Below are 51853 nucleotides of genomic sequence, written 5' to 3'. Positions count from 1 at the left end.
GTGTCGCCTTCCTTGCCCCAGGTCGAGCGGGTCTCGAACACGGTGCCGTCGGTCATCTGCACCTTGATCATGTGGTAATCGGGGTGGGTATTGGCTTTCATGGGTCTCGCTCCACTAGGTGAAGCCGGTTCCGACCGGCCTCAGGGAATCTCGGAAAGGCGCGCCCTTAAGCGCTTCGCGCGCAAAAGGCAACCAATCAGCTATCCGCGATCATCGCGGTGAAGCTGCATTCGGTCGCGATCTTGTCACCCAGCATCGCCTTGCCGGCAAACTTGCAGACGCGCGCACGCTTCTGGGTGAATTCGACGTGGAGATCGAGCAGGCAGCCCGGCTCGACCGGCGTGCGGAACTTGGCTTCCTCGATCGCCATGAAATAGACGAGCTTGCCGGTGCCGGCGAGGCCAAGCGTCTCCACCGCGAGGACGCCGGCAGCTTGCGCCAGCGCCTCGATCTGGAGGACGCCGGGCATGATCGGACGGCCCGGGAAGTGGCCCTGGAAGAACTGCTCGTTCATCGAGACCGCCTTGATGGCGTGGATGCGTTCACCCACCACCAGTTCGGCCACCCGGTCAACGAGCAGGAGGGGATAGCGGTGCGGCAGCGCCGCCATCACCCCCCGGATGTCCAGGCTGAGCGGCGCCGAGGTGCCGGCTTCTCCGGAAGCTTCGCTCATTCCAGCTTGCCTCACCGGCCTTCGGGGGCCCTGCCCGCAGGCGCGGGAGCGGCAGCCGGAGCGGCGCCCTGTGCGGCGGCCTGCTGGGCGGCGGCTTCACGCTGCGCGCGCGGCATCCAGCCCGCGGGCGGCACGAGCTGCGCGCTGGGGATCAGGGTGTTGAGCTCGGCCAGAATGTCCTGGTTGAGGTTGTAGACACCGTCGGCCTTGAGCACGCTCTGCGAATCGAGCACGAGCGTGATCTTGCGCTTGGTCATCGCCTGCTGCGTGGCGGCGGTGAGCTTGTCGCTGATCTGCTCGATGATGTACTGCTGCGCCACGTTGAGCGGCTCGGCCATCTGCTGGATCTCGCGCTCGGCGGACTGCTCGATCTGCTGGATCTGCGCAGCCTGCGTGCGCAGCGCGGCCTGATCGGGCTTGGCAGCCTTCTGGTCCGCCTCGAACTTGTCGTAGAGCGGCTTCAGCTGCGCGGTGATCTGGTTGCGGCGGGTGTTCACCGCATCGATCTGCGCCTTGTAGGTCACGGGAAGCTGGACCATCGCGGTCTTGTAGGCGGCCGAAGCGCCGACAACGGCTTGGGCGTTGGCATAGGCGATGCCAGGGGCGACAATGCCGCCGGGCGTGCTCGTAGCCGGAGCGGCAGCGGCCTGCGCCATGGCGTGGGGCGCCGCGCCAAGCGCGAGGGCGGCAATGAACGCCGCAAACATACGGTTTTGCATCAGAACTGGGTTCCTACGTTGAAGTTGACTGTCTGGGGATCGTCGCCATCGACCTTGCTGAGGACTTTCGCCACGTCGATGCGGAACGGTCCGAACGGCGAGTTCCAGTTGACTCCGAAGCCGATCGAGATGCGCGGCTTCGGGCTGTCCCCAACAAAGGTCTCGTCGAACTTCTGTGCCACGTTGTTGGCCTTGCCGGTCGAATCGGCAGCCGCAGTGGTAAGGCGGCCCGTGACATTGTCCTGATAGAGCAGCGTGGTGCCGAACACCGCCGGCCTCGCGACGCTGAACACGGCGCCCGCATCGACAAAGATCGACGGCCTGAGGCCAAGCTCGCGCGCGCCCGAGCCCAGCGGAATCTCGAGCTCCGCGTGGCCAAGGTAATAGTACTTGCCGCCGAGCGCGTCATCGACCCATTGGTTGCGGTCGGTGCTGGTCACGCCGCCGGTGCCGTCCTTGGGATCGAACCCGCTATAGAACTTGCGCAGCACGCGCGGGCCAACGCCGCGAATGTCGAAGCCGCGCAGCTGCGGTTGGCCAAGGAAGAAGCGGTCGGTCAGGCGCACATCGTCGATCGTCGGATCGTTGGTGCGGTTGCCCAGTGCCTTGATCGCGCCGCCCTCACCGCGCAGCGAGAAGACGAAGCCCTTGCCCAGCGCGAAGTACTTCGAGGCATTGGCATTGATACGCGCATAGCGCACCGAGCCGCCGAGCCCGGCAACATCGACACCGACCACGAACTGCGAGCCGCTGGTCGGGCGCAAGCGGTTGTCGAGCGTATCGTAGACGACGCTCGCACCGATGATCGAGCTCGTGCGCTTGCCGATGGCATCGCACAGATAGCGACCGGCAAGGTAGATCGAGCACTGCAGGTTGCCGTTGGCATCGGGCAGGTAATAGGTGTCGCGGTCGAGCGTCACGTTCTCGAGGTTGAGCGTATAGCGCCCGATCAGTGACATGTACTCGGTCAGCGGCAGGCCGGCGCGGACCTGAAAACCGGTTGTCGACTGCTTGTAGGTCGTGTTGCGGTTCGCGTTGAAGAAATTGAAGCTGTTGAAATCACGGCGATATACGTCAACGCCGAGCGAGACGTTGCGGTCGAACAGGTAGGGTTCGGTGAAGCTCACCTGCACCGAGCGCGAATAACGCGAATAGTCGACGCTGGTGCCGATCGTCTGGCCGCGGCCGCGGAAGTTGTTCTGCTGGATCGAGGCCTGGAAGATGAAGCTTTCAAGGCTCGAGAAACCGGCCGAGAGCTGGAGCTGCCCGGTGGGCTTTTCCTCGACGTTGGCTTCGAGCACGATGCGGTCCTGCGCGCTGCCGGGCTTCTGCTCGACCTCGAACTTTTCCTGGAAGTAGCCGAGCGACTTGATGCGGTTCGACGAACGCTTGATCTGGAACGAGTTGAACGCATCGCCTTCGGCCACGCGGAACTCGCGGCGCACGACCTTGTCCTGCGTCAGCGTGTTGCCGTTGACATCGACCCGCTCGACATAGACGCGCGGTGCTTCCGCAATGCGGAAGGTGACCGACATCGTCAGGTCGTCCTTGTTGCGGTTGAAGTCGGGCCGCACGTCGGCAAAAGCATAGCCGAAGCTGCCCGCCGTCTCGGTCAGGCTGTCGACCGTGTCCTCGACGAGCTTTGCGTTGTACCATTGCTGGGGCTTGAGCGGCAGACGCTTGGCCAGCGCATCGCCATCGAAATCGCGCAGCTGGCTGTCGACCTTCACGTCACCGAAATGGTAGCGCTGCCCTTCCTCGACCACATAGGTGATGATGAAATCGCGCTTGTCCGGCGTGAGTTCGGCCACCGCCGAGACGACGCGGAAATCGGCATAACCGTTGGTCAGGTAGAATTGCCTGAGCTTCTGCTGGTCGAACGCGAGGCGGTCGGGATCGTAGCTGGTGCCGCTGGAGAACACGCGGAACACGCGCGCCTGCTTCGTCACCATCTCGGAGCGCAGCTGGCTGGCGGAAAACTTCTCGTTGCCGATGATGTTGATCTGGCGAACGCGCGACTTCGGGCCTTCGTTGATCTCGAACACGATATCGACGCGGTTCTGATCGAGCATGACCATCTTGGGCTCGATCGAGGCAGCGAAGCGGCCCTGACGCTTGTAGAGCTCGATGATGCGGGCCACGTCGGCGCGCACCTTGGACCGGGTGAAGATCTGGCGTGCCGAGAGCTTGATCTCGGGCAGGATCTTGTCTTCCTTCAGGCGCTTGTTGCCTTCAAGGATGATGCGGTTGACGACCGGGTTTTCCTTGACCTCGATCACCACGTCGCCGCCGCTGTCACGCACCTGCACGTCGGCGAACAGCTCGGTCGCGTAGAGGTCCTTGAGCACCTGGTCGGCGGCGGCTTGGGTATACCTGTCGCCTTCCTTGAGGCGGATGTACGAACGGATCGTATCGGCCTCTAGCCGCTGCGCGCCGGAAATGGTCACCAAACGGACGAGTTCGACGGGTGCGGGAGCCGGGGCCGGCGCAGGCGCCGCTGCGGGCGCTGCAGGGGCCGCAGCAGCAGGCACGCCCTGTGCCTGAGCGATGACAGGCATGCCGGCAAGGCAGGTCGTTGCCGCGAGCGCCGCGAGCGTGGCTGCCAGATTGCTCTGGCCGGTCGTGCGCCGCGCGGTCCGGGGCAAGTTGCAAGCATTCATTACCAAGCGCCATCCCGTTTCTTCGTGCAGCGAAGCGGATGGATCCGCTTCGCCTCGCACCATGGCGCGCGACGGCAACAATCCGTCACGCCCCGCGATGCCGCCTCCTGCCCGATGCAGGCCCGCCAATCAAGCAAGCTCACCGCAGCAGACCGTAATTGCCCCGCATTTTGTGGAAAATCCGGCTCGCCCCACCGTCTGGCATGGAAGCACAGACGCGTGTCCCGCTGGGGCCGGTCGATTCCAGTCTCCTCACCCTCCGAAAACGCGCAGCGATGCAACGTCGTTGAAGGTCACGAACAGCATCAGCGCAACAACCAGAGCTAGCCCTGTACGGAAGGCCCATTCCTGCCCGCGCTGGCTGACCGGCCGGCGGCTGACCGCCTCGATCGCATAGAATGCGAGGTGTCCTCCATCGAGGACCGGAATTGGCAACAAGTTGATGAACCCGAGGTTAATCGAGATCAGCGCGATGAACCAGACGTAGTTGGCCCAGCCCGAGACAAGTTGCTCGCCCGAATATTTGGCGATCTTGATCGGTCCGCCAAGTTCCTTGATCTCGCGCTTGCCGGTGATGATCTGGCCGATGCCGGTGATCATCATGCCCATGATATCGCGCGTCTGGACCACCGCGTCGCCCACGGCCTCGACCGGGCCGACCGCGACGCGCTCCGCTGTGGCCGGGCCGATGCCGAGGTAGCCGATCTTCTGCGAGTTGCCGAAGCGGTCGGTCACTTCCTTGTAGGCGGCGACTGCCGGCAGCGCGATGCGCCGCCCGCCGCGCTCGATGACGAGATCAAGCGGCTCGCCCGGATGCTGCGCAACCGCGAGGCGGATCTGGAGGAAGCTGTCGATGGCCGAGCCCTGCAGCGACACGACGCGGTCGCCGAGCTGGACACCCGCCTTCGCCGCTGCCGAGCCTTCCTGCACCATGCCGACAACCGGCGGGATCACCACCTTGCCATAAGCCATGGTAAAGCCAGCAAGGATCGCGACGGCGAGCAGCAGGTTCGTCAGCGGCCCCGCCAGCACGATCAGCGCGCGCTGCCAGACGGGTTTGGCCTGAAAGGTGCGCTCGCGCTCTTCGGCGGGGAGTGCCAGCCATTCGGCGCTCGGCGTGCTCGCCGGGTTCATGTCGCCTGCGAACTGGACATAGCCGCCAAGCGGCAGCGCGGAGAGCTTCCAGCGCGTGCCGCGCTTGTCGGTCCAGCCCGCCACTTCGGCGCCGAAGCCGATCGAGAAGCTGTCCGCCTTCACCCCGAAAAGACGGCCCATCAGGTAGTGGCCCAGTTCATGGATGAACACGAGCGGCCCCAGCACGAGCACGAAGGCCAGCACTGTGAGCAGAATACCCGGACTTTGCACGGCAGCGTTCAGGACACGGACTCCATCGTCTCGGCAGCGCGAATGCGGGCTTCCCGGTCCACCGCGATCACCTCTTCGAGGCTTGCGGGTGCCTTGGGGAGGCCCCTTGCCAACACGTCCTCAGCACATTGCACGATGCGGGTGAACCCGATCTGACCGGCGAGGAAGGCTGCCACGGCAATTTCGTTGGCTGCGTTGAGCACGGCAGGCGCGGCGCCGCCCGCCTTGACCGCCTCACGCGCGACGCGGGTGGCGGGAAAGCGCTCCTCGTCGGGCTTGAAGAAGCTGAGGCTGCCGATGGCCGCAAGATCGAGCGGCGCGCAAGGCGTATCCATCCGTGCAGGCCATGCGAGCGCCGAGGCGATGGGCACGCGCATGTCGGACGGGCCCAGCTGAGCGAGGGTCGAGCCATCGCGGTATTCGACCATCGAATGGACGATGGACTGCGGGTGGATGACGATGCGCAGGCGCTCCACCCCGACCGGAAACAGATGATAGGCCTCGATGAATTCAAGGCCCTTGTTCATCATCGTCGCGGAATCGACGCTGATCTTGGCGCCCATCGACCAGGTCGGGTGCTTGACCGCCTCGGCCGGGGTGGCGCGGTGGATGCGCTCCATCTCCCATTCGCGGAATGGACCGCCGCTCGCCGTCAGCGTGATCGCGTGAACGTGGGCGGGATCGTTGCCGGCAAGGCACTGGAAGATCGCATTGTGCTCGCTGTCGACCGGCAGCAGCGTGGCGCCGGTGCGCTTGACGGCGGCGGTCATGACTTCGCCTGCCGAAACCAGCGCTTCCTTGTTGGCGAGCGCGACGGCCTTGCCGCATTCGATCGCCGCCATGGTGGGCGCGAGGCCCGCGCAGCCGACAATCGCGGCCATGGTGATGTCGGCTCCGCGCGCCGCGGCTTCGATCACCGCATTCGCCCCGCCTGCCGCCTCGATACCGCTCCCGGCTAGCGCCTCACGCAAGGCGGGCAGGCAGCTCTCATCGGCCACGACAGCAACTTTTGCGTCAAATTCCTTCGCTAATTCAGCAAGTTGCGCCGAATTACGATGCGCCGTTAGTGCAATGATCGTAAAGTTCGCCCGGTTGCGCCGCACCAGATCGAGCGTCGATGCGCCGACCGAACCGGTCGCACCCAGAATGGTAATCGTGCGCGTCATGCGCCTCCTGCTCCCACGCCTGCTGCCCCAGAGGCAGCCCACGCTGTTCCCGCTATGATGGCGACCGGCAGCAGTCCGTCAACCCGGTCGAACAAGCCGCCGTGCCCCGGAATGAGCCGGCTGCTGTCCTTCACGCCTGCACGGCGCTTGAGCCAGCTTTCGTAGAAGTCGCCCGCCTGCGCCGCCACCGCGAGCCCTGCGCCAGCGAGCGCCGCCATGCCGAGGCGCGTGGTCCGCAAGGCTTCGGCAAGGCTCGGCCCGGTCGGGCTCATCGCCGAAAGGACATAGGCGGCAAACAGGATGTACAGCATGGCCCAAAGCGCCGCTGCTGCCATGCCGCCGGCAAGGCCGGCCCAGGTCTTGGAAGGGCTGATGCTCGGCGCGATCTTGGGGCCGCCAATGGCGCGCCCGGCAAAGTAAGCGCCGGCATCGGTGCAGATGACAAGGCCGAGCACGGCAATCAGCAGGACTGGCGGCATCACGATCAGCGCGAAGGCCGCCCAGCCGATGTAAAGCCCGCCGGTGATCACCGCCGTCACCATGCGCGCCGGATCGGGCGCGATCTTCGCGGCGAGCGCGACGTACTCGGCAAAGACACCGAAGCCGACAAGCGCGATGAAGCCCTTCAGAACCAATCCGCCCTGCCACAGCGCAAAGCCTGCAATACCGAGCATGACCACCGCCGAGGCGACGCGCACCGGCAAGTCGCTGCGCGGAGCGGCTACGGTCGGCGCGGCCGGTTCAGCGCCCTCCATAGCGGCGCTCGCGGGTGGCGTAGTGATCGAGTGCTTCGCGCAAATGGCCGGGGGTGAAATCGGGCCAAAGCACATCGGTGAACCACATCTCGGCGTAGGCCGCCTGCCACAGCAGGAAATTCGAGAGGCGGACTTCGCCCGAGGTGCGGATGAGCAGATCGAGTGGCGGCAGGTCGGCTGTATCAAGCTCGGCCTCGATTGCCGCAACAGTCACGTCGCCTTTGGCCGCCGCAGCGGCGGCAGCGCGGGCGATCTCCTGCTGCGAGCCATAGTTGAGCGCGATGGCCAGTGTCGTGCGCGAATTGTGTGCGGTGCGCGCCAGGGCATCGTCGATCAGGCCGACGATGTCCGCAGGCAGCATCTTGTAGTCGCCAATGATCTTGAGCCGCACGTCGTTAGCGACAAATTCCTCGATATCGCTGCGGATGAAGGCACGGAGCAGGCCCATGAGATCGGAAATCTCGTCCTCGGGCCGCTTCCAGTTCTCGGAAGAGAAAGCATAGAGCGTGAGAGCCTGCAGCCCCATGTGGCGCGCCGCGCGCACCACTTCGCGCACCGCATCGACCCCTCGCTTGTGGCCGACCGCGCGCGGCAAAAGGCGCTTCTTTGCCCAGCGGCCGTTACCATCCATGATGATCGCGACATGCCGCGCAGGGCCTGTGTAGCCGCCGCCCTGCTGGCCCGCAGCTGCCGTTTCGGATCGAGGCGCCGGGGCCGCGTTCACTTGCCCAGGATTTCCTTTTCCTTCTGGGCGGTGACCTCGTCGGCGGCCTTGATCTGCTCGTCGGTCAGCTTCTGGAGCTCGGTCTCGAGCCGCTTGCGCTCGTCCTCCGATATCTCCTTCTTGTTCTCATCGGCCTTAAGCGCATCCATGCCATCGCGGCGCACGTTGCGGATCGCGATCTTCGCCTTTTCGGAGTAGCCCGAGGCGAGCTTGGCGAGTTCCTTGCGGCGATCCTCGGTGAGATCGGGGATCGGCAGGCGCAGCGTGTTGCCATCATTGATCGGATTAAGTCCGAGGCCAGCCGAGCGGATCGCCTTCTCGACGGGGCCGATGTTCGACTTGTCCCATACCTGCACTGTCAGCATGCGCGGCTCGGGCGCCGAGACCGTCGCCACCTGGTTGAGCGGCGTGTTCGCGCCATAGACGGTGACCGTGATCGGATCGAGCAGCGCGGTGTTCGCACGGCCGGTGCGCAGGCCCGAGAGATCGCTTCTCAGCGATTCCACGGCGCCCTTCATGCGGCGTTCGAGATCGGCCTTGTCATACTTGGCCATGACCTTAACTTCCTTCTCTAAGCACTTGTTTTGCTGACGATTGTCTGAGTCCCCTGCCCAGCCAGAACGCGGGCGAGATTGCCGCGCTCGCGGATCGAGAACACCACGATCGGGATGGCGTTATCACGGCAAAGAGCAACCGCGGAGGCGTCCATAACCTTCAGGTTATCCGCAAGAACCTTGTCATAATCTACTGTTTCATAACGCTTTGCCGCAGCGTTCTTCTTCGGATCATCATCGTAGACGCCGTCGACGCTGGTACCCTTGAGCAGGGCATCGCACTTCATCTCGGCAGCGCGCAGCGCCGCGCCCGAATCGGTGGTGAAATAGGGCGCGCCGACGCCCGCGGCGAAGATCACCACGCGGCCCTTCTGGAGGTGGCGCTCGGCGCGGCGGCGGATCACCGGCTCGCACACTTCGTCCATCTGGATCGCGGACTGCACGCGGGTCTCGACGCCGATCTTTTCCAGCGCACTCTGCATCGCCAGCGCGTTCATGATCGTGGCGAGCATGCCCATGTAATCGGCCTGCGCGCGGTCCATCCCCTTGGCCGCGCCTGCCATGCCGCGGAAGATGTTGCCGCCGCCGATCACGAGGCACAACTCAAGCCCGGTATCGCGCGCCGCTTTCAGTTCCTCGGCCATCTGGGCGACGAAATCGGTGTCGATGCCAAAGGGCTGGCTCCCCATCAGCACTTCGCCCGAAAGCTTGAGGAGCACGCGCTTGAGGGGGGGAAGGCTCATCGTCCGGGAGAACTCGTCAGAAATGGAAGCGCCGCCCTTATACGCACGGGGCGGCGCGTGCCAAGGGCAAGGGGCACAGGTTTGTATACCCGCACATGCCCGCAGTGCCCGGCGGCGCTCCCGGTGGGACCGGGAGACACCGCCGACGCAGTGAACTTATTTGATGCCGGCAGCTGCCGCCACTTCGGCGGCAAAGTCGGTGGCTTCCTTCTCGATGCCTTCACCGAGCTGGAAGCGGACGTAGTCGGTCAGCGTGATCTTGGCGCCGGCGGCCTTGCCGGCAGCCTCGACGACCTGCGAGACCGGGGTCTTGTTGTCCATGACGAAGAGCTGCGAAAGCAGTGCGTTGTCCTTGGCATACTTGGCGATCGCGCCATCGACCATCTTGGCCTGCACTTCGGCGGGCTTGCCGCTTTCAGCCGCCTTCTCCGCCGCGATCTTGCGCTCGCGCGCGATGGTCTCGGGATCGAGATCCTCAGCCTTCAGCGCCAGCGGGAAGGCAGCGGCGATATGCATCGCGATCTGCTTGCCGAGCGGTTCGAGCACATCGGCACCAGCTTCCGATTCCAGCGCAACGAGCACGCCGATCTTGCCAAGCGCCGGTGCAGCGGCGTTGTGCATGTAAGGCACGACGAGACCCGACGAGACCGAGACGGTCTTCATGCGGCGGACCTGCTGGTTCTCACCGATGGTCGCGACGTTGTTGGTCAGCTTGTCGGCAACGGTGCCGCCATCGGGATAGGCAGCCGCCTTGAGCGCCTCGACGTCATCGGCCGAAAGTCCGAGTGCGACTTCGGTGGTCTTGCGCACGAAGTCCTGGAACTGCTCGTTCTTGGCGACAAAATCGGTTTCCGAGTTCACCTCGACGGCCACGCCCCGGGTGCCAGCAACGGCAACGCCGACGAGGCCTTCTGCGGCGGTGCGGCTCGACTTCTTGGCAACGGCAGCAAGACCCTTGGCACGCAGCGCGTCGACCGCGGCTTCAAAATCGCCACCGGTCTCATCCAGCGCCTTCTTGCAATCCATCATGCCCGCGCCAGTGCGCTCGCGCAGGTTCTTCACGTCAGCGGCGGTATAGGCCATTGCGGTGATCCTTCTTGTCTCGTGAATATGGGTGAGGCCGCAGCCCGGTCAAAACTACCCGGCGCGGCCCGTAGGGGGTATCCGGGTCAGTTCGGTGACGGCGCCATCACGGCACCGTCACCATGAACCGACAAGATCAGACGTCGGCCGCTTCGGCCGCTGCCTCTTCGGGAAGCGGCTCGTCCATCGCACCGAGGTCCGCGCCCGAAGCGATCGCGGCATCGCGACCGCCGCGGGTGGCCGCAGCGGCGATGGCTTCGCAGTAGAGGCGGATGGCGCGGCTGGCGTCGTCGTTCGCCGGAACCGGGAACGCGATGCCATCGGGCGAGACGTTCGAATCGAGGATGGCGACGACCGGAATGCCGAGCACGTTGGCCTCCTTGATCGCCAGCTCTTCCTTGTTGGCGTCGATCACGAACATCACGTCGGGAATACCGCCCATATCGCGGATGCCGCCGAGCGACAGCTCGAACTTGTCGCGCTCGCGGGTGAGCTGGAGCACTTCCTTCTTGGTGAGGCCGGTGGTGTCGCCCGAGAGCTGCTCTTCAAGCGCCTTGAAGCGCTTGATAGAGCCCGAGATCGTCTTCCAGTTGGTGAGCATGCCGCCCAGCCAGCGGTGGTTGACATAGTGCTGGCCCGAAGCGCGCGCGGCCTGTGCGATCGGCTCCTGCGCCTGGCGCTTGGTGCCGACGAACAGGACCTTGCCGCCACCCTGGACAGTCGCGGACACGAACTCGAGCGCGCGGGCGAAAAGCGGCACGGTCTGCGAGAGGTCGAGGATGTGGATGCCGTTGCGGGCGCCGAAGATGTACGGCTTCATCCGCGGGTTCCAGCGGTGGGTCTGGTGGCCGAAGTGCGCGCCGGCCTCGATCAATTGCTGCATGGTGACGACGGGAGCCGCCATAGGTCATTCCTTTCCGGTTAAGCCTCTGGAATGCAGGAACCGCATATCGGGAGAAACCCCAGTGCGGCACCGGTATGTGCGCATTCCATGTGGATTGCCGCGCCCGATGCAGACACCGTGTCCGAATCATGACGTAGCGTTGGCGCCGTTAGCGCCGCGGGGGCCCTGCGTCTACAGCCAAGTGCGGACGATACAGGCTGCGATCACGCCACCGTGGTGTCAATTAGCCCCGACAGCTGTCCAATACGTAGTGAATACTACTTGTCAAAGTAAATGGACACTGGCATAAATTGTTGCGACGGGCAAAACCGCCAGTCGCGAAATTGTCCCACGATTTCAGATCGTGTTGGATCAATCGCGGCTTCTCTGGCTTACAACTCCAGCAAGCGGATCTTGCGGAGTGCCAACCGGCTCCCTGCCGGGAATGCCCCTGCCGTTACCTTCGGCTAGCCGACGTAGTTTCGCTTGATTGCCTGATTTTCTGAGATTGGCCGCACACCCACGCGGCCATGCCGGCCGCACACCCAGGCGGCCTTGGCGGTCGCGCCTCGACCCGGCGCCCTCCCAGACCGCCGCTGCGGTCCCCGCGCCCCCCGCGCGCGGGGACCGCTACACGGCAGTCCCGCACGGCAATCAGAATGTAACCGCGTGCAGATTCGGGCCGAATGAGCGCTCACGCGACTGCCGCGGCAACGAGCCCTGCTATCCATTGCTGAAAAATGTGATGCCCCGTACCGAATCGGCTTGACGGGATGGAACAAAAATAGAACATTGAATCCATCAACGGGACAGACTTGGAACATCCGATTCTCTCCCTACTTTATCCACAGGGTATCCACCGCCTGTCAAGCGGTTGCCCACGGTTCGAAAGGCAGCGTTTCCATGTCCATGGTCTCCCTCCTCGCCTCGCTCGTGATGGCCGGCGCTGGCTGCGTGGCCTTTGCGGCCATCGCTGTCACCGCGCGGGCGCAGCTTCCTGCGGTCCGGCGCCTTCTGGCAGATTCGCGCGCGCTCGCAGCTGATCGGGAATTCCTGGTGCAGATCACCGCAACCACGGCTCCAGCCGCGCTGCGTGTTCCCCAGCGGCCTCGCCGGGCGCCAGTACGCCTAGTCAGGCCTGTTCCGGTTTCGACTGGCCGGCGCTGGCGCGCTGCAGCCTGATCCTTCGATAGCGCCACACGCCCACCGGCATCAGGGCAAGATAGATCGCGCATATTCCGACAAGCGTGAGCCATGGCTCGGTCAGCAGCGCCACGGTGAGCATACCGGCGAGCGCAATCACTTCGAGCCGGATGGCGCGGCGCGGACGCAGAGCGCCCCAGCCCAGGGTCGGCAGGTTAGAGATCATCAGGAACGCGATCAGCAGCGCCCAAGGACCCACGACATAGGGCGCGCGCAGCTGATCAAGCCCACTGGCAAACCACAGGTAGAGCGGCAGGAAGGCAAGGCCCGCGCCCACGGGTGCAGGCACGCCAGTCATGAACCCGGCGGATTTGTGCGGCTGGCCGGGCAAATCGATCGACGCGTTGAAGCGTGCGAGCCGCAGGGCGCAGCACACCGCCAGCGCCAGCGCCGCGAACCAGCCGAACCGGGGCGCCGCGCTTAGCGACCAGAGATAGAGGATCAGCGCCGGACCGACACCGAAGGCGATCGCATCGGACAGGCTGTCGAGTTCGGCCCCGAAGCGCGACTGCGCTTTCATCAGCCGCGCGACGCGGCCATCGATCCCGTCAAGCAGTCCAGCCAGCATGACCGCCAGCACCGCCGAATGAAAATCCCCGCCGATCGCGAATCGGATGCCGGTGAGCCCACTGCACAGCGCTGCCGAGGTGATCGCATTGGGTACGAGCGCGCGCAGGGTCAGCCCGCGCGGGAGACGGCGGCGGCCGAAGTCCTCACCTGAAAACACATTGCCAGCCTCGTCACGTGCCGCGCCGCGTTTGCCCGGCGGGGACACCTCGCTCATTGGCGCACGCCCTCGATCATCGGAGTCTGGCCGAGCACGGCAAGCACCGTCTCGCCGGCAACAATCCGCTGGCCGATCAGCACGCGCGGCTCGGTCCCGGCAGGAAGATAGACATCGACACGGCTGCCGAAGCGGATCAGGCCGACACGCTGCCCGCACGCGACAATGTCTCCCGCCTTGACGAAGGGCACGATGCGCCGCGCCACAAGTCCGGCGATCTGGGTAAAGCCGATACGTACCCCATCGCCGCGTTCGACCACGAAATGCTGGCGCTCGTTCTCCTCGCTCGCCTTGTCGAGATCAGCATTGAGGAATTTGCCCGGAATATAGACGACGCGGCGGATCGTCCCGCCGATCGGGGCGCGGTTCACGTGCACGTCGAACACCGACATGAAGATCGAGACGCGCGTCACAGGGCCGTCAGCCAATGCGGGCTGACCGCTACCGTCATCCGCGGTCATCTCGCGCGGGGGGGCAACCGTGCAGATCAGGGTCACAAGCCCGTCCGCCGGTGCGACGATCACGCTGTCGTCGCGCGGTGTCACACGTTCGGGATCGCGAAAGAAAGCCAGTACGCCCAGCGTCAGCACAGCCAATGGCCAGCCCAGCAGCGATCCCCCCAGCAAGGCGCCCGCGATGCAGATCGCACCGGCGATTGCGCCGAACTTGCGCCCCTCCGGATGAATGGCAGGCCAGGTGAACCCGGCCGTACCGCGCCCACGATTGTCTAGAATTTCTCCCGGCATCCTGTCCCTCTAGGCCCCAGCGGGCTTGCGGACAAGCACCCAGCAGGAACGACCCGCATCGGGAGTAGCTCGCACGCCGACTCTTCGTCCTCGCCGCGCGTCCGGTAAGCGGTTGCTGCCGAGGATCGTAAAGTTCACCCTGAAACGGCCTGTTTCGTAACCGTTTCGGACCAGAATTAAAAATATTCGAAGGGGTGCCCGGTAGTTTCCCTAGGTCCGCGTTCGGTAACGTTTGACGGTCCGCCGATTTCTCGATCGGTTTTTTATACCTTATTTTCAATATTTTGCGTGATCTCCTGAGTGGGCCTTACAACGATCGTTGGTTAATGTGCTGACGAAAGTCATGAGCCGCCGATGGCCTCCTGACACGTCCCACCGCCGCGTCGTTCTTACGGGATGTTAACCACGCCCGGTGGAAAGGCCCACGTATGAATACGTACAACACACCCCTTCGCCGGGCCGCGAGCATCGCTGGATGCTCGATTTTCGCCCTCTCTCTCACCGCTCCGTTCGCGGGTACCGCGCATGCCACCGGCGTGCTCGCGGGCACGCTGATCGAGAACACCGCAACCGCGACGTACCAGACCGGCGCCGGCACTGGCACGGTCACGTCGAACAAGGTCACGGTGAAAGTCGACGAGTTGCTCGATGTCGCTGTCGCGACGCTGAGCACCGCACCTGCGACCGCGAACAGCGAACCCGCCGTCCTCGTCTACTCGGTCACCAACAGCGGCAACGGCCCAGAAGCGTTCAACCTGGCCGCCGACCCCAAGATCTCGGGCAACGCGTTCGATGGCACGATCAAGTCGGTCGTCCTCGATAGCAACAACAACGGCATCTATGATCCCGGCGTCGACACCGTCCTCACGTCCGGCGCCCTCGCGACGCCGGTTCTGGGGCCGGACAAGAGCGTCAAGGTCTTTGTTCTCGTCAATCTCCCCGCAGGAGCAACCGACACACAGACCAGCCAGGTCCGCCTGACCGCCACCGCACAGACCGGCACCGGAACGCCTGGCACCAGCTTTGCCGGACGGGGTGAAGGCGGCGGCGATGCGGTCGTCGGGCTTACAACGGCTTCGGCAAACTCGCTGGCCGCCCTGATCGCCAGCCTTGCCAACATCACGCTCACCAAGTCGGCGACGATCGCCGATCCCTTTGGCACGGCAAAGCCGGTCCCCGGAGCGGTGGTCACCTACTCGCTCGCCGCCAAAGTGACCGGAAGCGGATCGCTCGACGGCCTGCACGTGACCGACACGATCCCCGAGGGAACCACCTACGTGCCGGGCTCACTCAAGCTCGATGCCGCGGCGCTGACCGATGGTGCCGATGGGGACGCCGGCACAGGTGGCACCGGCGGGATCGATGTGGCGCTGGGCAAGATCACCGGCGGCACCACTCGTACCGTCGCTTTCTCCGTGAAGATCAATTGATTAGCCAGGAAGACCAACCATGAAGCTTTCATTCCTCGTCAAGTCTCTCGCAGGTGCGGCGGCTATGGTCGCCATGGCCGGTCCGGCCCTCGCGGCAGCCCAGTCGGCGCCCTCTCCGGTCTCGCTCAAGGGCGATGTCATGCTCGAAAAGACCGTGTCCGAGAACGGCGTCAGCAAGGTCCAGCTCGTTGAGCCCAAGGTCGTCATTCCGGGCGACCACCTGCTGTTCACCACGCGCTATCGCAACGAAGGCACGCAGGCGGTGACCAATTTCGTCGTCACCAATCCGCTGCCTTCGGCCGTCACGCTTTCGAGCGACGCCGCGCCGGGGACCGAAGTCTCCGTCGATGGCGGCAAGACCTGGGGCCAGCTCGGCTCACTCAAGGTCGAAGCTGCCGAGGGCGGTGAGCGCGCGGCCACCGCAGCCGATATAACGCACGTTCGCTGGACCATCCCCTCGATCGCTCCGGGCGCTTCGGGTGAGGTCCAATACCATGGAATCGTTCGCTGAAATGGCGAAACGGGGGGTCGCCATGCCTGTGAGCGACCAGAATATTCGCAGGCAACCCAGTGGAGCATAAGAAAATGACGTATCGCAGCAAACTGCTGGGTGCGGCGGGCGTTTGCGCCCTTGCCGTTCTCGGCGCCAATCCGGCCCACGCGGCCGGTACCACCGCCGGCTCGACGATCACCAACACGGTGTCGGTGAGCTTCACCGTCAACAGCATCGCGCAGACCGGCACGACCGCATCCGACACGCTGACGGTCGACCGTCGCGTCCAGCTCACCGTCGCCGAAGTCGGCACGACCACCACGACGGTAACGCCGGGCGCGGTCAACCAGGTGACGGCCTTCACGGTGGTCAACACCTCGAACGCCCCGCTCGATCTGGCACTCGCCGCTGCCCAGCAGGTTGGCGGCGCTGGCGCGCACTCGAACACGGACACGTTCGATGTGACCAATGTGCGCATCTTCCGCGACGTGAACAACAACGGCACCTTCGAATCGGGCACCGATACGGCGGTCACTTACCTCGACGAAGTCGCAGCCGATGCCTCGGTCCAGGTCCTCGTCGTGTCCGATGTGCCGCTGGCCCAGGCCAATGGCGCCGTGGCTGCCGTTGTGCTGACCGCGACCGGCCGCGAAGCCGGTGGTGTGGGTAGCCAGGGTGCGGCGCTGGTCCAGACCTCGGGCGCCAACACCGCGGGTATGGACACCGTCTTCGCCGATGGCGCAGGCGCGACCGATTCGGCGCGCGACGCAGCCTTCTCGGCCCGCGATGACTACACCGTCTCGGCCGCGACGCTGAGCGCGATCAAGTCCTCGCGCATCATCAGCGACCCGATCAACGGTTCGACGAACCCCAAGATGATCCCGGGCGCGACGATCCAGTACTGCATCGCAATCAGCAACGGCTCGGGCAGCGCCACGGCAACCTCGGTTACCGTGAACGACCCCATTCCGGCGAACCTCACCTACGACTCCAGCTTCGGCGTCAAGACCAACGGCACGGCGACGATCGTCAGCGGTGTGGCGACGTGCGCCACCGACACGACCGGCACGGGCACGATGGCGTCCAACACGGTCAGCGGCACGCTGGCTTCGGTGGCCGCGGGCGAAACCAAGACGGTGGTCTTCCAAGCCACGATTAATTGAGCAGGCCCCAGGAAGGCACCTCTCAAACAATCGAGGACTTTGGATGGTCAGGCGGCGGCAGACCCGGGGGTATGCCGCCGCCCCACCCAACTTTTGTCTTGAAAACAAAGAAAAAACGCCATGCGGGCAATGTGGAACAGGATCTGGGCGACTGCCGCGCTGCTCTTCGCAGCGCTGCTTGTCGCGACCAGCGTTCCCGCCGCGGCGAACACCATCACCAACACCGCCCACGCACACTGGAACCAGGGCGAAGCCGAACTGACTGCCGATTCCAACGTGGTCATCTTCGATGTCCTGCGCGAAGATACGAAGATTTTCGTGCTGCCCCTGCCCAATGGCAGCGAGACGCTGGCCATCAACGCCGGCTTTTGCGGCGGAGCAGCCCTGCCGGGCGCCAAAATCGATCCGAAAGGCGCAGATCCGAGCGAACCGGCGACCATTTCGAGCATCACCGTAGGCCAGCCGGTCGTCTTCCGCCTTGTGCTGGGACGCGCTGGGCTGGATGCCGGCAAGATCGATAGCGTCGAGGTCACGATCACCTCGGCGAGCGGCGACAGCGAACGGGTCACCGTCACCGAAACGGCCGCCGATACCGGCGTGTTCTATGGTGCCATCCCGACCAGCGCCATCCCGCCGACGCCGCGCAACGGCGATTGCCGCCTGAGCGTCTCGGGCGGCGACAAGGTTACCGTCAGCTACAAGGGCGCGAGCGGTGACGGCTCGGTCATCAAGACCGACGTCGACGTGCTGGCAGACCCCTATGGTCTTGTTTTTGATAGCGAAGATGCCGCACCGATCAATGGCGCGCGAGTCACGTTGATCGATGTCGCGACCGGTCAGCCCGCACGCGTCTTCGCCGATGACGGCGTGACGACCTGGCCTTCGACCATTGTCACCGGCTCGGTGATCACGGATGGCGCCGGGCGCACCTGGCAAATGCCGGAAGGCGAGTACCGCTTTCCGCTGGCCCCGCTCGGCACGTACCGGCTCGTTGTTGTCCCGCCCGATCCCTATACGGCGCCATCTGCGCTCACGCCCAAGAACTTCGTTGGCTTGACTCGCCCCGATGGGGGCGATCTGGTTATAATGCCGGCATCCTATGGTGAAAGTCTGGCACTTTCGAGCCCCTCTCCGGTTCGCGTCGACATTCCGGTCGACCGGCCACCGGTGTCGGTCAGCCTGAGCAAGGTCGCTTCGCGTCAGGTCGCCCAGCCGGGCGATGCGGTGTTCTACACAGTGACGGTGCGCAACACCGACCCGGGACGGGCAAAGCGCGGCGTCGTGCTGAGCGACACGCCGTCAGCCAGCCTGCGCCTGCGCGCGAACTCGATCCGCATCGACGGCGCCAAGGCCCCGAAAGACACGGTGACGATTGCTCCCGATGGCCGCACCATGACAATTGCCATCGGCACGATCCTGCCGGGGGCAACCCGCACCGTGACGTATGCGATGACGGTGCGGCCCGAAGCGTCCGCCGGCAACGCGCTTAACCGTATTGATGCTGTTGACGCGCGTGGATTAACCGCAACGGCTAGTTCCTCGGTGCGCATCGAGCGCGACAATCTGGCCGCGACCATGACCCTGATCGGCCGCATCACGCTGGGCAGCTGCGACGTCCCCAACACGCGCACCGCCCCCCGCCCGGGGATCGGTGGGGTGCGCCTCGTGCTCGAGGACGGCAGCTTTGCCGTCACCGATGCGGAAGGCCGCTACCACTTCGAAGGGCTGATGCCCGGTACGCATGTCGTTGAAGCACAAGCGGTTACTCTGCCAAAGGGCGGCAAGTTCGTCGATTGCACGCGCTCGACACGCAGCGCCGGCAGCGCCTCAAGCCGCTTCGTGATCGGCCAGGGCGGCAGCCTGGTCGTTGCCAACTTCGCCGCCACCGTACCCGCCGAGACGCTGGCCGCTGCAGCGGCCGCAGCCGAAGCGGCCAAGCCTGCCAACGATAGCGACCGCACTGCTGCGGGCGGCGATACCAACTGGATCGCCAAGGGTGATGGCCCCAACGAATTCCTCTTCCCCACTGCCGACTACAACCCGCGTGCGCCCACCACCCGCGTGGTGATCCGCCACCGCAAGGGGCAGACCGTTTCGCTGAAAATCGACGGCAAGCCGGTCGACAAGCTCGCCTTCGACGGCGCCCAGAGCTCCCCTGAGGGCTTTGCCGTGAGCGTTTGGCGCGGCTTGCCCCTGCCCGGTGAAGATACCCGCTTCGATGCCGAGATCCGCGATGCCGGCGGCGCCGTGGTGCAGACGCTGACCCGCACCGTGCACTTCGGCGCCACCCCCGCCCGCGTCGAACTCGTGCCCGAACGCACGCACCTTGTCGCTGATGGCGCGACGCGGCCCGTAGTTGCCGTGCGCGTGCTCGATCGCACCGGCCGCCCGGTTCACGCCGGCATTTCCGGCCCGATCGCACTTTCCGCGCCCTACGAGAGCGCCGCCGCGCTCGATGCTATGCAGAGCCGTGTGCTTTCGGGCCTCGACCGCGCGGCGCCGACATGGATCGTCAAGGGCGACGACGGTGTGGCGCTGATCGAGCTTGCGCCCACCATGGTCAGCGGAAGCCTTGACCTCACCTTCCAGTTCGCCGACCGCGAAGTAAAGCGCCAGCAGGTCCTCGAAGCCTGGGTCATCCCCGGCGAGGCGAAGTGGACGCTTGTTGGCCTCGCCGAAGGCGCGGTGGGCGCGAAGACCGTTGCCGATCACATGCAGCGCACCGGCAGGTTCGATAGCGATCTCGGCGACCACGCCCGCGTCGCATTCTATGCCAAGGGCCGGATCAAGGGCAAATGGCTCACCACCGTCGCCTATGACAGCGCCAAGCAGCGCGCCGAACAGCGCCTGCTCGGCGGGCTCGATCCCAAGGCCTACTACACCGTCTTCGCCGACGGCTCGGACCGCCGGTTCGATGCCGCCAGCGTGAACAAGCTCTATGTGCGCATCGAAAGCGCCAAGGTACGCGCGCTGTTCGGCGATTTCGACACCGGCTTCGATCACACCCAGCTCGGCCGCTATCAGCGCACGATGACCGGCGTGAAGGCCGAAGCCCGCGCGGGCAAGCTGCGCGGTGAGGCCTATGCCGCCAAGGTCGCCACCACGCACCGTCGCGATCAGATCCCCGGCGGCGGCATCAGCGGACCCTATCGCCTCTCCAGCCGCGCGATCGTGCCCAACAGCGAGACGGTGACAATCGAGGTGCGCGACCGCTTCCGGTCGGAAGTCGTCGTCTCCAGCCAGGTGCTGACGCGCTTCCTCGATTACGATATCGATCTCCTCGCCGGCACGATCACCTTCAAGCAGCCGGTGCTGAGCCGCGATGCGAACCTCAACCCGCAGCAGATCGTGGTCGACTATGAAATCGACACGCTGAACGGCGGCGCGTGGAATGCGGGCGCGCGTACGGAATGGCGCAACAAGTCCGAAAAGGTCCGCCTCGGCGCGACGGCGATCAGCGATGCTTCGGCAAATGCTGGCGCGGCGGTCACGCGCACCAATCTCGGCGCGGTCGATGCCAAGGTCTTTATCGGCACCAAGACCGAAGTGCGCGCCGAAGCCGCGCTGAGCCGCGCGACTGGCGGCAGCCCGGCGGGCAACGGCACCAAGGCGGCCTGGCTCATCGAGGCCGAGCGCCATGACGCGCGGCTCGATGTGCTCGCGTATATCCGCTCGCTTGATGCCAATTTCGGCGTCGGCCAGGTGAGCATCGGCGAACTCGGCCGCCGCAAGATCGGCCTCGATACCCGCTATCGCCTCAGCCAGAAGTGGCTGGTGAGCCTGACCGCGTGGCGCGACCAGTCGCTGATCGATGGATCGCGGCGCAGCGCGATCCAGCTCGGCACGACGTGGAATTCCGCTGGCACTGAAATGCGCCTCGGCGTGGCGCGCTACAGCGAAACACTGGCAGAGGGCGCGGCAGCCGGCCCAACCGGCGCCACGGGCGGCAGCACCACCCTGATCGAGGCTGGCAGCACCAAGCGTCTGTTCGACAACAAGCTGGAGCTGAGCGCCGCCGGCTCGGTCTCGATCGGCAGCCGCGATGCGACCTCGTATCAGGCGCCGCGCTACCGGCTGGGCCTGCGCTATGCGATCACGCCCGACGTGCGCCTCATCAGCGATTATGAGATCGGCAACGGCGGCCAGGGCGAGACGCGCACGCTGCGCGGCGGGCTCGAGGTGCAGCCGTGGACCGGTGCGAAGATCGCTACGGTGATTGGCCAGCAAAGCACCAAGGGTCTTGCCGCGACCGGCGAACAGCAGGCCATCGCAGAGCAGGGCAAACGCGCCTTTGCCTCCTATGGCCTTGCGCAGTCGCTGCCTGTCAGCAAGGCGCTGACGCTCGATGCCACCATCGATGGCAACAAGGTGATCGGCGGCAAGAGCGCGCTTGCCACCAATGGCGGCACCGCCGTGGTCGGCGCAAGCAGCCAGACCACGATTGCCGAAGACTTCACCGCCTATACGCTTGGCGCGACCTGGCGTTCGGGCCGCTGGAGCGCGACCGCGCGCGCAGAGCTTCGCGATGGCGAACTGGCAAAGCGCAAGGGTGTCACTTTCGGCATGATCCGGCAGATGGGCGAAGGCAGCGTTGTCGGCGGGGCGGTGACCTGGTCGACGATGCGCGACGTGAGCGGCGCGGAAAGCGAAGTGGGCAGCGCGGCGATCTCGATCGCCCACCGCCCGGCCACTTCGGCCTTCGCTTTCCTCAGCAAGCTCGAATTCCGCAGCGATCGCATTTCCGGGGTAACAGCGGCGACGGGCACGGGTACCGGCGCGGCAACGGACGGCACTGCGCTGACGGTCGACGGCAATGCCCGCTCTCGCCGGATCGTGGCCAGCTTCTCGGGCGATTGGGCACCGAACGGCCGGGTCGATGGGCAGATGGTCCAGCGCACAGAGATCGGCGTGTTCGTTGCCGCTCGGCACAATCTCGATCGGTATCAAGGCTTTGATCTGGCCGGCACGACCGTGCTCGGCGGGCTCGATGCGCGCATCGGCATTGGCAAGCGCATCGAAGTGGGCGGCAGCGCAACCGTGCGCCGCAGCCTCTCCGATGGAACAACGTCCTACGCCCTCGGCCCGCAGATCGGCATCGTGCCGGCGGACAATGTTATGGTGGTGATCGGCTACAACCTGACCGGCTTCCGCGACCGCGATTTTGCCGCTGCACGCAATACCACCAAGGGCGTGTTCGCGACGATGCGCGTGAAGTTCGACTCGGGTAGCCTCGGCTTCCTCGGACTTGGCCGCTAGGCCCAGCCGTTAACCTTCAGAGTTAGCATGTTCCAACCGGGGACTGCGCCCTCCCGCGTATTGCCGCTGCCCGGGGCAGAGTTTATCAACCATAGCCTCGCTCCGCCACTTGCGCAGGGATGGTCCGTTTGTACCGCGTTCGCACTGCTTGCCCGGACAGAACGATCCGCCAGATGGCGGCGGCTGCGCTGGGCGCGGTCCTTGCAGGTTTGGCCGGCCCCGCCCTCGCCGCCGCGCCATCGGTGACAGTCAACGCAGACCAGGCGCTGCGCTTCGGCACATTCTTCACCGATACGACCGGAACACGTACCGTTTCCGCAACCGGTTCGGTTACAGGTTCTGCGATCATTCCACTTACCGGCGCCGCGCCCGGACCTGCACAATTTACCATCACCTACGATCGCGGTAACAATGCCAACGTGAACTATTCGCTGCTCGTTTCCGTCTTGGTGCCGGGGACGGCAAGCCAGGTCAGCGGCGGCGTGACGGGCACCATCGCGCGCTTCGATACCGATCTGCCGGGACTTGGCACCCTGTTGCCGGGCCAGACCGCGCAGTTCACGCTCCTCGGCTGTCAGCGCCGGATCTGCAGCCGCACCTTCCGTGTCGGTGGAACCTTGCAGGTTGCCCGTACCTCGGGCGGGGCAGACCTTGCCATTCCGCTCCCCATCGTCGTCACCGTGCTGGCTGAGCTGTGAGGCCTGTCCGCCTCGGCCTTGCTGCTTTGGCTGCAGCCGCGGCAACCCCTGCGCTCGGCGCGACCGGCCAGAGCTCCACCGCACTTGGCCAGGCGCAGGCCGTGATTGTTTCGCCGATCATCGCCGTGTCGCTGGGCGACCTCGATTTCGGTTCGCTCACCTCCTCGCAGACCGCGAGCGGAACCGTGACCGTCGGCGCCGAGGGCGGTGCAACATATGCCGGCGGTGCAGGACCGGCCTGCGCCGGCGGGGGCGCCTGCGCCGGCATCGCACCTGCCCGCTTTCTTGTGAGCGGGGAGGCCGGCCGCAGCTACACCGTCAGCGCGCCCGCTGTAATCACCGCGACTGGCACGCTGATGGGCGGCGGAAGTGCCCCAGCCCTTTTGATCGATGCGCTGAGCCTGCATCTTGATAGCCATGCCGGCAGTGTGACCAGCATGGGTCAGTTGGACAACAAGGGCGAGGATCGCATCGCCGTCGGCGGGCGGCTCAATGTGCCCGCCGGCACGGCACCGGCGCACTATCGCGCCACGCTGACGATCATGGTCACTTATAGCTGATTGCGAGGGCAGCTGATTGCAGCGCGCACACGTCCGCGCGCCCCTTCTCGCGGCGCTTACCTTTCATTAACCATACTTACTTAGGAACTGTACGTATGAGGACGCCGGGGATGCCCGGCCCCTCAAGCCCCGCCGCATGTGCGATCCGGGGCAGAATGGGACCAGGAGTTTAACCGGTGAACAAGTCTATTCCCGCAGCGCTTATCGCGCTTGCCACGGCAAGCCCGGCCTTTGCCGGATCGGGCAACCAGTCGACCGCCACGGGCACGGCGACCGCGACCATCGTCGCACCGATCGTGCTGACCCACCCCGCGAGCGCCAGCCTCAATTTCGGCCGCTTTACCCGCGGCACCGGCGGCACCGTGACGGTGACCGCCAGCGGCAGCGGTTCGGTTGGCAGCGACGTCACGTTCATTCCGGGCTCGACCACGGCCGCAGACAGCTTCACGGTGGCAGGCGATGCGAATCGTTCCTACTCGATCGCAACGACCGGCGGCAACGTGACGTCCGGCGCAACGAACCTCGCCTTCACCACCGCACCTTCCGCCGCGACAGGCACGCTGAGCGCCACGGGCACGGGCAGCTTCACGGTTGGCGGCACCCTGACGGTGACCGGCACGGCACCGACCGGAGCCTATAGCGGCACGTATTCGGCGACAGTGGCCTACAACTGAGTTCGCGCCAGAACACCGTTCGCGGGATGCGGACGACGCGCGTGGATGGTTAACGGATCAATAGAAAAATAACCAGGCGGCACGCTCCGGCGTGACCGCCTGGATTGCTTTTGAGCGGCGGCGAAGCCTGCACAGAAATTCACATGATTTCAGTATCATGTAACGGAAATCCGGCTTCTGAAATCGAGTCAGGCCGACAGATTGTTTGCAAATCGTTTCCAGAGGCAAACGCTTTGTTAACCATATCTCCTTAGGACTTTTACCTATCGAAGCACCGGAAAGCGGGGCTGCGATGAAACGGCGTTTACCAGCTCCAAGACCGGGACGTTGCGGGGCGAAACAGCATTCAGGAGCACACGACGTGAAGAAGACCATTCTCGCATCCACCCTTGCCACCGTGGGCGTTCTTGCGATGGCTACCCCCGCCTTCGCCGGCTCGGGCAACCAGTCGACCGCCACCGGCACCGCGACCGCGACCATCGTCGCGCCGATCGTGCTGACCCACCCGGCGGCTGCCAGCCTCAACTTCGGCCGCTTCACCACCGGCACCGGCGGCAGCGTGACTGTCACCGCCGCAGGCGTCGGCTCGGTCGGCAGCGACGTGACCTTCGTGCCCGGCTCGACCAACTCGGCCGACCAGTTCACCGTTGCCGGCGATGCCAGCCGCTCGTTCTCGATCACGACGACCGGCGGCAACGTGACCTCGGGCGCGACGAACCTGGCGTTCACCACCACCGCGTCGGCCGCGACCGCCTCGCTCAGCACCACGGGCACCGCCAGCTTCACCGTCGGCGGCACGCTGACCGTGACCGGTACGGCGCCTGCCGGGTCCTACACGGGCACCTACTCCGCGACCGTTACCTACAACTGAGCCCGGGACTGCCCGGCTGCCGTCCCCAGGGCTGCAGCCGGGCTCTCGCCCGCCCCTGCCCCGTCAAGGCCTGACCATGACCCTCCGCTTTCGCTCCTTGCTGACCGCACTGGCGGTGCTCGCTTTGCCGCTCCCGGCACTGGCGGCGCCCGGCGGTTCGGCGACGATGACCGGAACGGCCAGCGCCACGATCATCACCCCGATCAGCATCGTAGCCACAGCGCCCCTGAGCTTTGGCGTGATGGCCCAGCCGACCGCGACGGGCACAGTGACCGTGAGCACGGCAGGCGTGGTCTCGACCGGCGGCGGCATGGTGGGCAACACGGCGATCGCCCAAGGCAGCGCCGGACCCCAGGCCGGCAAGTTCCGCGTGAGCGGCGAGCCTGGCCGCCAGTTCTTCGTGACCCTGCCGCTCGCGGCAACGGTGAACCGCAGCGGCGCGTCGATGATCATCACCCTGTTCACTGTCGGTGCGCTCACCGGCTCGCCCGTGGGCACGCTCGATATCGCGGTGGGCGGCACGTTGACCGTTGGCGGCGCACAGCCGGTAGGCACCTATTCCGGCACGTACCAGATCACCGCCTCCTACAACTGACCGCGCGCCTCCGCGCCGCTTTCCCCCGCCCGCGCCGACCCGGCTGCGGGCTTTTTTGCGCGCCCTGCTCCGCCCCGGACGGCCTATCCGCGGCCTTCCCGAGGAAAAAATGCTGACGGCAAAAAATTTTTCTCAATTTTTTCCGCCATCTAGAGGCCGATTCCAGCGCCGGCAGACCGGCAAAACCGTGCATGACTAAGCACGAATATTTGCATTGGGTCCGGTACTTGTATGGTTAATTACGAATAAACAGAATTTACTAAGTCATTTATTTTCTCATTTTGGGACATAATTGAAGTAAAAATCAGAATAACTACCCATTAACTCGCCCCGAATACGTAACTCCACGTACCGAGCAACGACGATTCAGTCCGAGTTCGCAGTACTTCAGGTTCGCGGTCGTGTCGCAGCCCAGGGGGGAGGCGCCACAACCACATCTCGGGAGCATACACGTGAAGAAGATCATTCTCGCTTCGGCCATCGTCCTCGCTTCGGCCTCGCCTGCCTTCGCCGCTTCGGGCAACACCTCGACTGCCTCGGGCAGCGCCACCGCCACCATCGTCGAGCCCATCGTGCTTACCCACACCTCGGGCGCCGCGCTCGGCTTCGGCCGCTTCACCACCGGCACCGGTGGTTCGGTCACCGTTTCGGCGGCAGGCGTGGGCTCGGTCGGCGGCGATGTCGCTTTCGTGCCCGGTTCAACCAACTCGGCCGACGCGTTCAGCGTGACGGGCGATGCCAGCCGTTCGTTCTCGATCAGCACCGGCGCGGGCACCGTCACCGACGGCACGACCTCGATCAGCTTCACCACCTCGCCCTCGGCCGCGACCGGCACGCTGAGCAGCGGCGGCACTGCCACCTTCTCGGTCGGTGGCCAGCTGACCCTCGCCGGCACCGAAGCCGCTGGCGCCTACACCGGCACCTACTCGGCGACCGTCACCTACAACTGATCGCACTCAACAGCCGGGGTCGCCTGCAGTGGCGGCCCCGGCCTGTGCACTCCCTTTCTCGGAAACCCCCGATGTCTTCGCCCACGCGATTCCTGTCCGGAATGGCGGTCATGGCCTGTGCCATGGCAGCCCTTGCCGGAACTGCGTTCGCAGCCCCGAGCAGCTCCACCGTGAGCGGCGCGGCGCAGGCGGTCATCCTCACGCCGCTCCAGATCGCGCCGATCGATCCGCTGTCTTTCGGGCAGCTGACCCGGCCGACCGCAGCCGGCACGGTCGTCATGTCGCCCGCCGGCGCGATCACCGCGACGGGCGGCGTCCTCACCAGCACGGCCATTGCGCAAACCGTTCCGCGCGGCCCCGGAACCTTTGCCGTGGTGGGCGATGCGGGCCGCGCGTTCAGCATCGATTTGCCCACGGTCGCCATTCTGCGCCAGGGCTCGCGCAACATGCGGCTGAGCGCCTTCCGCAGCAACTGGGCTCCTGGCGCTGTGTTCAGCCCGACGCGCACTTTCGCGCTTTCCGTCGGCGCCACGCTCAATGTCGGGGCCAATCAGACCACCGGCACCTACACCGGCACTTATGCCGTAACTGTGACTTATCAGTAGTCCGCGATTGCCAGCGAATCAGGGATTCCCCATAAGGGCGTTAACCTATTTCGCTGACACGGGACGTACCTCTTGCCTATCTCCGGACCTCGTGGCCTTGCGGCGACGCTAAAGACTGCCGCGCTTGGCCTCAGTCTCGCATTCACCTTGTCTTCCAGTGCCTTGGCGCAAGCCGCGGGCCAGGCAGATGAACCAGCCGATGCGCCGCCCGCACCGGCTGCGCTGCCTGCGGGCGCGGTAGGCGGCATGGGTGACATCAACCTTTTCCCCAAACGTGTCGTCATAGACGACCGAGCGCGCATCGCCAGCGTCGGGCTCTACAACCGCGCTGCCGCGCCCGGCGAATACGAGATCACCGTTTCCGATATGGCGATGCAGCGCGACGGGCGGCTGGTCGATCTTGCCACGGTGCAAGATACCGCGGCGCGCGATGCCGCGCATACGGCCAGCGGCTTCCTGCGCTGGTCACCGCGCCATGTCGCGCTGCCGGCAAGCGAGGCGCAAATGGTGCGGATCATGGCGCGGGTCCCCCCGGAGCTGCCGCCGGGCGAGTACCGCTCGCACTTCACCGTCGTTTCGGTCCCGCCCGAGACCGGCGGCACCAGCATCGACGAGGCGGCCGGCGGCGATACCGGCGGCGGCATCGGCGTGCGCATCGTGCCGCGCTTCGGCATCTCGATCCCGGTCATCGTCCGCGTGGGCGAGACGACGCTGACGGCCGGGCTCAAGGACCTCAAGCTCAATGCAGCGCCCGGTTCGCCGCTCGCGCTCGCGCTCACCATCACGCGCGAAGGCACGCGCTCGGCCTTCGGCGATATCACGATCACGGCGCCGGGTGGGAAGAAGCCGGTGGCGGAGATCAAGGGCATCGGCGTCTATACCGAGATCCCCGAGCGCGCGGTGCAGGTGCTGATCGATCCCGCCACCGAGCCACGCTTTCTGGCCAAGGGCACGCGCTGGACAGTGAGCTATGTCGATGACGACATGACACCCGGCAAAGTGCTCGCGCGGCAGGAATTCATCGTGCCGTGAAACCACGCGGGGGGGGCCAGCAACGCGGATCCTCCAGTTCGCTGCGGGTCGTGCTGGGCGCTACGCTCGCGCTCGCGGGTGATACCGCGCGCCGGGAGCTGACGCCGCCGGAAGGCGCCGCGTCCGATCCCCCGCGCGAGGCGAAGAAAGCGCGCCGCACAGTAAAGCTGCCGGAACCGCGCTTTGCAGCGGCGGCGGAACAGCAGCGGAAATCCGCACCTGCACCCAAAGCAGCGCCCAAGCGGGCGGTGAAAAAGCAGGCCGCCGCGGCACAATTGGAGCCTCAACCCCTCGCGCCTGCTTCGGCCAAGGCCGCAGCGTCCCCAGCCGCCGAAGGGGTGCTTTCGGAAGCTTTTCGCCGCGCCATCGCGCCTGAGCCGGTCCAGCCCCTGCCGCAGATGGCAGAGGCGGCCCTCGCCCCATCCCCTGTCCCCAAGGCGGCGTCCCCGCTTGCGGAAGCCGTGGCTGCACCCCCGCAGCCCGAGCCCCCCAGTGCGGCCCTCGCGGCCACCGATCCGCTCCCGGTACCGGCCTTCGGCCCGCCCCCTGAGACAGAGCCCGCGCCGGCTATGGCTCCGGCGCTCACGCCTGTCGCGCTGGTGGCGACGCCTGCCGCGCCGCCCCCACCCAGCTCGGTACCGGAGACCAGAGCACCGGAAGCCACGCCCGCGCCCGCCCCGCCGGTTGCCCAACCGGAACCGGTGCCGGTGGAAAAACCTGCCCAAACTGCGGTGGCCGCGCAAACGGCAATGCCGCCGCCGGGCCCGCCTGCCATCGCGCCGCCCCTCCCGCGCCCCGCACCAACTGAAATGGCTGCAACCAAGCCCACTCCGGCGCCGACCAAAGCACCGCCCGCGCCTGAAACGCCCGCGCGTGAGCTGGACATGCCTGCTTCGCCGGAAGATGGTCCGCTCCCGGCCAAGCTTGCCGACGCGCTTCCCTTGCCGGCGTTCGGCGGCGCAATGGTTTCGTCTGCCGCGCAGCCACAGTCGCCTAGGACAAAGCCGGCAAACACCAAGCCTGCACCGACGCGCCTTGCCTATGCGCCGACCGCACTGCCGCTCACGCAGGTCGCGCTCAGCGCTGCCCCCGCGGCCGCCCCTGCCTCCGCACCGACCACGAAGCGCAACCTGGCCGAAACCCGCCGCGCGCTGCCCGAACCCGCCTTCGGGGCGCCTGCCGCCGCAACCAAGCCCGCGCTGACGGCCTCTCCGCTGCGCGCCAACATCACCGATCAGGCCGGGCTCGGCGCAGCGAGCGCCGTCCCGGTGATCAGCGACGACGACGAGCTTATCCTCCAGATCGAGACCGCGCAGGGCGAGATGAGCGACACCATCGTCGCCTACGGCCTGCGCCAGGGTGTCTATCTGCCGCTCGGCGCACTGACCCGCTTCCTCGATCTGCCGATCGCCGTCAGCGACGATGGCCATTACGCAAGCGGCTGGTTCCTCGATGAAAAGCGCACGATCGCGCTCAACTTGCGCGATGGCAGCCTGGTCGTCGCCGGCAAGCCGATCCCGCTCGGCAAGGGCGATGCGGTGGCATTCGAAGGCGAGCTCTATGTGCGCGCCGAGCGCTACTCGGATCTCTTCCCGCTCGATCTCAAGGTCGATCTGCGCAACCAGACCATTGCCGTCAAAACCCGCGAACCCTTCCCTTTCGAGGAACGCATGGCGCGCGAAGCGGATCGCGAGCGCCTAGCCTCGCGCGCCGCACGTGATTCCGGCCGCGACTCAAGCTCCCGCTTCCCGCGCGAGGAAACGCCGTGGCGCGGCCTATCGGTGCCTGTGGGCGAGACCGAACTGCGCGCACTGACAGACGACGATCTTGGCGCACGGCTCGAGGCAGATCTGCGCCTTGCGGGTGACTTCGCCTTCATGACCGCGCGTGCCTATGCCAGCGTCTCGACCCGGGATGGCCTTACCGCCGCGCGCCTCGAACTCGGCCGGCGCGATCCCGATGGCGATCTGCTCGGGCCGCTCAAAGCGACAGAATTCCAGCTGGGCGATGTTGCCACCGGCGCGCTCCCCATCGGCCTGCGCGGGGTGAGCGGGCGCGGCGCCTTCGTCACCAATGCCCCGCTCGAACAAGCCTCGATTTTCGATTCGGTCGATCTGCGCGGCGATCTGCTCGATGGCTATGAGGTCGAGCTCTATCGCAACAACACGCTGATCGGATCGACCCGCACGCCGGTGAACGGGCAGTATGCCTTCCTGCAAGTGCCAGTCGATTTCGGGCTCAATGTGTTCCGCCTCGTGTTCTACGGCCCGCAGGGGCAGCGCCGCGAAGTGGTGCGAAAGATCAGTGTCGGCGATGGCCGCCTTGCGCCCGGGCAGTTCATCTACAGCCTTGGCGCCGCGCAGAAGGACACCAACCTCTTCGGCGTGCGCGGTCCTCGCTTCAGCCCTGCGCCCGATTTCGGCGCCTGGCGCGCGACGGCAGAACTGGGCTACGGCCTCAGCCGCGCGGTCACCGCGACAATGGCTGCAGCGACATGGGATAGCGGGAGCAGAAAGCACTGGCTCGCTGCGGCAGGCCTCAGAAGCGGCATCGGCGCGACCGCGCTGCGGCTCGATCTCGGGGTGCAGAACGGCGGCGGTACCACGGTCGAAGTCGGCCTCGGCGGAAAGCTCCTCGGCCTTGCCTATAGCCTCAACCACGCCGAATACGGCGGCGGCGCGATTGACGAAGTGCGCGCCTTCACCGCCGATCCACTGCGCCGCGCGAGCGAACTGAACCTCAACACGACGCTCCATTTCGGCTCGGGCACCAACGCGCGGATCATGCCGATCACCAGCCAGGTGCGCCGCATCGAGTTTGCCGACGGCCGCCGCCAGACCGACGCCGCCTTGCGCGCCACCTTGCCGCTCGGCGGGGTGCTGCTCTCCAACACCTTCGACTACAACCGGGTCAGCGCGCCAACGACGCCGGCCAGTAGCCGCCTGCTCGGCACCTTTGATCTCGCTACGCTCTCGGGCTCGCGCACACGCTATCGCGCTAGTCTCGGTTATGGGCTTGCGCCCACCGTCAACCTCCAATCGGTGACGCTGGAGGCCGATCACCGCTTCGGAACCAGCACGTTGGTGCGCGGCGGGGTGACGCATACGCTTGTCGATCACCAGACCACGCTGGGCCTTTCCGCGATCCGCCGCATCGGCCCCGTCAACGTGGCGTTCGACGGCGCCTACGGCTTTCCGGGTCGCAACTTCTCGTTGGCGCTCAGGGTCGGTTTCAGTTTCGGGCGCAATCCGCTTTCGGGGCGCGCCTTCCTTGCCCGGCCCGGCCTGACCAGCGGCGGCGCGGTGGCGGTCACGGCTTTTGCCGATGCCAATGCCAACGGTGTGCGCGATGCGGGCGAAGGGCCGGTTGCGGGCGTCACGTTCCTTTCGGGGACCGACGAGAACCGCACCGACGCCGGGGGCCGCGCCTTCATCACCGGCCTTGGCGATGGCGCGCGCGCCTCGGTGCGGGTGGACAGCGATTCCATGCCCGATATCGCCCTTGCGCCCGCGCGCCCGGGGATCGAGGTGGTGCCGCGCCCGGGCCGCATCCACACCAGCGATTTCGCGATCGTCACCTTGAGCGACATCGAAGGGACCGCCTATTTTCGCGCCGAATCCGGCACCCGCGCGGTCTCGCGCCTGCAACTGCGGCTACTACGGCCCGATGGCAGCCTGGCGGCGCGCGCTCGCAGCGAATCCGATGGCTTCTTCCTGTTCGAGCGCCTGCCTGCGGGCGAGTACCACCTCGAGCTTGATCCCCAGCAGGCCGCCAGCCTCAAGATCCGGCTCGAGGGCCCTGTCACGCTGACGCTCGGCGGCAAGTCCAGCGTTCTGCGCCAGTCGATCTATGTGAAATCGGCGCAGTAGCCTTCCCACGGCGGTAAATTTCTCTACCGTTCCGCTTGATGCAGCCTGCGCCCGAGCCCCCACCCCACCATCAGCCCAAGCGCATCCTGAGCACGACGGCCGCTGCGGCGGTCGTCATGGGCATGGTGATCGGCGCGGGCATCTTCCGCACGCCCCAGCTCGTCGCACAGAGCCTCGGCGGCGAAGGCGCGCTGATGCTGGCCTGGGCACTGGGCGGGGTCTTCGCGCTGATCGGCGCGCTTTGCTACGCCGAACTCTCCGCAGCTTTCCCCGATACCGGCGGCGATTACCGCTTCCTGCGCGAGGCATTCGGCGCAGATGCGGCATGGCTCTTCGCCTGGTCGCGCTTCGCGGTGATCTTCTCCGCCTCGGGCGCGCTGCTGGCGTTCGTCGGGATCGATTACCTCGCCGAACTCGTGCCGATGGGCACCTTTACCCGCGCGGCTGTCGCGGGCGGTATGGTCATCCTCCTGACCGCGCTCAACTTGCGCGGAGTCCAGACAGGTACCCGCGCGCAAATCGCGATGGTGGCGATGGACGTCGCCGCGCTCCTCGCGCTCGGCGGCGCGGCGCTATGGCTGGCCTATCACGGCGTCGCCCCGCAGCAGGTCGCGGCGGGCCCCGTCGCCCCCGTCACGCTGGCCGCGTTCGGGCAGTCGATGGTCTTCATCATGCTTGCCTATGGCGGCTTCAACGATGCCTCCACGCTCTCCGCCGAAGTGCGCACGCCGGCGGACATGACGCGCGCCCTGTTCGGCGGAATGGTGCTGATCACCGCGCTCTACATGATCGCCAACTGGGCCTATGTGCGCGGGCTCGGCATGGCGGGCCTGGCGAACAGCGAGGCCCCCGCCGCGGCGCTGATGGCCCGCGCGTTCGGCTCGGCGGGCGAGACGATAATCGTGATCTGCGTCGCCATTGCCGCCTTCTCGGTACTCAATGCACTGATCATCGTCGGCGGGCGCACACTCTATACCGCAGCGGAGGACGAGCCCGCGCTCGCCGCCCTCGCGCAGTGGGACCAGAGCCGCGGCGTGCCCCGCGCGGCGATCCTCGTGCAGACGGCCGTCGAGCTTGCCCTCATCGCGTGGGGCGCGGCATCGGGACGAGGCTTTGCGACGATGGTTGACTACCTTTCGCCGATCTACTGGCTGTTCCTCACCATGAGCGGGCTTGCCGTGGTGGTCCTGCGCCGCCGCCAGCCGGACGTGGAGCGCCCCTACAAGGTGCCGCTCTATCCGCTCCTGCCGCTCATCTTCGCCGCCGCTTGCGCGGGCGTGCTCTACAGCAGCGCGGTCTATGTCGGCTGGTCGGGCTGCCTGATCAGCTTCGGGATGCTGGCGCTCGGCTTCGTGGTGCGGACGGGCTTGCGGATGACGGTCAAAGCTTGACGCGCTTTGCCATTGCGGAAGGGTCCCGCTGTCATGCTAACTGGCGGCATGGTCACTTCGCCTTTTCGCGCCGCTGTTGTGCAGGCGGCATCCGATCCAGCCGGCAGCGGTGCTTCCGCCGCCAAGGCTGCCCGCCTGATTGCCGAGGCCGGTGCCGCTGGTGCCCGCCTCGCGGTGTTTCCTGAAGCCTTCATCGGCGGCTATCCCAAGGGCGCGCGCTTCGGTGCCCCTGTGGGCCTGCGCCTGCCCGAGGGGCGCGAGGCCTATGCGCGCTATTTTGCAGCATCGGTGGCGCTCGACGGGCCGGAGATCGCGATGGTGCGGGAGGCGGCGGAAGCAGCCGGCATGGTTGTGGTGATCGGGGTGATCGAGCGGATGGGCTCCACGCTCTATTGCACCGCGCTCATCATCGATGGTGAACGCGGCGCGATGGCGCACCACCGCAAGCTGATGCCGACCGCTGCCGAGCGCCTCATCTGGGGCTTCGGCGATGGCTCCACTTTGCCCGCCGTGGAGACCGCGCTCGGCACCGTGGGCGCGGTGATCTGCTGGGAAAACTACATGCCGATGCTGCGCATGGCGATGTATGCGCAGGGCGTCACGCTCTACTGCGCACCAACCGCGGACGACCGCGACGGCTGGGTCTCCTCGATGCGCCACATCGCGCTCGAAGGGCGCTGCCATCTGCTGTCCGCCTGCCAGTTCCTGCGCCGGCGCGATCTGCCCGAGGGACAGGAATGCATGCTGGGCGAGGATGCCGAGACAGTGCTGATGCGCGGCGGGAGCCTCATCGTCGGCCCGCTGGGCGAACTGCTGGCCGGGCCCGACTACAGCGGCGAGACCGTGCTCTACGCCGATATCGACCCTGCCGAGATCGCGCGCGGGCGCTATGATTTCGACGCCGCCGGGCACTATTCGCGGCCCGATGTCTTCCGCCTCACCGTTGATCGCCGCGCCAAGCCTCCCGTGGCCTGGATCGAGGACGAAGCCTGATGCAGCTGAGGATGGACGCCCTCAGCGCCGCCGAGCGCTACAAGCTGCTCGCAGGAACCGTGGTGCCGCGCCCGATTGCCTGGGTCTCGACGCTTTCGGCGGCGGGCGTTGGCAATGTCGCGCCCTACAGCTTCTTCAACATGATCTCGGCTGCACCGCCGCTGGTCGTGCTGGGCGCGATGCGCGGGAGCGGCGGCGGCCTCAAGGATACGGCGACCAACATTCTGGAAACCAAGGAGTTCGTCGTCAATCTCGTGAGCGAGCCGATGCTCGAGGCGATGAACGTGACCTGCGTCGACGCCCCGCCCGAAATCGACGAGGCCATGCTCGCCGGGCTCGAAATGCTCCCCAGCGAACTGGTGGCGCCGCCGCGCATCGCAGGCGCGCCAGTGAGCCTCGAATGCCGGCTCTATCAGGCGATCGATGCACCGCCCGGCAGCACGATCATCCTCGGCGAGATCATCGCCATGACCATCGACGACCGCTTTGTCGATGCCGCGACCCTGCGGCCCGATCCGGTGGCGATGCAGCTCATCGGCCGGGTCCACGGCGTCGGCGGCTATACCCGCATACAGACCAACCGCACGCTCGCGCGGCCAGTTTACCAGGCCAGACCGACCAACTAGAACTCGGACCAATCGGTATCGACCGCCAGGTTGCCGTGGCTGATCTGGCGCAGCGGAGCCGGGGCTGCTGCCACCGCAGGCGACGGCACAGCCTTGCTCGGCGCATAGCTCCTCACCCCCGGATTCGCGGCCGCAGGTTTGTCACCGATCCTGAAGCTGGCAAAGGCATTGCTCAACTGCTGCGCTTCCTGCGTCAGGTTCTTGGTTGCGGCATTGGTTTCCTCGACCATCGCGGCATTCTGCTGGGTCATCTGATCCATCGCGCCGATCGCCTTGCTGATCTTGCGCAGCGCCAGACTCTGCTCGCCCGCCGTCTCGGCAATTGTCGATATCGACGCGGTCACCGTGCTCACGCGGCTGATGATCGTCTCAAGCGCGGAGCCGGTTTCGTTGACGAGCGAGACCCCGGATTCGACATGGCCCGTGACGGCGGCGACGCGCTGCTTGATCGCATTGGCCGCCTCGGTCGCCCGCAGCGCCAGCGCGCGCACTTCGGAGGCGACGACCGCGAAGCCCTTGCCTGCCTCGCCCGCCCGCGCTGCCTCGACCCCGGCGTTGAGCGCGAGGAGATTGGTCTGGAACGCGATCCCGTCGATCATCGTGGTGATATCGGAAATCTCCACGCTCGCCCGCGCCACATTGTCCATGGCCTCGATCGCGCGGCTCACCACCATGCCGCCGCTTTCCGCCTCGCCGCGAGCCTCGACCATCGAGCCGCTGACATCGGCCGCAATCTTGGCGTAGTTCTCGATTTGCGTCGTCAGGTGGTCCATCGCAGCCGAGGACGATTGCAGGCTCGCGGCCTGCTGCTCGCTGCGTCCGGCGAGATCAGTAGTCGCCTGCTGGATCTCGTTCGAGGTAAGATTGATCGCGACGATGCTCTGCTGGACAAGGCCCATCGCCTGGCACAGCCGCTCCATCGCGTCGTTGAAATCGTTGGCGACCGACTGGAATGCCGGCGGCACATCGTGGAGCCGCACCGACAGATCGGAATGCGCGACGGCGGCGAGATGCGCGCCGATCTTGGCCATCGCCTCCTCGCGCTCCTTGACGGAACGGTCGCGCTCGAGCGTCGCATCACGGAACACCAGCACCGCGCGCGCCATGTCACCGAGTTCGTCGACACGATCGGTGCCGGGGACCACACCGTTCGTGTGACCCTGGGCGAGGCTCGACATGGTGTGGGTCAGCTCGGTGATCGGCGTCGCGATCGAGCGCGACAGGCGCCGCGCCATGATCACCGCAAGCCCGATCAGTGTCGCCCCGCCGAGGCCGAGCGCAATCCAGGCAAACACGATTGCGGAGGCCTGGCGCTGTGTTTCGACGACGATCTCCTTGGCCTTGGCGTCCCTGATCTCTCGCAAGGGAAGGACGGCATCGGTCACCAGCACCGCCTTGCCAGCGGCCCGGATGGCTTCCTGCGCGGCGTCGCGCTCCCCGGACTTGACCAGTCCGACATAGTTGTCACCCCAGTTCTCGCGCCATTTCAGCGTTTCGGCGCGTGATCGCAGCACAAGATCCTTGAGCCGCGGTTCAGCGCTCAATTGGCCTTCCAGCTTGGCCGAGGCCTTGTCATAATCGTCGCGGCCTTCGTAGTAGGACTTGAGATAGCTCTGGTCGGCCGTCACCAGAAATCCGCGCAACTGGCTGTTCTGGCGCAGCAGCGCCGTCTCCAGCGTCAGCGTGTCGGCAAGAACGTCCTGGCTCGCCGTGTTGCGTGCCGTCACGCTTGAGACCATGGCAAGGCTGGCGCCAAAGACGATCATCATCATTGCCGCCGCGGCAATCAGGGTGACGAATGACAGACCAAGCCTGCGCGGGATGTTCATGCGGTCGAACACGGTATCAAGAATCCTTCATGGCATGAAATGGGTTTGCAGGAGCGGGTGCGGCCCGCATGGCCGGGAAACCATGCGGGCCCATCCCGTCAGAACGCGTAGCGCAGCGAAGCGGTGACCGTGCGGCCGTTCATCACCTGCGCGTTCATCAGGCCACCCGGCGGGATTGCCGCCGAGGCGAGCTGGACAATGGCCAGCTTGTTGAACACGTTGAAGCTGTTGATGCCGATCTGCACCCGCTCCACCGGACGAAACTGCACGAACGGACTGAAGATCACATAGCCCGGCTGCTTCAGGATGTTGCTGTCCTGCGCGAAGCTGCTCGTCGTGCCGTTGATCACGCTGCCCAGCGTCACCTTGCCCACTTCCACCTGCGGGCGGGCCTGGAACGAGAGCGTCGGGATATGGCGTGGGCGGTTGCCATCCAGCGTCGGATCAGTGCGATCCTTGTCGATCTTTGCCTTCGTCCAGGTCGCGCCCAGCGTCAGCGAGAACGGACCGTGACGCGCCTCACCCTCGAATTCGATGCCCTTCGCGCTGTAGGTGCGGTTGACCGGGATCACGATGACCTGGCCGCTGGCATCGGCGCCGATCTGGTAGTTGCGCTCAGCTGTCGAGGCCCAGAAGCCCGTGACAAAGGCGGTGAGGCCGCCCTTGCGGAACTTCACGCCCACTTCAGCCTGCTTGACGGCGCCGTAGGCCACCGAGGGATCGATCAGCTGGCCGGTTGCGGGGTTTAGCGAGGCAGCGCCAAGAATGCGCTCGGCATTGGCGCGCGCGCCGCGGCTGTAGCGCGCGAAGGCGGAGAAGGGTTCGCCGAAGCGGTAGTTCACGCCCGCCGAATAGGAGACGACATCGTAGTCGTAATCGACGGCTGCCGACTTCCCGAGCGTTAGGATGGCGACCTTGCTTTCAACGACCGAGACCGTGCCATCGCCATTGACGTCGATCGCGGCGGTCGACGGACGGGGCTGGCCGAAATCGGAGCTCGTCACGCTGCCGCGCACCTTGCCGTTGTCCCAGCGCAGGCTGCCGCCGATCGAGAGCTTGCCGATCTGGTAGTTGACCGAGCCATAGGGGGCGAGGATGTTGTACTGCACATCGTAGTGGTTGTGGTAGGCCGCTGTCGGAACGCCGAACCCGAAGCCGTAACCATAGACGCCGCCGTCCGACAACGCGGTGCCCGTCGCTGACTTCAGATCGAGCGAAGCGTTGCTGCCGCCACCGGCCAGATCATTGAGCGTGTTGGCAAAGTTCCAGAACATGTCGACAGATTGCGACGACTTGTAGACACCTGCGGTGGTCGTCAGACGGCCGGTGCCAAGGTTCCACACCCGGCTGGCGCGCAGGTCGTTGGTGAGGTTGTCGATGTTGTTCAGCCGCGCATTGATGCGGATCGAAAGCGAAGCGAGCCGGCCATCGGTGATCGCCTGCCCGGCGAGCGGTCCGTTGACATAAGTGAACCCCGCGCCCGGTCCCCCCAGGATCAGCCCCAGCACCGGAGCGGGAGCGGTCACCATCGGGATGCTCTCATTGTATTCACCGCTGATGTCGGAAAAGCGGAAGCGGTTGCTCACCGTCCAGCCCACCACCTCGAACTGCGCTTCGAGGCCGATCGACTTGCTGATGCCGCGAAGGCCATTGCGAGCATTATAGGTCGTGGGATTGTTGTTCTGATCCACGCCCAGGTAGCTCGCGCCAAAGTGCGACTCATATGCATCGCCGCGCACGCTGTTGCCCGGCAGATCCGCCACCTTGGGCGCGTCGTTGGTGCCCGAGACGACAACGGGGAACAGCGAGTAGTTCGGCTGCCGGTCGTCGAGATACTTGCCGTAGAAGCGGATATAGCCGTTGGCGAACTGCTTGGTGACGTTGGCCTTTATCTGGCCGCCACGGAAGCCGTCATAGCCGATGGCGCGCGGCCCTTCTCCCTGGCGGAAGAAGCCGCCAACATGGAAGCGCCAGCCATCGCCGAGCGGGCTGCCATAGGCAAAATCGACCCGCTTGAGATCGTAGTCGATGCCGCTAGAGACCTGGATTACACCTCCCGCAGTCTCGCCCGTCTTCGAGATGAGGTTCACCACCCCGCCCGGCGAGTTTGAGGCAAAGGTCGAAGCAGAGCCGCCGCGGATAGCCTGGACCTGCGACAGGGTCAGATCGGCGCGCACGAACTGGTCGGCACCGGCAAAGTGCAGATCGCCGAACTCGAGCACGGGCAGACCGTCTTCCTGAATCTGCAGGAACTTCGAGCCGTCGGCCGAAAGCGGCAGTCCGCGCACCGTGATCGAGGAGAACCCGTCAACGTCCGAGGTCTCGGCGCGGATGCCTGGAATGTTCTGCATGATCCCCGCGACGGAGCTAACAGAAAGCTTGGCGAGATCGGTCTCGTCGATCACGCTGGCCGAAATCGCGGTATCGAGAAGATCACGTCCCTTGGCGACGCCCGTGCTGAAGGTCTTGCCGCTCGGTGCAGGGGTCTTGGCGGGAGCGGCCGCCGGCTTTGCCGTTTCGCTCGGGTCCTTGGCCTCGGCCGCAGATGCCGGAGTGGCGAGCGCCGTCGCAAGAAGAGTGGAAACCAGTAGATGCCAGTGTCGCATGGAATACCTCATGGGGGAACGTCGAGGCGGGGCGATACCGGCATAGGTTTAAGTGCCGCCGATTGGGGGTTTACGCACTTCTACGATGGTTAATGCGGCAAGAGGCAGGGCTTCCGCATTCGCTTAAGGGCTTTTACGGGGAGGCGCTTTCCCTGAAATTTGGAACGCTATCTCACAGACCGGGCGCCTCTACGGATGTGAAAACGAGCCCCATGCAAACCACTGCCCTCGGGGCCCTGCCCTTAACCCGTCTGCGTCCCGCCTTGCGCGGGGAAGCGCAGCTGCTGCTGGAAGCCGCCAAGGCGCAGCGCTTTGGCAAGCACTTTGTTGCCGCATTGCTCGAATCCCTCGCGCGGACGCTTTGGCAAGCCCCGGCGCTGGTCCGCGTGATAGAGGAGTGGCCGGGCGACCTTGCCAGCGCAGGGGTCATTTTCCGCCTCAACGCCGGTCTTCACGCCATCGCGCGCTCGGGCCGCTTTCCCGACCTTCAGGCCCTCTATACGGCGGCCGAAACCGCCACCATTCCCGATCCGCTGCAACTGGACGCGGCGCTTGCGGTGGTGCTGCACGATGCCGAAGATGATCTGCTGCTCTGGCTCACTGGCCCCACCCAGACCAACGAAGTCGCGCGGATTGCCGGGCTGGCTGCCGCGCTGATGGAGCTTTCGGCCGCACGCGAGATGCCCTGCAGCCTGCTCGAGCTTGGCGCCAGCGCCGGGCTCAACCTCAACCTCGCGCATTATGACCTGCGCATCGGATCCTTGCACGCCGGTGATGGCGCCAGTGACGTCGTGATCGCCCCGCAGTGGTCTGGCCGCACGCCTCGTCCGGGGCGGCTGGCGATCGTGCTGGCCGAGGGTGTCGATCTCAGCCCGCTCGATGTTGCCCGGCCCGGCGATGCGGAGCGACTCCAGGCCTATATCTGGCCGGGCGAGCGCGAACGCAGCGAGCGGCTGCGCGCGGCGATTGCGCTGGCGCGGCGGCACCCGCCCCGCGTCGAGCAAGGCAGCGCCGGGCTCTGGCTGGCCCGCCAGCTCGCTGCACCGCAAGCTACGGGCCAGCGGCGCGTGGTGTTCCACTCGATGGTGCTGCAATATCTGCCCGAAGCCGAGCGGCTGTCCATCGAGCGGCTGCTGTCCGCCGCCGGGGCTCGCGCCGAGGCGGATCGGCCGCTCGTACGCGTCGGTCTCGAATGGAACGAGGGCCGCAGCGCGGTGGAAGTGCGCGTGACCGAGTGGGATGGCAGCCCGCGTTCGGGCCGCCCCCGGCTGGCGGCACGCTGCCATCCCTATGCCGAATGGTTCGAGTGGTTCGGGCTGGAAGACTGAGCGTTCACCGGATTACCGGAACCGGACAGGACGATGATGCCGGCATAGGCTGGGTGGATCGGCGCGGGCGCTGACGCGCCATTCGTGACCGCCGCGATCAAGCATGTGGACGCAGGCCCGTCCGCCGGTCATTGATGGTACGCCACGCCATCGGTGCCGGAGCGCTGGAATGCCACTGAACCCTCTGCTGCCGCTGCTGGGAATACGCCTGCCCTTGATCCAGGCCCCCATGGCCGGCGTTTCCTCGCCGGAAATGGCCGCTGCTGTCTCCAATGCCGGCGCGCTCGGCGCGATTGCGGTCGGCGCGGGCGACGCCGCAGCGGCACGCGCCATGATCCGTGCGGTGCGTGCCCGCACGACCGGACCATTTGCCGTCAACCTGTTCTGCCATGCGCCCGCCGCCGCGGACCCCGCAAGAGAGGCGGCATGGATCGAGCGGTTCAGGCCCCTGTTCGCCGCCCATGGCGCGGAGCCGCCGGCACGACTGCGCGAAATCTACCGCAGCTTCGTGGTCGATGATGCGATGCTGGCGATGCTGCTGGAGGAACGCCCGGCAGTGGTCAGCTTCCACTTCGGCTTGCCCCCTGCTGCCGCGATTGCCGCGCTCAAGGCCGCCGGTATCGTCCTGCTCGCAACCGCGACGAACCTTGCCGAAGCCCGGACGATTGCCGCCGCCGGTATCGACGCTGTCGTCGCGCAAGGGTGGGAAGCAGGCGGCCACCGCGGCACCTTCGATCCCGACGCGCCGGACGAGATGCTCGGGACCCTGTCGCTCGTCCGGCTGATCACCGCCGCGATTGATGTGCCGGTCATCGCGGCTGGCGGCATCATGGATGGCAGGGGCATTGCAGCGGCGCTGGCGCTGGGCGCATCGGCTGCGCAGCTCGGCACCGCCTTCATCGCCGCCGACGAAAGCCTTGCCGACGCCGGCTACCGCGCTGCACTTGCCACAAGCGGCGGCGCGCGAACCACGATGACACGCATGGTTTCCGGCCGCCCTGCACGCATCCTGCCCAATCGCTTTGCCGCGCTGAACGGCAGCTGCGAGGATGTTGCGATCCCCGCCTACCCGATCGCCTACGATCTCGGCAAAGCGCTCCACGCCGCCGCAAGAGCAAGGGGCGAGCATGGTTACGGCGCACACTGGGCCGGGCAAGGCGCCCCCCTTGTGCGCGCGAAGCCGGCAGCCGACCTCGTTCGCATGCTCGCAGAGGAACTGGCGCTGGTCCTTGCAGAAGGAGCCACCGCGTGATCGATTTCGCCACCGCACTGGACCGCCTCGGGCCGGTGCAGACCCGGCCGCTGTTCGTCATGGACGTCACCGTTGACCGCATCCACACCGTCGGCGCCCCTGGCGGCACGGACCAGCGCGTCGGCAACATCGCTGGCGGCCGCTTTGCCGGTGAGCGGCTGTCGGGCACGATCCTGCCCGGCGGTGCCGATTGGCAGACCGTCCGCGCCGATGGCACTGTCCTGCTCGACGCCCGCATCGTGCTTGCCGCCGACGATGGCGCGGTGATCGGCATGACCTATGAAGGCATCCGCACCGGTCCGCCGGATGTCCTCGCCCGTCTGGCGCGCGGCGAACCAGTCGATCCCGAGGCCTACCATTTCCGCACCACCGCGCGCTTCACCACATCGGCGCCGCACTACGACTGGCTGAACCGGGTGATCGCCATCGGCCTCGGCCACCGCTTGCCGGGCGGTCCGATCTACAGCCTGCACGAGCTGCTCTGAACGCTCGGCTGCCGCCGCACATCACAGGGCATGAAGGCATCCGGCCGGGCCCGACGCCTGGCGGAAATGGCGGTTGACGTCCCGGTCGCATCTGGCGTTCCTGCGGCACCCCGTTGCAAGGAGCGATCGCATGACCCGGTCCTACCCGCTATTCCAGCAAGCCTACTACGTGCAGAGCATCGATGCGGCGGCGCAGAAATGGGCCAGTGCGTTCGGCGCCGGGCCGTTCTTCATGGCGCGCCACCATCGCTGCGAGGAATTCACCTATCGCGGCACCGCGGTCGAGGCCGATGTCTCCTACGCCTTCGGATACCTTGGCGATACGATGATCCAGTTTATCGAGCAGCATGACGACCAGCCCTCGATCTACCGCGACATGTACAAGGCCGGCGAGGAAGGCTTCCACCACATTGCCTACCTCGTTTCCGACTTCGCCGCCGAACGCCAGCGCTGGCTCGACATGGGCTATCCGCTCGCCACCGAACTCTACGCCGACGAAGTGAACGCCGCCTATTTCGACACCCGGTCACTCAACGGTGGTTTTACCGAGATCCACGGCGATCCGCCGCACATCATGGGCATTTTCGGTGTGTGGAAGCGCGCCCACGAAGCGCGTGACGCGGCGACGCCCGCAACGATCGAGTCAGGCTCGATCAAGACCTACCAGCGCGCGCCGCTCCTGCCGAAATAGGCGCAGCTGCGGCAAGGCTGATCTGGCGCCGATCAGCATGCCGCTCTGCACGCGGGGCGCTTGATCCGGTAGCCTCCATGCACCTGCCAAGGCCACTGGCGGCCCAGTCATCTCTGTTCCGCCCATGATCGGCGGGCGGCTGCGCGGACGGCATCACTCGGTCAGTGGTCCTGATGGTGCGGCCTGGCGCAATCGGCGCCGATCAACTTGGCCCGCAGGGAACTTCAGCGGCACTGGCCCATTATCCAGTGTGCTCTCCCCTGAAGGACCCACCATGACCACCAGCCATTACGCCGACAAGGCGCCGGGCGCGCCGCTTGCATCGGTGCCGGGCGGAGAGGCCCCTGCCGATCTGCGCTCGCTGCTTGCCCGCCCGGCCCCCGGGCGCCGGCCTGCGATGCGGGTGGCGGTCATCGGCACCTACGCGCCGCGCAGCTGTGGCATCGCCACGTTCACCGCCGATCTGTGCGAGCAGCTTGCCGCGCACTTCCCGGATATCAGTCTCGACGTCTATGCACTCGATGCCGGGGACAGCCGGCTCGCCTACGCCGAAGACATTTCCATCATCGCCGCAGAGACGTGCGGCAGCTATGTCGCGGCCGCGCAGGCGATCAACGCCAGCGGCGCGGATGTCGTGTGGATCCAGCACGAGTTCGGCATCTTCGGCGGAGAAGATGGCGGGCTCGTCACCGTTTTGGCGGACCGCGTCGCAGCGCCGATCATCGTCACCTTCCACACTGTGCTCGCTACCCCCAGCGAAGGCCAGCGCGCGGCGATGGAGCATCTCGTCAAGCGCTGCTCGCGCATCATGGTCATGTCGCAGCAGAGCCGCGAGATCCTCGTCTCGGTCTATGGCGCCCGGCCCGAGATCGTCGACGTGATCGAGCACGGCGCCCCCGACATGCCTTTCGGAACAGCCCACGCAGCCAAGCAGCGGATGGGCCTCGAAGGCCGCAAGGTCCTCACAACCTTCGGCCTGATCGGGCCCGGCAAGGGCATCGATGTGGCGATTGCCGCCATGCCCGCCATCCTCGAGCAGCACCCTGATGCCGTCTATCGCATCATCGGTGCCACGCATCCCGTCACCGCCGCGCGCGAGGGCGAAGCCTACCGCGCCATGCTGGAGGATCTTGCCGAGCGGCTTGGAGTCGCCGGCAGTATCGAGTGGGACAACCGCTTCCTCGCGATCGACGAACTGCTCGGCCAGCTGGAGGCCTGCGACATCTATCTCACGCCCTATCGCAGCCTCGGGCAGACCACGTCGGGTACGCTGAGCTATGCGGTCGCGCTGGGCAAGGCGGTGGTCTCGACACCCTATGTCCACGCGCGCGAACTGCTCGCGGACGGGGTCGGCTGCCTGATCGAGCCAGGATCGCCCGAGGCCATCGCCGAGGCGGCCAACGCATTGCTTTCCAGCCCGCAGCGCCTGCTCGCCATGCAGGAGCGTGCCTATGCGCGAGGCCGGCGCACAATCTGGCCAAACTTCGCGCGCGCCAGCATGCAGCTGCTGCGCAAGACCCAGTCCCCCCGATCCCGCCCGTTGCTGCCGCAAGGCGATCCCGCACCGGCGGCGGTCTGGCACATGAGCGATGCTACCGGCATGTTTCAGCACGCCATCGGCGAAATCCCCGACCGCCGCCACGGCTACTGCATCGACGACAATGCCCGCGCACTCATGCTGATGAATGCCGCCACCTCGCTCGATATGGCAGACCGCCACCGCTGGAGCGTCACATACGCAGCCTTCGTTCAGTACGCATGGAACGAAGACCTGGGCCGGTTCCGTAACTTCATGGCTTATGACCGGAGCTGGTGCGAAGCGGTCGGATCACAGGATTCCAATGGCCGCGCCCTCTGGGCGCTGGGCCACACCGCCGAGAACAGCCCGTTCAAGCCCATGCGCAGTTGGGCCGCGCAGCTCTTCGCCGTGGCTACCCCGGCGCTCGAGGGCGTCTCGTCCCCCCGCGCGACAGCCTTCGCCGCGCTCGGCGCCTCCGCGCTACTGCGCAGCGGAGTCAACAGTCCAGCGGCCGAGGCGCGCGTGGTAAGCACTTGTGATGCACTCACCCAGCTCCTGCAGCAGCATCGGCGCCCTGACTGGATCTGGTTCGAGCCGATGCTGGCCTACGACAACCCGCGGCTGTGCCAAGCCCTGATCGAGGGCGGCCTGCTGCTCGGCCGGCAGGACTGGCTCGACGCTGGCCTCGCAGCCCTGCAATGGCTGGCCGACTACCAGACCGCCGCATCCGGCCATTTCCGGCCTGTCGGCTCGGAAACCTTCGGCCTCGACGCTGCATCGCTGCCGTTCGACCAGCAGCCGCTCGAGGCGCACGCCGCGATCGATGCCGCACGCACCGCCGCGTTGGCGACGCACGATCCGTTCTGGCTGCGCCACGCCGAATGCGCCTACCAGTGGTCCCTTGGCGGCAACGATCGCGGCATCGTGCTCGCCGATCCCGCCACCGGAGCCTGCTGCGATGGCGTCACACCGCGCGGGCGCAACGAGAACTGCGGGGCTGAATCGATCCTCGCCTATCATCTCGGGCACTATAGCCTGAAAGCGCTCTTGCAGGCGGCCGAGGCACGGCAGCCGCTTGATCGGCCCCCGGTCTCCCGAACAGGCACCAGCGCGCTCATGGCCTGAGCGCGCCGGCCCTTCACCATGTCCGATCCACCCTGTCCCAACCATCCGGCGAGTCCGCTGCGGATTCTCGACTTGCGGCTCCATGCCGATCCCTCGCGCACCGTGCTGCGCCCGTTCCATCTCGGCTGGCAGGCGACCAGCGCGCCTGAAGGACGGGCTCTTGCGCTTGTGCACGATGTGATGGAAATGCCCGAAGCCGAGATCGAGCGCGAGTACCAATCCGTGCTGCGGGACTTCGGCGACCGCCACTGGCAGACCGAACACATGTTCGAGGCGCGCTATCGCGAAGTGGCGGAGGGCCTGCACTTCGATGGCAGCAGCCTCTCCGTTGCGCGCCGCCGCCTGCTGGGCGCTTATTTCTGCCACGAGTATACCTATGCCGCCGCCGCGCTGATGAACCCCAGCATCGTTCCCGCCCCCGACCAGACGGGCATGGAGAACGGAGCGGTGCGCTTCGTGCTCACGCTGCGCGCGGTCGGTGAAGGTCACATCAGCTCGATCGCCTTTCGCGACGGCATCGTGCAGTCAGACGGCACCTTCACGCTTTCGCCGCAGTCGGCCTTCGCTACCAGCGTGCAGCGGACCGACGACAATCCGCGCAGCGATCCGGATGCGACGGTCACCGTTGCACGAAATGCCGAAAGCTCGCTGCCCAATACCGTCATCTTCCCGATCACTGAACAGCAGGCCAACGGCCTCGAGGATCTGCGGCTGACGCGCTTCGATCACGGTGATGGCGATTTCGAGTGGCTCGGCACTTACACTGCCTATTCAGGGCGTTCGATCCGTTCCGAACTACTGAGGACGCGCGATTTCCGCAGCTTCGATCTCACCCCGATCAGGGGCAGGGCCGGCCGCAACAAGGGCATGGCGCTGTTTCCGCAGCGGATCGGCGACCAGTATTGCATGCTTGGCCGGCAGGACGGCAAGAACCTCTACTTGCTCCGCTCGGACCGGCTCGACACCTGGGATGATGACGGCGTGCTGCTGATGGAGCCACGATTTCCGTGGGAATTCATTCAGATCGGCAATTGCGGCAGCCCGTTGCTGATCCCGGAAGGCTGGCTCGTGATCACCCACGGCGTCGGCCCGGTGCGCAAGTACGCGCTCGGGTGCGCCCTGCTCGACCGCGACGATCCCAGCCGCGTGCTCGGCCGCTCGGCCTGCCCGATCCTCACCGCAGAGGATACCGATCGCGCCGGCTATGTGCCGAATGTAGTCTACAGCTGCGGCGGCATGCTGGTGGGCGAAGACCAGCTGCTCCTGCCCTACGGCATTTCCGATATCGCGGTCGGCTTCGGCCTCGCTCGCGTGAAGGATATTCTTGCCACGCTGGTGTGATTCCAGCTGGCTTCGGAAAACCGGTTTGCAGGCACAGGCCGCCAGAGCAGGCGTGAGAGCCCCTGGAGGGCGGCAAGGGTACAACCCCGGATGTCCAGCGCTGACCCGCGTCTCCCCTGGCGCCGCGAAGTTCGCCGCCGTCCGCCCGCGATGTTCTGCAAGCAAACAGCAGGCGCGCAAATTCCCCGGAAAAGCCGGGGCTATGGCAATGTTCTGGGAACGGCTGGTGGTGGACAGGGCTAGATTCGAACTAGCGTACGCTTGCGCGGGCAGATTTACAGTCTGCTGCCTTTAACCACTCGGCCACCTGTCCACACCAGTGCTGCCGGTCCGGGAGCAAGCTCCCGATTGTGCGCCGCCTTTCGGTTAAAAAGGGCGGCTCCGGCCGAGTGAGGCGCCCCTTTGGCGAAGCGCTGCCCGCCTGTCAACAGCCTTGCCTGTCCAAGGGGCGGCTGGCATGGGCCAAGCGACATTTTGCAAGCATGGAAAGCCAGGCAATGCCCAAGCGTGATGAAAACACCGGCCGCTCGAAGCCCATGCGCGGACGGGCCGGGCGGATGCAGGGCGGGCGCGGCTCGGGCCGGGCCTCGACCGGTGCGGTGCGGCTGTGGGGCCGCCATGCGGTCGAAGCTGCGCTGACCAACCCGCTGCGCACCGCAAAGAAGCTCTGGGGCACGCGCGAGGCAATCCAGGCGCTGCTCGACGACAACGATGCCGAACTGCCGGCCTCGCTCCCCGTCGAATACGCGCAGGCCGCCGATCTGGCCCGCCTTGTCGCGCGCGATGCGCCGCATCAGGGGCTTGTGCTCGATTGCCTTGCGCTTGAGGATGTCGCGCTCGCCGACGTGCTCGACGAAGCGGACGGGCGCACGTTGGTCCTGCTCGATTCGGTGACGGATCCGCACAATGTCGGGGCTGTTCTGCGCAGCTGTGCTGCCTTTGGTGCCGCCGCGCTGATCACGCAGGATCGGCACGCGCCGCCGGAATCGGGCACGGTCGCCAAATCCGCATCGGGCGCGCTCGAAATCGTGCCCTGGGTCCGCGTCGTCAATCTTGCGCGCGCGCTCGAACAGATCGCCGAGGCGGGATACTGGCGGATCGGGCTCGATGGTGATGGCAGCGCGGTTTTCCCCTCGGCCGTGCCCACCGGCCCGGTGGCGCTCGTGCTCGGCGCGGAAGGCGAAGGCCTCCGGCACAACGTGGCGCAGCACTGCGATGCCATCGCGCGACTGCCGATTGTTTCCGCTATAGAAAGCCTGAATGTTTCGAATGCTGCAGCGATTGCGCTCTATGCTGTGGCGACTCGGGGCGAGGCCGACTGATCCAGCCGGCGCTCATCCCGCAAGAAGGGGGATGAGCCATGAAATGCAATCGCCGGACCGCCGCCGTGATCGGCGCCGCTGCCATGCTTATGCTGCTGGCCGGGTGCATGGTCCTTCCCGGCAAGTTCGCAAGCGATCTTTCGCTGCGCCGTGATGGCACCTTCAGCTTTCACTACAAGGGCGAGATCATTCTTGCCGCGCTCGCGCAGGGTAGCAAAGGCGCAAAGGCAGAAGAGGTCCCGGCCGAGCCGTTTGAACAGCAGCCCTGCACCGATCCCAAGACCGACGAGGCGCACGATTGCAGCCCGGCCGAAATCGCCGAGCAGCGCGCCAAATGGAACGACGAGCAGAAGGCGCGCAAGGCCGCCAAGGCGGGCGAGGACGCGCAGAACCGCAAGATGATGCAGGCCTTCATGGGCGGGATCGATCCCGATGATCCCAAGGCCGCCGAAGCCTTTGCCCAGCGCCTCGCGCGCCAGCAGGGCTATGCCTCGGTCATCAGCAAGGGTGCGGGCAAGTTCGAGGTGGACTACACCGCCACCGGCCGGCTCGACCACGATTTCACCTTCCCCACGATCGAGCGGTTGCCCATGGTCATGCCGTTCGTATCGGTAATCCGCCGCGCCGATGGCAGCGTACGGGTCGATGCACCCGCGTTCAGCACGGCAGCGGCGAACCCGGTGATGCCGGGGCTCGGTGCCATGGCCGGAGCAATGGGCGGCATGAAGACCGCAGGCAAGGCTGGCTCGAAACCCGGCAGCGATGGCCCGCCGATCGCCGAGGGCACCTTCAGCCTGCGCACCGACGGCCAGATCCTTGCCAACAATACCGACGAAGGCCCGCAGGCCGATCCCGCCAGCGGCCTCACCCGGCTGGACTGGAAGGTGGATGTGCGCACCGCCGCCGCCCCTACCGCGCTGATCAAGTTGAAGTAGGGCTTCTTCCTTTTTTGAAGGAGCGCCCACACCAAAAACGCCGCTCCGGCATCCCGGCGCGGCGTTTTTGGTGCAGTTCGCGCGCGACCCCCGAAGGCTTCGCGCAAATACCTTGCGGTCTTAGTTGACGGCGTCCTTCAGGCCCTTGCCGGCCTTGAACTTCGGCTGGGCCGAGGCCTTGATCGACATCGGTTCGCCCGTGCGCGGGTTGCGGCCGGTCGAGGCCTTGCGCTTGGCGACCGAGAACGTACCGAAACCGACGAGACGCACTTCATCACCCTTGGCCAGCGCAGAGGTCACGCTGTCGAAAACGGCTTCAACCGCCTTCGTTGCGTCACCCTTCGAAAGACCGCTCGCGTCGGCCACTGCGCTGATCAGATCGTTCTTGTTCATTGCGGAACCCCCATTGGCTTTTATGCAAACACCGGCTGCCTGAATCGAAATTCGGGTGCCGGGAAGAGAGCCGAGAAAGAATTCCCTGTCAAAGCCAAAAACGCCGGGATTCGCCGAAAAAACGCCGGAATATGGCCCGTTTCTGACGTTATGAGCAGACGCTTGCCGCAGGAAGATAGGGCCCGGCGAGCCGAAGGTTAATGCTGCAGTGCAAGGGTGCAGCATGACAACTCATGCTGCACCACAGCAATCGTTCTGGCTCAGTGCGCGGTCGGTACGCTCGCACCTCCGCCCAGTGCCGCGACCGGCCCAGCCGCCAGTTCATCGGCCTCGGTCCATTCGATCGCCTCGATCGGCGCCGTCAGCGCGCGCGCGAGCACTTCGTCGACGTGGCTCACGGGGATAATCTCCAGCCCCTCGCGGATGTTCGCCGGGATCTCGGTGAGGTCCTTGCGGTTCTCTTCCGGGATCAGGACCGTCTTGATGCCACCGCGCAGCGCGGCGAGCAGCTTTTCCTTGAGCCCGCCGATCGCCAGCACACGCCCGCGCAGAGTGACCTCGCCGGTCATGGCGACGTCCGCACGCACCGGGATGCCAGTGAGCGTCGAAACCATCGCCGTCACCATGCCGACGCCCGCGCTCGGCCCGTCCTTGGGCACAGCGCCTTCGGGCAAGTGGATGTGCAGGTCCTTGCGGTTGAAGATCGAAGGCTTGATCCCGTACTGGGGCCCGCGCGCCTTGACGAAGCTGAACGCCATCTGGACGCTCTCGCTCATCACTTCGCCAAGCTTGCCGGTGGTCTTGACCGCACCTTTGCCGGGCACCGTCACGCTTTCGATCGTCAGCAGTTCGCCGCCCACTTCGGTCCAGGCCAGACCCGTCACCGCGCCGACCTGGTTTTCCTCGTCGGACATGCCGTGACGGAACTTGCGCACGCCGGCAAAGTCCGGGAGGTTTTCCGGGGTGATGGTAACCGCGGTGTCCTTCTTCTCCAGGATCCGCCGCAGCGCCTTGCGCGCCAGCCGCGCGATTTCGCGTTCCAGCGTGCGGACGCCCGCCTCGCGCGTGTAGAAGCGGATCAGGTCGCGCAGCGCCGCCGGTTCGAGCGTAAACTCGCCCTGCTTAAGCCCGTGCGCCTCGATCTGCTTGGCGATCAGGTGCCGCTCGGCAATCTCGACCTTCTCGTCCTCGGTATAGCCCTCGAGCCGGATGATCTCCATGCGGTCGAGCAGCGCCTGCGGCAGGTTGAGGCTGTTTGCAGTGCACACGAACATCACGTCCGAGAGGTCGATATCGAGCTCGAGGTAATGATCCTGGAACTTGGAATTCTGTTCCGGATCAAGCACCTCGAGGAGCGCCGAGGCGGGGTCGCCGCGGAAGTCCTGTCCCAGCTTGTCGATCTCGTCGAGCAGGAAGAGTGGGTTGGACGTGCCAGTCTTCTTGAGATTGGTCACGATCTTGCCCGGCAGCGAGCCGATGTAGGTGCGGCGGTGGCCGCGAATCTCGGCCTCGTCGCGCACACCGCCCAGCGACTGGCGTACGAACTGCCGCCCAGTGGCCTTGGCGATCGACTTGCCCAGCGACGTCTTGCCGACGCCCGGCGGGCCGACGAGGCACAGGATCGGTCCCTTCAGCTTGTTGGTACGCGCCTGCACCGCGAGATACTCGATGATCCGGTCCTTGACCTTGTCGAGCGCATAGTGATCGGCATCGAGGATCGCCTGCGCCGCCGCGATATCCTTCTTGAGCTTCGACTTCTTGCC

At 66.0% G+C, this 51853-nt stretch carries 43 protein-coding genes and 1 tRNA gene; 24 read left to right on the top strand and 20 right to left on the bottom strand.

Translation table 11 applies throughout. The annotated features are described in order from the left end of the window. The 14 genes from rpmE to Q0082_RS00800 all read right to left on the bottom strand — a co-directional run. A partial coding sequence (gene rpmE, locus Q0082_RS00865; RefSeq protein WP_298188825.1) for a 50S ribosomal protein L31 occupies positions 1-101 on the bottom strand: 101 nt, incomplete at its 3' end. A gap of 95 nt (positions 102-196) precedes the next feature. Continuing rightward, positions 197-673 (bottom strand): 3-hydroxyacyl-ACP dehydratase FabZ, encoded by a 477-nt coding sequence (gene fabZ / locus Q0082_RS00860; protein WP_298188817.1) that lies wholly within the window; start codon positions 671-673, stop codon positions 197-199. A gap of 11 nt (positions 674-684) precedes the next feature. Beyond that, positions 685-1392: an OmpH family outer membrane protein gene (locus tag Q0082_RS00855; protein WP_298188814.1), complete on the bottom strand. Its 708-nt coding sequence runs from the start codon at positions 1390-1392 to the stop codon at positions 685-687. Then, complete coding sequence (gene bamA / locus Q0082_RS00850; RefSeq protein WP_298188822.1) at positions 1392-3950, bottom strand: outer membrane protein assembly factor BamA; 2559 nt, start codon at positions 3948-3950, stop codon at positions 1392-1394. Before bamA ends, Q0082_RS00855 begins: the two co-directional genes overlap by 1 nt. Positions 3951-4304: 354 nt before the next feature. Next, on the bottom strand, positions 4305-5417 hold the full coding sequence (rseP, locus tag Q0082_RS00845) for an RIP metalloprotease RseP (protein ID WP_298188812.1): 1113 nt from the start codon (positions 5415-5417) through the stop codon (positions 4305-4307). 8 nt (positions 5418-5425) lie between these two features. Next, positions 5426-6583, bottom strand: a complete 1158-nt coding sequence (locus Q0082_RS00840) for a 1-deoxy-D-xylulose-5-phosphate reductoisomerase (protein ID WP_298188810.1) — start codon at positions 6581-6583, stop codon at positions 5426-5428. Beyond that, entirely contained in the window at positions 6580-7338 is a 759-nt protein-coding gene (locus Q0082_RS00835) for a phosphatidate cytidylyltransferase (RefSeq protein WP_298188807.1), read from the bottom strand. Before Q0082_RS00835 ends, Q0082_RS00840 begins: the two co-directional genes overlap by 4 nt. Next, positions 7325-7969 carry a polyprenyl diphosphate synthase gene (gene uppS, locus Q0082_RS00830; protein ID WP_298188819.1) on the bottom strand — a complete coding sequence of 215 codons (645 nt, stop codon included), beginning with the start codon at positions 7967-7969 and terminating at the stop codon, positions 7325-7327. Before uppS ends, Q0082_RS00835 begins: the two co-directional genes overlap by 14 nt. A gap of 89 nt (positions 7970-8058) precedes the next feature. Beyond that, on the bottom strand, positions 8059-8616 hold the full coding sequence (gene frr / locus Q0082_RS00825; RefSeq protein WP_298188805.1) for a ribosome recycling factor: 558 nt from the start codon (positions 8614-8616) through the stop codon (positions 8059-8061). A gap of 17 nt (positions 8617-8633) precedes the next feature. Continuing rightward, positions 8634-9359, bottom strand: coding sequence for a UMP kinase (pyrH, locus tag Q0082_RS00820; RefSeq protein WP_298188803.1), 726 nt, complete (start codon positions 9357-9359; stop codon positions 8634-8636). 156 nt (positions 9360-9515) lie between these two features. Continuing rightward, the gene (gene tsf, locus Q0082_RS00815; protein WP_298188801.1) at positions 9516-10442 is read right to left on the bottom strand and encodes a translation elongation factor Ts; all 927 of its coding nucleotides are present in this window, start codon (positions 10440-10442) and stop codon (positions 9516-9518) included. Between the two features lie 136 nt (positions 10443-10578). After that, positions 10579-11346 (bottom strand): 30S ribosomal protein S2, encoded by a 768-nt coding sequence (rpsB, locus tag Q0082_RS00810; RefSeq protein WP_298188798.1) that lies wholly within the window; start codon positions 11344-11346, stop codon positions 10579-10581. A gap of 1111 nt (positions 11347-12457) precedes the next feature. Next, entirely contained in the window at positions 12458-13312 is an 855-nt protein-coding gene (locus tag Q0082_RS00805; RefSeq protein WP_298188796.1) for a phosphatidylcholine/phosphatidylserine synthase, read from the bottom strand. Continuing rightward, positions 13309-14058, bottom strand: coding sequence for a phosphatidylserine decarboxylase (locus Q0082_RS00800; RefSeq protein WP_298188794.1), 750 nt, complete (start codon positions 14056-14058; stop codon positions 13309-13311). Before Q0082_RS00800 ends, Q0082_RS00805 begins: the two co-directional genes overlap by 4 nt. Positions 14059-14486: 428 nt before the next feature. Here Q0082_RS00800 and Q0082_RS00795 point away from each other — a divergent pair, with 428 nt between their 5' ends. The 7 genes from Q0082_RS00795 to Q0082_RS00765 all read left to right on the top strand — a co-directional run bounded on the left by Q0082_RS00795 (position 14487) and on the right by Q0082_RS00765 (position 24332). Beyond that, positions 14487-15488, top strand: coding sequence for a hypothetical protein (locus tag Q0082_RS00795; protein ID WP_298188792.1), 1002 nt, complete (start codon positions 14487-14489; stop codon positions 15486-15488). Positions 15489-15507: 19 nt separating this feature from the next. Beyond that, positions 15508-15999 (top strand): hypothetical protein, encoded by a 492-nt coding sequence (locus Q0082_RS00790; RefSeq protein WP_298188790.1) that lies wholly within the window; start codon positions 15508-15510, stop codon positions 15997-15999. Between the two features lie 74 nt (positions 16000-16073). Next, complete coding sequence (locus tag Q0082_RS00785) at positions 16074-17144, top strand: isopeptide-forming domain-containing fimbrial protein (RefSeq protein ID WP_298188788.1); 1071 nt, start codon at positions 16074-16076, stop codon at positions 17142-17144. A gap of 120 nt (positions 17145-17264) precedes the next feature. Then, the gene (locus Q0082_RS00780) at positions 17265-22400 is read left to right on the top strand and encodes a hypothetical protein (RefSeq protein ID WP_298188786.1); all 5136 of its coding nucleotides are present in this window, start codon (positions 17265-17267) and stop codon (positions 22398-22400) included. Between the two features lie 173 nt (positions 22401-22573). Next, complete coding sequence (locus tag Q0082_RS00775) at positions 22574-23098, top strand: DUF4402 domain-containing protein (RefSeq protein ID WP_298188784.1); 525 nt, start codon at positions 22574-22576, stop codon at positions 23096-23098. Then, complete coding sequence (locus Q0082_RS00770) at positions 23095-23658, top strand: DUF4402 domain-containing protein (protein ID WP_298188782.1); 564 nt, start codon at positions 23095-23097, stop codon at positions 23656-23658. Before Q0082_RS00775 ends, Q0082_RS00770 begins: the two co-directional genes overlap by 4 nt. A gap of 176 nt (positions 23659-23834) precedes the next feature. Further along, positions 23835-24332 carry a DUF4402 domain-containing protein gene (locus Q0082_RS00765; RefSeq protein WP_298188780.1) on the top strand — a complete coding sequence of 166 codons (498 nt, stop codon included), beginning with the start codon at positions 23835-23837 and terminating at the stop codon, positions 24330-24332. Between the two features lie 57 nt (positions 24333-24389). On the opposite strand, the gene Q0082_RS00760 is transcribed toward Q0082_RS00765, so the two are convergent. Then, complete coding sequence (locus Q0082_RS00760; RefSeq protein WP_298188778.1) at positions 24390-24707, bottom strand: hypothetical protein; 318 nt, start codon at positions 24705-24707, stop codon at positions 24390-24392. Between Q0082_RS00760 and Q0082_RS00755 the strand changes: the two genes are divergently transcribed. The 9 genes from Q0082_RS00755 (at position 24694) to Q0082_RS00715 (ending at position 35264) form a co-directional block, all read left to right on the top strand. Then, positions 24694-25203 carry a DUF4402 domain-containing protein gene (locus Q0082_RS00755; RefSeq protein WP_298188776.1) on the top strand — a complete coding sequence of 170 codons (510 nt, stop codon included), beginning with the start codon at positions 24694-24696 and terminating at the stop codon, positions 25201-25203. The genes Q0082_RS00760 and Q0082_RS00755 overlap by 14 nt on opposite strands. A 76-nt stretch (positions 25204-25279) precedes the next feature. After that, entirely contained in the window at positions 25280-25798 is a 519-nt protein-coding gene (locus Q0082_RS00750) for a DUF4402 domain-containing protein (protein ID WP_298188774.1), read from the top strand. 452 nt (positions 25799-26250) lie between these two features. Further along, positions 26251-26748 carry a DUF4402 domain-containing protein gene (locus Q0082_RS00745; protein ID WP_298188770.1) on the top strand — a complete coding sequence of 166 codons (498 nt, stop codon included), beginning with the start codon at positions 26251-26253 and terminating at the stop codon, positions 26746-26748. Between the two features lie 71 nt (positions 26749-26819). Continuing rightward, a complete protein-coding gene (locus Q0082_RS00740; protein ID WP_298188768.1) occupies positions 26820-27353 on the top strand; it encodes a DUF4402 domain-containing protein in 534 nt (177 codons plus the stop codon). A 162-nt stretch (positions 27354-27515) separates the two neighbouring features. Beyond that, a complete protein-coding gene (locus Q0082_RS00735; protein WP_298188766.1) occupies positions 27516-28385 on the top strand; it encodes a hypothetical protein in 870 nt (289 codons plus the stop codon). Next, complete coding sequence (locus Q0082_RS00730; protein ID WP_298188763.1) at positions 28382-32254, top strand: hypothetical protein; 3873 nt, start codon at positions 28382-28384, stop codon at positions 32252-32254. The genes Q0082_RS00735 and Q0082_RS00730 overlap by 4 nt, the downstream gene beginning before the upstream one ends. A 38-nt stretch (positions 32255-32292) precedes the next feature. Then, positions 32293-33645 (top strand): amino acid permease, encoded by a 1353-nt coding sequence (locus tag Q0082_RS00725; RefSeq protein ID WP_298188761.1) that lies wholly within the window; start codon positions 32293-32295, stop codon positions 33643-33645. A 48-nt stretch (positions 33646-33693) separates the two neighbouring features. Further along, positions 33694-34638 (top strand): carbon-nitrogen hydrolase family protein, encoded by a 945-nt coding sequence (locus Q0082_RS00720; RefSeq protein WP_298188758.1) that lies wholly within the window; start codon positions 33694-33696, stop codon positions 34636-34638. Further along, on the top strand, positions 34638-35264 hold the full coding sequence (locus Q0082_RS00715; RefSeq protein WP_298188756.1) for a flavin reductase family protein: 627 nt from the start codon (positions 34638-34640) through the stop codon (positions 35262-35264). The genes Q0082_RS00720 and Q0082_RS00715 overlap by 1 nt, the downstream gene beginning before the upstream one ends. Here the strand turns inward: Q0082_RS00715 and Q0082_RS00710 are convergent. Then, positions 35261-37093, bottom strand: coding sequence for a methyl-accepting chemotaxis protein (locus Q0082_RS00710; RefSeq protein ID WP_298188754.1), 1833 nt, complete (start codon positions 37091-37093; stop codon positions 35261-35263). The genes Q0082_RS00715 and Q0082_RS00710 overlap by 4 nt on opposite strands. Positions 37094-37191: 98 nt before the next feature. Further along, on the bottom strand, positions 37192-39699 hold the full coding sequence (locus tag Q0082_RS00705; protein WP_298188752.1) for a TonB-dependent receptor: 2508 nt from the start codon (positions 39697-39699) through the stop codon (positions 37192-37194). A 212-nt stretch (positions 39700-39911) separates the two neighbouring features. Between Q0082_RS00705 and Q0082_RS00700 the strand changes: the two genes are divergently transcribed. The 6 genes from Q0082_RS00700 (at position 39912) to Q0082_RS00675 (ending at position 47440) form a co-directional block, all read left to right on the top strand. Next, a complete protein-coding gene (locus Q0082_RS00700) occupies positions 39912-41027 on the top strand; it encodes a DUF2332 family protein (RefSeq protein WP_298188750.1) in 1116 nt (371 codons plus the stop codon). Between the two features lie 169 nt (positions 41028-41196). Continuing rightward, complete coding sequence (locus Q0082_RS00695) at positions 41197-42279, top strand: nitronate monooxygenase (protein ID WP_298188748.1); 1083 nt, start codon at positions 41197-41199, stop codon at positions 42277-42279. Then, a complete protein-coding gene (locus Q0082_RS00690; RefSeq protein ID WP_298188746.1) occupies positions 42276-42764 on the top strand; it encodes a DUF3237 domain-containing protein in 489 nt (162 codons plus the stop codon). Before Q0082_RS00695 ends, Q0082_RS00690 begins: the two co-directional genes overlap by 4 nt. A 130-nt stretch (positions 42765-42894) precedes the next feature. Then, entirely contained in the window at positions 42895-43455 is a 561-nt protein-coding gene (locus tag Q0082_RS00685; protein ID WP_298188744.1) for a VOC family protein, read from the top strand. Positions 43456-43729: 274 nt separating this feature from the next. Then, positions 43730-46099: a glycosyltransferase family 4 protein gene (locus Q0082_RS00680; RefSeq protein WP_298188742.1), complete on the top strand. Its 2370-nt coding sequence runs from the start codon at positions 43730-43732 to the stop codon at positions 46097-46099. An 18-nt stretch (positions 46100-46117) separates the two neighbouring features. Then, entirely contained in the window at positions 46118-47440 is a 1323-nt protein-coding gene (locus tag Q0082_RS00675) for a glycoside hydrolase family 130 protein (RefSeq protein WP_298188741.1), read from the top strand. Between the two features lie 227 nt (positions 47441-47667). Here Q0082_RS00675 and Q0082_RS00670 read toward each other — a convergent pair. Next, a tRNA-Tyr gene (locus tag Q0082_RS00670) sits at positions 47668-47753 on the bottom strand. A gap of 184 nt (positions 47754-47937) precedes the next feature. Here Q0082_RS00670 and rlmB point away from each other — a divergent pair. Together rlmB and Q0082_RS00660 are read left to right on the top strand one after the other, a co-directional pair. Then, positions 47938-48762, top strand: coding sequence for a 23S rRNA (guanosine(2251)-2'-O)-methyltransferase RlmB (rlmB, locus tag Q0082_RS00665; protein ID WP_298188740.1), 825 nt, complete (start codon positions 47938-47940; stop codon positions 48760-48762). 38 nt (positions 48763-48800) lie between these two features. Continuing rightward, positions 48801-49697, top strand: coding sequence for a hypothetical protein (locus Q0082_RS00660; RefSeq protein WP_298188738.1), 897 nt, complete (start codon positions 48801-48803; stop codon positions 49695-49697). Between the two features lie 120 nt (positions 49698-49817). Here Q0082_RS00660 and Q0082_RS00655 read toward each other — a convergent pair whose 3' ends face one another. Then, the gene (locus tag Q0082_RS00655; protein ID WP_054121870.1) at positions 49818-50090 is read right to left on the bottom strand and encodes an HU family DNA-binding protein; all 273 of its coding nucleotides are present in this window, start codon (positions 50088-50090) and stop codon (positions 49818-49820) included. Positions 50091-50350: 260 nt separating this feature from the next. Further along, on the bottom strand, positions 50351-51853 hold a 1503-nt coding region (gene lon, locus Q0082_RS00650), incomplete at its 5' end, for an endopeptidase La (RefSeq protein WP_298188737.1).

The organism is Novosphingobium sp. (assembly GCF_027489515.1).
GTDB lineage: Bacteria > Pseudomonadota > Alphaproteobacteria > Sphingomonadales > Sphingomonadaceae > Novosphingobium.
Note: the sequence above shows the minus strand (reverse complement) of the source record. Positions and strands in the feature narration are given on the sequence as shown.

Coding starts and splice junctions, on each gene's coding strand:
- fabZ (WP_298188817.1), bottom strand. CDS start 673: ATGAGCGAAGCTTCCGGAGAAGCCGGCACCTCGGCGCCGCTCAGCCTG.
- Q0082_RS00855 (WP_298188814.1), bottom strand. CDS start 1,392: ATGCAAAACCGTATGTTTGCGGCGTTCATTGCCGCCCTCGCGCTTGGC.
- bamA (WP_298188822.1), bottom strand. CDS start 3,950: ATGCCTGTCATCGCTCAGGCACAGGGCGTGCCTGCTGCTGCGGCCCCT.
- Q0082_RS00840 (WP_298188810.1), bottom strand. CDS start 6,583: ATGACGCGCACGATTACCATTCTGGGTGCGACCGGTTCGGTCGGCGCA.
- Q0082_RS00835 (WP_298188807.1), bottom strand. CDS start 7,338: ATGGAGGGCGCTGAACCGGCCGCGCCGACCGTAGCCGCTCCGCGCAGC.
- uppS (WP_298188819.1), bottom strand. CDS start 7,969: ATGGATGGTAACGGCCGCTGGGCAAAGAAGCGCCTTTTGCCGCGCGCG.
- frr (WP_298188805.1), bottom strand. CDS start 8,616: ATGGCCAAGTATGACAAGGCCGATCTCGAACGCCGCATGAAGGGCGCC.
- pyrH (WP_298188803.1), bottom strand. CDS start 9,359: ATGAGCCTTCCCCCCCTCAAGCGCGTGCTCCTCAAGCTTTCGGGCGAA.
- tsf (WP_298188801.1), bottom strand. CDS start 10,442: ATGGCCTATACCGCCGCTGACGTGAAGAACCTGCGCGAGCGCACTGGC.
- rpsB (WP_298188798.1), bottom strand. CDS start 11,346: ATGGCGGCTCCCGTCGTCACCATGCAGCAATTGATCGAGGCCGGCGCG.
- Q0082_RS00805 (WP_298188796.1), bottom strand. CDS start 13,312: ATGAGCGAGGTGTCCCCGCCGGGCAAACGCGGCGCGGCACGTGACGAG.
- Q0082_RS00800 (WP_298188794.1), bottom strand. CDS start 14,058: ATGCCGGGAGAAATTCTAGACAATCGTGGGCGCGGTACGGCCGGGTTC.
- Q0082_RS00795 (WP_298188792.1), top strand. CDS start 14,487: ATGAATACGTACAACACACCCCTTCGCCGGGCCGCGAGCATCGCTGGA.
- Q0082_RS00790 (WP_298188790.1), top strand. CDS start 15,508: ATGAAGCTTTCATTCCTCGTCAAGTCTCTCGCAGGTGCGGCGGCTATG.
- Q0082_RS00785 (WP_298188788.1), top strand. CDS start 16,074: ATGACGTATCGCAGCAAACTGCTGGGTGCGGCGGGCGTTTGCGCCCTT.
- Q0082_RS00780 (WP_298188786.1), top strand. CDS start 17,265: ATGCGGGCAATGTGGAACAGGATCTGGGCGACTGCCGCGCTGCTCTTC.
- Q0082_RS00775 (WP_298188784.1), top strand. CDS start 22,574: ATGGCGGCGGCTGCGCTGGGCGCGGTCCTTGCAGGTTTGGCCGGCCCC.
- Q0082_RS00760 (WP_298188778.1), bottom strand. CDS start 24,707: ATGGTCTTCTTCACGTCGTGTGCTCCTGAATGCTGTTTCGCCCCGCAA.
- Q0082_RS00750 (WP_298188774.1), top strand. CDS start 25,280: ATGACCCTCCGCTTTCGCTCCTTGCTGACCGCACTGGCGGTGCTCGCT.
- Q0082_RS00740 (WP_298188768.1), top strand. CDS start 26,820: ATGTCTTCGCCCACGCGATTCCTGTCCGGAATGGCGGTCATGGCCTGT.
- Q0082_RS00725 (WP_298188761.1), top strand. CDS start 32,293: ATGCAGCCTGCGCCCGAGCCCCCACCCCACCATCAGCCCAAGCGCATC.
- Q0082_RS00720 (WP_298188758.1), top strand. CDS start 33,694: ATGGTCACTTCGCCTTTTCGCGCCGCTGTTGTGCAGGCGGCATCCGAT.
- Q0082_RS00715 (WP_298188756.1), top strand. CDS start 34,638: ATGCAGCTGAGGATGGACGCCCTCAGCGCCGCCGAGCGCTACAAGCTG.
- Q0082_RS00710 (WP_298188754.1), bottom strand. CDS start 37,093: ATGAACATCCCGCGCAGGCTTGGTCTGTCATTCGTCACCCTGATTGCC.
- Q0082_RS00705 (WP_298188752.1), bottom strand. CDS start 39,699: ATGCGACACTGGCATCTACTGGTTTCCACTCTTCTTGCGACGGCGCTC.
- Q0082_RS00700 (WP_298188750.1), top strand. CDS start 39,912: ATGCAAACCACTGCCCTCGGGGCCCTGCCCTTAACCCGTCTGCGTCCC.
- Q0082_RS00695 (WP_298188748.1), top strand. CDS start 41,197: ATGCCACTGAACCCTCTGCTGCCGCTGCTGGGAATACGCCTGCCCTTG.
- Q0082_RS00685 (WP_298188744.1), top strand. CDS start 42,895: ATGACCCGGTCCTACCCGCTATTCCAGCAAGCCTACTACGTGCAGAGC.
- Q0082_RS00680 (WP_298188742.1), top strand. CDS start 43,730: ATGACCACCAGCCATTACGCCGACAAGGCGCCGGGCGCGCCGCTTGCA.
- Q0082_RS00675 (WP_298188741.1), top strand. CDS start 46,118: ATGTCCGATCCACCCTGTCCCAACCATCCGGCGAGTCCGCTGCGGATT.
- rlmB (WP_298188740.1), top strand. CDS start 47,938: ATGCCCAAGCGTGATGAAAACACCGGCCGCTCGAAGCCCATGCGCGGA.
- Q0082_RS00660 (WP_298188738.1), top strand. CDS start 48,801: ATGAAATGCAATCGCCGGACCGCCGCCGTGATCGGCGCCGCTGCCATG.
- Q0082_RS00655 (WP_054121870.1), bottom strand. CDS start 50,090: ATGAACAAGAACGATCTGATCAGCGCAGTGGCCGACGCGAGCGGTCTT.